Origin of the sequence: Butyricimonas sp. BSD2780061689_150309_C8 (assembly GCF_015560935.1) — a bacterium.
Classification (GTDB): Bacteria; Bacteroidota; Bacteroidia; order Bacteroidales; family Marinifilaceae; genus Butyricimonas; species Butyricimonas paravirosa.
Genome location: NZ_JADMSV010000025.1, coordinates 1 through 57671, shown reverse-complemented (window position 1 = coordinate 57671; position 57671 = coordinate 1). Strand labels below are relative to the sequence as shown.

Annotated in this window: 46 protein-coding genes and 1 tRNA gene (1 of these 47 running past the window's edge); 14 read left to right on the top strand and 33 right to left on the bottom strand. The window is 42.9% G+C overall.

Annotated elements, in window-relative coordinates; translation table 11 throughout:
* Positions 1–262, top strand: the final stretch of a protein-coding gene (locus I2I33_RS16310) for an AAA family ATPase (RefSeq protein WP_087421933.1). The gene continues 869 nt to the left of window position 1, outside the view; only the last 262 of its 1131 coding nucleotides appear in the window; its start codon lies off the left edge, out of view; its stop codon occupies positions 260–262.
* 127 nt (positions 263–389) lie between these two features.
* On the opposite strand, the gene kdsA is transcribed toward I2I33_RS16310, so the two are convergent.
* The 3 genes from kdsA to I2I33_RS16295 all read right to left on the bottom strand — a co-directional run bounded on the left by kdsA (position 390) and on the right by I2I33_RS16295 (position 2957).
* Positions 390–1187 carry a 3-deoxy-8-phosphooctulonate synthase gene (gene kdsA / locus I2I33_RS16305; RefSeq protein WP_087421934.1) on the bottom strand — a complete coding sequence of 266 codons (798 nt, stop codon included), beginning with the start codon at positions 1185–1187 and terminating at the stop codon, positions 390–392.
* A 57-nt stretch (positions 1188–1244) separates the two neighbouring features.
* Positions 1245–2519 carry a replication-associated recombination protein A gene (locus I2I33_RS16300; protein WP_087421935.1) on the bottom strand — a complete coding sequence of 425 codons (1275 nt, stop codon included), beginning with the start codon at positions 2517–2519 and terminating at the stop codon, positions 1245–1247.
* 129 nt (positions 2520–2648) lie between these two features.
* On the bottom strand, positions 2649–2957 hold the full coding sequence (locus I2I33_RS16295; protein ID WP_027201254.1) for a DUF3276 family protein: 309 nt from the start codon (positions 2955–2957) through the stop codon (positions 2649–2651).
* A gap of 294 nt (positions 2958–3251) precedes the next feature.
* Between I2I33_RS16295 and I2I33_RS16290 the strand changes: the two genes are divergently transcribed.
* The gene (locus I2I33_RS16290; protein ID WP_087421936.1) at positions 3252–3467 is read left to right on the top strand and encodes a hypothetical protein; all 216 of its coding nucleotides are present in this window, start codon (positions 3252–3254) and stop codon (positions 3465–3467) included.
* A gap of 57 nt (positions 3468–3524) precedes the next feature.
* Here the strand turns inward: I2I33_RS16290 and I2I33_RS16285 are convergent, their stop codons facing one another.
* The 3 genes from I2I33_RS16285 to I2I33_RS16275 all read right to left on the bottom strand — a co-directional run bounded on the left by I2I33_RS16285 (position 3525) and on the right by I2I33_RS16275 (position 7321).
* Positions 3525–5231, bottom strand: coding sequence for an acyl-CoA dehydrogenase family protein (locus I2I33_RS16285; protein WP_087421937.1), 1707 nt, complete (start codon positions 5229–5231; stop codon positions 3525–3527).
* 98 nt (positions 5232–5329) lie between these two features.
* A complete protein-coding gene (locus I2I33_RS16280; RefSeq protein ID WP_087421938.1) occupies positions 5330–6349 on the bottom strand; it encodes an electron transfer flavoprotein subunit alpha/FixB family protein in 1020 nt (339 codons plus the stop codon).
* Positions 6350–6448: 99 nt separating this feature from the next.
* Positions 6449–7321: an electron transfer flavoprotein subunit beta/FixA family protein gene (locus tag I2I33_RS16275; RefSeq protein ID WP_087421939.1), complete on the bottom strand. Its 873-nt coding sequence runs from the start codon at positions 7319–7321 to the stop codon at positions 6449–6451.
* Between the two features lie 342 nt (positions 7322–7663).
* On the opposite strand from I2I33_RS16275, the gene lpdA reads away from it, so the two are divergent.
* Positions 7664–9055, top strand: a complete 1392-nt coding sequence (lpdA, locus tag I2I33_RS16270; protein ID WP_087421940.1) for a dihydrolipoyl dehydrogenase — start codon at positions 7664–7666, stop codon at positions 9053–9055.
* Positions 9056–9125: 70 nt separating this feature from the next.
* A complete protein-coding gene (locus I2I33_RS16265; protein ID WP_087421941.1) occupies positions 9126–10508 on the top strand; it encodes an aminopeptidase C in 1383 nt (460 codons plus the stop codon).
* 66 nt (positions 10509–10574) lie between these two features.
* Here I2I33_RS16265 and I2I33_RS16260 read toward each other — a convergent pair whose 3' ends face one another.
* The 5 genes from I2I33_RS16260 to I2I33_RS16240 all read right to left on the bottom strand — a co-directional run bounded on the left by I2I33_RS16260 (position 10575) and on the right by I2I33_RS16240 (position 14273).
* Entirely contained in the window at positions 10575–11789 is a 1215-nt protein-coding gene (locus I2I33_RS16260) for a sodium ion-translocating decarboxylase subunit beta (protein ID WP_087421942.1), read from the bottom strand.
* A gap of 48 nt (positions 11790–11837) precedes the next feature.
* Positions 11838–12134, bottom strand: a complete 297-nt coding sequence (locus tag I2I33_RS16255) for a hypothetical protein (protein ID WP_087421943.1) — start codon at positions 12132–12134, stop codon at positions 11838–11840.
* A gap of 104 nt (positions 12135–12238) precedes the next feature.
* Positions 12239–12667 carry a hypothetical protein gene (locus I2I33_RS16250; RefSeq protein ID WP_087421944.1) on the bottom strand — a complete coding sequence of 143 codons (429 nt, stop codon included), beginning with the start codon at positions 12665–12667 and terminating at the stop codon, positions 12239–12241.
* 68 nt (positions 12668–12735) lie between these two features.
* The gene (locus I2I33_RS16245) at positions 12736–13542 is read right to left on the bottom strand and encodes a KilA-N domain-containing protein (protein ID WP_087421945.1); all 807 of its coding nucleotides are present in this window, start codon (positions 13540–13542) and stop codon (positions 12736–12738) included.
* A 47-nt stretch (positions 13543–13589) separates the two neighbouring features.
* A complete protein-coding gene (locus I2I33_RS16240; protein WP_087421946.1) occupies positions 13590–14273 on the bottom strand; it encodes a hypothetical protein in 684 nt (227 codons plus the stop codon).
* 268 nt (positions 14274–14541) lie between these two features.
* Between I2I33_RS16240 and I2I33_RS16235 the strand changes: the two genes are divergently transcribed.
* Positions 14542–15195: a hypothetical protein gene (locus tag I2I33_RS16235; protein ID WP_229128347.1), complete on the top strand. Its 654-nt coding sequence runs from the start codon at positions 14542–14544 to the stop codon at positions 15193–15195.
* A 3-nt stretch (positions 15196–15198) separates the two neighbouring features.
* On the opposite strand, the gene I2I33_RS16230 is transcribed toward I2I33_RS16235, so the two are convergent.
* Positions 15199–17379 (bottom strand): glutamine synthetase III, encoded by a 2181-nt coding sequence (locus tag I2I33_RS16230; RefSeq protein WP_087421947.1) that lies wholly within the window; start codon positions 17377–17379, stop codon positions 15199–15201.
* Positions 17380–17664: 285 nt separating this feature from the next.
* Here I2I33_RS16230 and I2I33_RS16225 point away from each other — a divergent pair, with 285 nt between their 5' ends.
* Genes I2I33_RS16225 through I2I33_RS16210 form a run of 4 tightly spaced genes read left to right on the top strand, consistent with a single transcriptional unit; the run spans position 17665 to position 22291 of the window.
* On the top strand, positions 17665–19956 hold the full coding sequence (locus tag I2I33_RS16225; RefSeq protein ID WP_087421948.1) for an ATP-binding protein: 2292 nt from the start codon (positions 17665–17667) through the stop codon (positions 19954–19956).
* A 38-nt stretch (positions 19957–19994) separates the two neighbouring features.
* A complete protein-coding gene (locus I2I33_RS16220) occupies positions 19995–20864 on the top strand; it encodes a pyridoxamine kinase (protein WP_087421949.1) in 870 nt (289 codons plus the stop codon).
* 36 nt (positions 20865–20900) lie between these two features.
* Positions 20901–21725: an HAD-IIB family hydrolase gene (locus I2I33_RS16215; RefSeq protein ID WP_087421950.1), complete on the top strand. Its 825-nt coding sequence runs from the start codon at positions 20901–20903 to the stop codon at positions 21723–21725.
* A gap of 2 nt (positions 21726–21727) precedes the next feature.
* Positions 21728–22291 carry an AAA family ATPase gene (locus tag I2I33_RS16210; RefSeq protein WP_087421951.1) on the top strand — a complete coding sequence of 188 codons (564 nt, stop codon included), beginning with the start codon at positions 21728–21730 and terminating at the stop codon, positions 22289–22291.
* Positions 22292–22717: 426 nt separating this feature from the next.
* Here the strand turns inward: I2I33_RS16210 and pyrF are convergent, their stop codons facing one another.
* The 17 genes from pyrF to I2I33_RS16125 form a co-directional block, all read right to left on the bottom strand.
* Positions 22718–23545, bottom strand: coding sequence for an orotidine-5'-phosphate decarboxylase (gene pyrF / locus I2I33_RS16205; protein ID WP_087421952.1), 828 nt, complete (start codon positions 23543–23545; stop codon positions 22718–22720).
* Positions 23546–23584: 39 nt separating this feature from the next.
* Positions 23585–24670 (bottom strand): peptide chain release factor 1, encoded by a 1086-nt coding sequence (gene prfA / locus I2I33_RS16200; protein WP_087421953.1) that lies wholly within the window; start codon positions 24668–24670, stop codon positions 23585–23587.
* A 184-nt stretch (positions 24671–24854) separates the two neighbouring features.
* A complete protein-coding gene (locus I2I33_RS16195) occupies positions 24855–25148 on the bottom strand; it encodes a nucleotidyltransferase family protein (RefSeq protein ID WP_087421954.1) in 294 nt (97 codons plus the stop codon).
* Positions 25149–25313: 165 nt separating this feature from the next.
* On the bottom strand, positions 25314–27950 hold the full coding sequence (locus I2I33_RS16190; protein ID WP_087422225.1) for a zinc-dependent metalloprotease: 2637 nt from the start codon (positions 27948–27950) through the stop codon (positions 25314–25316).
* 93 nt (positions 27951–28043) lie between these two features.
* A complete protein-coding gene (locus I2I33_RS16185; RefSeq protein ID WP_087421955.1) occupies positions 28044–29159 on the bottom strand; it encodes a TlpA disulfide reductase family protein in 1116 nt (371 codons plus the stop codon).
* A 23-nt stretch (positions 29160–29182) separates the two neighbouring features.
* Positions 29183–30421: a thioredoxin fold domain-containing protein gene (locus tag I2I33_RS16180; protein WP_087421956.1), complete on the bottom strand. Its 1239-nt coding sequence runs from the start codon at positions 30419–30421 to the stop codon at positions 29183–29185.
* Between the two features lie 18 nt (positions 30422–30439).
* A complete protein-coding gene (locus I2I33_RS16175; RefSeq protein WP_162613839.1) occupies positions 30440–31759 on the bottom strand; it encodes a thioredoxin family protein in 1320 nt (439 codons plus the stop codon).
* Between the two features lie 69 nt (positions 31760–31828).
* Entirely contained in the window at positions 31829–32689 is an 861-nt protein-coding gene (locus I2I33_RS16170; RefSeq protein ID WP_087421958.1) for a putative zinc-binding metallopeptidase, read from the bottom strand.
* An 18-nt stretch (positions 32690–32707) separates the two neighbouring features.
* Positions 32708–34237: a RagB/SusD family nutrient uptake outer membrane protein gene (locus tag I2I33_RS16165; RefSeq protein WP_229128346.1), complete on the bottom strand. Its 1530-nt coding sequence runs from the start codon at positions 34235–34237 to the stop codon at positions 32708–32710.
* Positions 34238–34249: 12 nt separating this feature from the next.
* Entirely contained in the window at positions 34250–37813 is a 3564-nt protein-coding gene (locus I2I33_RS16160; protein ID WP_162613840.1) for a SusC/RagA family TonB-linked outer membrane protein, read from the bottom strand.
* Positions 37814–37971: 158 nt separating this feature from the next.
* Positions 37972–39156 carry a FecR domain-containing protein gene (locus tag I2I33_RS16155; RefSeq protein ID WP_195666849.1) on the bottom strand — a complete coding sequence of 395 codons (1185 nt, stop codon included), beginning with the start codon at positions 39154–39156 and terminating at the stop codon, positions 37972–37974.
* A gap of 182 nt (positions 39157–39338) precedes the next feature.
* Complete coding sequence (locus I2I33_RS16150; RefSeq protein ID WP_140402610.1) at positions 39339–42716, bottom strand: ABC transporter permease; 3378 nt, start codon at positions 42714–42716, stop codon at positions 39339–39341.
* 119 nt (positions 42717–42835) lie between these two features.
* On the bottom strand, positions 42836–43129 hold the full coding sequence (locus I2I33_RS16145; protein WP_140402611.1) for a hypothetical protein: 294 nt from the start codon (positions 43127–43129) through the stop codon (positions 42836–42838).
* Positions 43130–43507: 378 nt separating this feature from the next.
* A complete protein-coding gene (locus I2I33_RS16140; protein ID WP_087421965.1) occupies positions 43508–44047 on the bottom strand; it encodes an RNA polymerase sigma-70 factor in 540 nt (179 codons plus the stop codon).
* A 318-nt stretch (positions 44048–44365) separates the two neighbouring features.
* Entirely contained in the window at positions 44366–45358 is a 993-nt protein-coding gene (locus I2I33_RS16135) for an NAD-dependent epimerase/dehydratase family protein (protein WP_087421966.1), read from the bottom strand.
* Positions 45358–45765 carry an OsmC family protein gene (locus I2I33_RS16130; RefSeq protein WP_027201228.1) on the bottom strand — a complete coding sequence of 136 codons (408 nt, stop codon included), beginning with the start codon at positions 45763–45765 and terminating at the stop codon, positions 45358–45360. Before I2I33_RS16130 ends, I2I33_RS16135 begins: the two co-directional genes overlap by 1 nt.
* Positions 45766–45975: 210 nt before the next feature.
* Complete coding sequence (locus I2I33_RS16125; RefSeq protein ID WP_229128345.1) at positions 45976–46389, bottom strand: YraN family protein; 414 nt, start codon at positions 46387–46389, stop codon at positions 45976–45978.
* A gap of 149 nt (positions 46390–46538) precedes the next feature.
* On the opposite strand from I2I33_RS16125, the gene I2I33_RS16120 reads away from it, so the two are divergent.
* Together I2I33_RS16120 and glmS are read left to right on the top strand one after the other, a co-directional pair.
* Positions 46539–47345 carry a glycogen/starch synthase gene (locus I2I33_RS16120; protein ID WP_087422227.1) on the top strand — a complete coding sequence of 269 codons (807 nt, stop codon included), beginning with the start codon at positions 46539–46541 and terminating at the stop codon, positions 47343–47345.
* Positions 47346–47417: 72 nt separating this feature from the next.
* The gene (glmS, locus tag I2I33_RS16115; RefSeq protein WP_087421967.1) at positions 47418–49256 is read left to right on the top strand and encodes a glutamine--fructose-6-phosphate transaminase (isomerizing); all 1839 of its coding nucleotides are present in this window, start codon (positions 47418–47420) and stop codon (positions 49254–49256) included.
* Positions 49257–49288: 32 nt separating this feature from the next.
* Here the strand turns inward: glmS and galE are convergent, their stop codons facing one another.
* A complete protein-coding gene (galE, locus tag I2I33_RS16110; RefSeq protein WP_087421968.1) occupies positions 49289–50305 on the bottom strand; it encodes a UDP-glucose 4-epimerase GalE in 1017 nt (338 codons plus the stop codon).
* A 128-nt stretch (positions 50306–50433) separates the two neighbouring features.
* Between galE and I2I33_RS16105 the strand changes: the two genes are divergently transcribed.
* Entirely contained in the window at positions 50434–51141 is a 708-nt protein-coding gene (locus I2I33_RS16105; protein ID WP_087421969.1) for a hypothetical protein, read from the top strand.
* Here I2I33_RS16105 and pssA read toward each other — a convergent pair.
* Positions 51107–51949, bottom strand: a complete 843-nt coding sequence (gene pssA, locus I2I33_RS16100) for a CDP-diacylglycerol--serine O-phosphatidyltransferase (RefSeq protein WP_087421970.1) — start codon at positions 51947–51949, stop codon at positions 51107–51109. The genes I2I33_RS16105 and pssA overlap by 35 nt on opposite strands.
* 93 nt (positions 51950–52042) lie before the next feature.
* Between pssA and I2I33_RS16095 the strand changes: the two genes are divergently transcribed.
* Positions 52043–53062: a glycosyltransferase family 9 protein gene (locus tag I2I33_RS16095; RefSeq protein WP_087422228.1), complete on the top strand. Its 1020-nt coding sequence runs from the start codon at positions 52043–52045 to the stop codon at positions 53060–53062.
* Between the two features lie 86 nt (positions 53063–53148).
* Here I2I33_RS16095 and I2I33_RS16090 read toward each other — a convergent pair whose 3' ends face one another.
* Positions 53149–56751 (bottom strand): sensor histidine kinase, encoded by a 3603-nt coding sequence (locus I2I33_RS16090; RefSeq protein ID WP_158581836.1) that lies wholly within the window; start codon positions 56749–56751, stop codon positions 53149–53151.
* Positions 56752–56767: 16 nt separating this feature from the next.
* The gene (rlmH, locus tag I2I33_RS16085) at positions 56768–57241 is read right to left on the bottom strand and encodes a 23S rRNA (pseudouridine(1915)-N(3))-methyltransferase RlmH (RefSeq protein ID WP_087422229.1); all 474 of its coding nucleotides are present in this window, start codon (positions 57239–57241) and stop codon (positions 56768–56770) included.
* A gap of 172 nt (positions 57242–57413) precedes the next feature.
* Here rlmH and I2I33_RS16080 point away from each other — a divergent pair.
* Positions 57414–57487, top strand: a tRNA-Ile gene (locus I2I33_RS16080).
* The last annotated feature ends 184 nt before the right edge of the window (positions 57488–57671 follow it).

Sequence of the window (57671 nt, the reverse complement as noted above, 5' to 3'; positions counted from 1 at the left end):
CCAAAATACACCGCTATTCGAAAAGCAAACCGAGAGTCTTACAACTTATCAAATGAATTTTTTACGAGCAATCATAGATGGAGTTCATAGTGAGTTTACCACACAGGAGATTTTGCATAAGTACCAACTCGGCTCGTCGGCCAATGTTAGCATCGTAAAACGAGCCTTGGTAAAGAAAGAACTTATAGAAATAGAAAAACGTCAAGTGATTATTCCCGATCCCGTAATGGCCGTATGGTTGAAACGGGAGTTACGAATGTAATACGGGAAAGAAACAAAACGTGGATTACAGGACATTAAACCCACTGAATAATAATAATCTGTAAGGTTCATAAAGCTTATAAAGTGGAAATTACCTTATAACTTTATGAACCTTATAACTTTATAAACTATCTTATCGCTTCTCTGACGCGAACCAGTCTTTCTAACAATCCTTCAATCAAGTCCAGACGTAACATATTTGCCCCATCCGACTTCGCACAACGAGGATCTGCATGAGTTTCAATAAAAATACCATCGGCACCCACGGCAATTCCGGCCTTGGCTATTGTTTCTATTAATGCAGGCTGTCCCCCGGTTACCCCGGAAGCCTGATTCGGTTGTTGCAAAGAATGTGTCACATCCACAACCACCGGACATTGGCAAGCCTGTTGCATGATACTGATTCCACGGTAATCCACGATCAAGTCCTGATACCCGAACGTCGTTCCCCGTTCTGTTACCATTACCCGATCATCCCCGGATTCTCTTACCTTATCCACGGCAAATTTCATGGACTCGGGAGAAAGGAACTGACCTTTCTTGATATTCACGATCTTTCCCGTTTTAGCGGCAGCCACCAGCAAATCGGTCTGGCGACATAAGAAAGCCGGTATCTGTAATACATCCACGTACTCGGCAGCCATTTCCGCATCCCGTTCCGTGTGAATATCCGTCACCACCGGAATACCAAATTCAGCTCTCACCTTAGCTAATATCTTCAATGCCTTCTCGTCCCCGATTCCCGTGAAAGAATCCAAACGCGAGCGGTTGGCTTTCTTGAATGATCCCTTGAACACGTACGGGATTCCCAAACGATCCGTAACCTTCTTCACGTGTTCCGCAATATTTAAAGCCATCTCCTCCCCCTCGATCACGCAAGGTCCGGCCAACAAAAAAAACATCTCCTGATTTATCAACTTATCCATGATACAACTTTAGATTTATGATTTCATTCTAAATTTTAAACTCTACATTCTAAATTATCATCCCCTGTATTTTCTCCACCAAGCCTTCAAACGCTCCAGAATCTTCACTTCCTGTGCATTCTGTTGGGGTTGGTAGAACTTCTTGTCTTTCAATTCTTCCGGCAAATACGGCTGTTCCACGAAATTTCCCGGATAATCATGCGGGTACTTGTAATCCTGCCCGTAATTCAAATCTTTCATCAACTTCGTCGGGGCATTACGTAAATGTAACGGTACCGGAGAATTTCCGGTCTGTTTCACGGTTGCAATGGCCGCATCAATAGCCAGGTAAGCGGAATTACTCTTCGGAGAAGTCGCCAAGTAAATCACACATTCCGACAAAGGAATCCGAGCTTCCGGCATACCGATTTTATGCACGACCTCAAAACAAGTATTCGCGATCAAAATTGCATTCGGGTTAGCCAATCCAATATCCTCCGCCGCGGAAATAATCAAACGACGAGCTATAAACTTCGGATCCTCTCCCCCTTGCAACATACGAGCCATCCAATAAACCGCCGCATTCGGGTCTCCTCCCCGGATGGATTTGATCATGGCAGAAACTATATCATAATGCTGTTCTCCGTCCTTATCATACATCAACGGGTTCTCATGTAACTCCCGATGCACTGCCTCATTGTCAATAACAATATCCCCCTCTCCCAATCCGTTTACCACCAGCTCCAAGATATTCAACAATTTTCGGGCATCACCGCCACTATAAGAGATCATGGCCTCTTTCTCCTTCACCGTGATATTACGCTTGCTCAAGTAATAATCCTTAGCAACGGCACGGTCTATCAGGTCTTCGAGATCCTTTTTCTCTTGAGACTTTAGCACGTACACCTGACAACGGGATAAAAGCGGGGAAATCACCTCGAAGGAAGGATTTTCAGTCGTGGCCCCGATAAGCGTCACGGTACCTTTCTCCACGGCTGCCAGCAAAGAATCTTGCTGGGCCTTCGAGAATCGATGAATTTCATCGATAAACAGGATGGGATTCGGTGTATTAAAGAAACGTTGTCCCTCGGCTTTCTGAATCACTTCGCGCACATCCTTTACCCCGGAACTCACGGCACTCAACACGTAAAACGGACGTTTCAACTGTTCCGCGATAATCATCGCCAACGTCGTTTTCCCCACTCCCGGAGGCCCCCATAAAATAAAGGAAGACACAACTCCCGAATCAATCATCTTTCGTAGCACCTTGCCCGGTCCCACCAGATGTTGCTGCCCGATATAGTCTTCTAAAGACTTCGGTCTCATTCGCTCTGCCAACGGCTTATTCTCCATGTTTCTCTTCTTTCTGTCCACACAAAGATACTCAAAAATTCAGTGGAGAAAAAACATAAAAGGGAGTTCATATAAAAAGCGGGATTCACTTATCGTGCATCCCGCTTCAATATTTTATTACAGTACTATTTACAGGTCAGTATTCTTTTCCGGAAGTTCGCCATTGATTGCAGCTTTTACCACGCCAATAGCCTCTTCTAAGCCCTCGACAAACTTGTCAAAGTCTTCTTTATACAAGAACACTTTATGTTTCTCGTAGCTTGGATTACCGTTATTATCAAATTTTTTCTTGCTCTCGGTGATCGTCAAATAGTAATCATTATTACGGGTCGCCTTCACATCAAAAAAATAAGTTCTTTTCCCTGCTTTCACTGCATTGGAATAGATTTCATCTCTATCATTCGTATCCATTCCGTCGTTTTGTTCGTATCCTTCCATTGTTTCTCAATTTTATTTGACTTTGCACCTCAAATGTAGAAAAAACAAAGTAATAAATAGCCTTTTTTAATCTTTTTTTTTAACGATTCTCGTTTTTACACGGAAAAAACATCGTAAAACACCATATAAAAACGAATTTGCGGCCTTTTCTTTCTAATTTCGAATCAAAATCCCTTTTATTATTAAAATTACAATTCATTGGTTATCTTTAAAATATCACTATCGAGAATCCCGCTCGTTTCTTTGGGAAAGCGAAGTAATATTGGTATTTTTGTATATATAAAATAAACAATTATGATAGGAACCTACTTTATCATCATAGCCGTGTTAATCGGTCTGGCTTTTATAGGACTGGGAATCTCTACTTTTTTCGGTAAGAAAAAGAAATTCCCGGATACTCACATCGGGAAAAACAAAGCCATGAGGGAACGGGGCATCAGTTGTGCAGCTACGACTGATCGCAAGGAAAGAGCAAGTTATAAACCAATTGAAATAAAAAGAGGAGAATAAATAAAAAAGGGAGGTTTCAAAGCCTCCCTTTTTCATGATCATACTTTTCGTAGATTATTATTTTTTATACATTCCCAAGTCCTTCAATTCGAAGTCATTGATAAATGCAGCATATCCGGCAACCTTTGCTTGACCGTATTTCACAAAGATCTCGGCAGATTTAGCAAAACGATCACAACGTTGAGAATCAATCAACAGTAAATACCCCAAAATGATATATCCTGCCATCTCAACCAAACGACGTGCATGGAAATCTACATATTCCGATTCCCCAACAGCAGTAACTTTCGTCACGGCAGCCTCGAATGCCCCGGTCATACCTTTCAATATCTCACGAACATATTCCTGTTCCGGACGGATAGAAGCTTGCTCGTATTCCTCACGGATTTGTTTCAAGAATTGTCCCGTGGTCACACCACGAATGGCTGCTACGACCTGCAACTGAGAAGTTCCCTCATAGATATTCGTGATACGTGCATCACGAACCAAACGCTCAATCGGGTAATCCTTCATGAACCCGGAACCTCCGTGTATCTGCAAAGCGTCGTAAGCAATCTCGTTCGCATACTCGCTGGAGAACAATTTTAATAGCGGGGTGAAGATGTCAGCCAACTTCTGGTATTTCTTCATCTCCTCACGCTCTTCTTTGTTCAAGGTCCGCTCGTTAGCGATGTGCGTGTAAGCCTTGTACATATCTACAAAACGGCTCGTCTCGTAAAGCACAGAACGTGCAGCCTGTAATTTAGCCTCCATGTTGGTCAACATCTCGTATACAGCCGGGAATTCGATAATCGCTTTACCGAACTGACGTCTTTCTTGAGCATATTTCAAACCTTCACGGTAAGCGGCCTCTGCAATACCCACAGATTGAGCCCCAACACCCAAACGGGCACCGTTCATCAAAGACATCACGTACTTGATCAATCCAAGTTTACGCTCTCCAACCAATTCAGCCGGAGCATCCTTAAACACCAACTCGCAAGTCGGGGAACCCTTGATACCCAATTTATTCTCGATACGACGAACGGTCATTCCGCCGTTAGCTTTGTCATAGATAAACATGGACAAACCACGTCCGTCGTGCGTACCCTCTTCAGAACGGGCAAGTACCAATGAAATATGAGCGTCACCATTCGTAATGAAACGTTTCACACCATTCAAATACCATTTTCCATCTTTCTCGCAATAGGTCGCTTTCAATTGTACAGACTGTAAATCCGATCCTGCATCCGGTTCGGTCAAGTCCATGGCGTAAGTATCGCCTTTAGCGGCACGGGGTAAATACTGACGTTTTTGTTCCTCGTTAGCGAACTCGTGAATCGTTTCAGCACAATCCTGTAATCCCCAGATATTAGCGAAACCGCCATCACCACGGGACACCAACTCTGCTGCCATCACGTAAGGTACCATCGGGAAGTTCAACCCGTCATACTCACGCGGTAATGACATACCGTACAATCCGGCCTGAGCCAGCATATCATGATTCTGTTGAGTCCCGGGAGCGTATTTTACCCGACCGTCAATTACTTCCGGTCCCTCGTGATCCACGCCCTCGGCATTTTCAGCCAACACGTTACCACAAATATCACCCACGATCTCCAACACTCTGTCATAATTATCCATTGCATCCTCGAAATCACGCGGTGCGATCTCGCATTTCCCTGCATCCTCGAAATTGCGCTCTTTCAAAGCAACAATCTTCTGCATCAAGGGATGTCCCAAGTGGAACTTTAAATCCTCGTTATCTGTATAGAAATTTGCCATACCTTTTTTAATTTTAGATTTAGTGATTCTGTGATTTAATGATCTGCGATTCTGTGATTAAAAAATCACTTAATCGTCAATCTCTTAATCACTCAATATTATTTGCTGTTCTTCTTATAATACTGGATCATTTTGGGGATAACCACGTTCAAGTCACCCGTGATCACGTAATCGGCAAATTTATTAATCGGAGCGTTTGCATCCGTGTTAATAGCAATTACCATAGAAGACTCTTCCATCCCGGCAGTATGCTGGATCTGTCCGGAGATACCGCAAGCAATATATAATTTAGGACGAACCGTTGTTCCTGTCTGTCCGATCTGACGTTCGTGTTCGCAGAATCCGGCATCCACAGCGGCACGAGAAGCACCTACTTCCCCGCCTAAAACAGCGGCCAACTCGTATAATAAGTTAAAGTTCTCTTTAGAACCTACACCATATCCACCGGAAACAATGATCGGAGCAGCCTTGATATTCACTTTGGATTTTTCCATGTGACGCTCGATCACCTTTACCACCAAGTCGGTATCATCCAAATACTCGTCCACGTTCAATTTCTTCACTTCTCCCTGATGTTGAAGATTGAAGATTTCTTTCTTCATCACACCTTCGCGAACCGTAGCCATCTGCGGACGACATTCCGGGTTCACGATCGTGGCCACGATATTTCCTCCGAATGCCGGACGAATCTGGTATAACAAATTCTCGTATTTCTTTCCGCTCTTGGCATCGGTATACTCACCGATTTCAAGACTCGTACAGTCAGCCGTCAAACCGCTATGTAATGCAGAGGACACACGAGGACCTAAATCACGTCCCACACTGGTTGCTCCCATCAAAGCCACTTGCGGTTTCTCTGCGTCAAACAAACGTACCAACATTTTCGTGTGGGGCAACGTTGTGTAAGGAGCCAGGCGAGCATCGTCACCTACCCAAAGTACGTCCACGCCATAAGGGAATACTTGTTTTTCAACATCTTTCAGTCCTTCGCCCAAAGCGATAGCCTCCAGCTTCACGCCAAGTTTTGTTGCAAGGGCACGTCCTTTGGTCAATAATTCGAGACTCACGTCAGCAACCGTACCCTCTTCTATTTCGCAATATACAAATACACTGTTCATATCATTTAAAATTTTAGATTTTAGATTTTAGATTTTGTAAATTCCAATTGCCTCGTTTCAGAAGTTTTCAATTTAAAACTTACAATTTAAAATCTAAAATTACCCGATTGTATGGTTAGTTATCAACTCTTTCATCATGGCATCCAATTCAGCATCCGTACCGGAAAGTACTTTAGCCTCTTTAGCCTGGAACACCACACTCTCGATATTCTTTACCTTGGTTGGTGATCCGCTCAAACCGAGATCTGTCGGATTACTCTGAATATCATTCACGCTCCATTCGGTCAATTTCAAATACGGGCGTTCGTTCACCAATGCAAAATAATCCTCATTAGCATCCTGTGCCTCTTGAGTACCCTTCGCGTTCTTGTATTTCATCACGAAACGTGCGTTTCTCGGACGACAAGGAGCGGCAGAACCGTTCACGGTCACCACGCAAGGCATCGGGCAAGTAGCCACTTCAATACCTCTCTCTAAACGACGTTTGATCGTCACGATTTTCCCGTCACAACCTTGAATTTCTTCTGCATAGGTCACTTGCGGCAAAGCTAATTTCTCAGCCACCTGCGGACCTACCTGAGCGGTATCCCCGTCAATAGCTTGACGACCGCAAATAATCAGATCATATTCCAAATTGCGTAATGCGCAAGATAAAGCATAAGAAGTTGCCAACGTATCCGAACCGGCAAAAGCACGATCAGACAATAAATAACCTCCATCCGCACCCCGGTACATAGCCTCACGGATGATCTCGGCAGCACGGCCGGGTCCCATCGTCAGTACATGAACGGTTGTCCCTTCAATTGTATCTTTTAATCTTAAAGCTTGCTCTAAAGCATTTAAATCCTCAGGATTGAAGATGGCAGGTAAAGCTGCCCTGTTTACAGTTCCGTCTGCTTTCATCGCATCTTTCCCCACGTTTCTCGTATCGGGAACCTGCTTAGCAAGAACAACAATTTTTAGTCCTTTCATATTAATATCCAATTTTATGTTCCAAGTGACATGAAATATTCCTTTGATTTACAACCAGAGACATGAATCCACGCTACGGAATACTCCATATACCAAATATTTTCAACACTAATAAAATTTTAAGCGTGTAAAGATACTATTTCAACTTATAAAACCAAAATTTTAACATCAACTCTTGTCAAAATGACCATATAAACCTCTGAAATAAAATATATAACACACAGACATTTGTACTACAAGCGACTTTTGAAGTGAATTTGTTTTCTATTCTAAACAATTCCCCTAATTTTGTGTCCCGATGATTCAACACTAAAATTATTCACATTATTAAAAATATAAGAAATGAAATACGACTTAATCGTAATTGGTAGTGGTCCCGGAGGATACGTGGCTGCCATTCGTGCGTCTCAATTAGGAATGACCGTGGCCGTCGTAGAACGTGCCGAACTGGGTGGAATTTGCTTGAACTGGGGATGTATTCCCACGAAATCCCTGCTTAAATCCGCACAAGTGCTGGAATACGCCCATCACGCTGCTGATTACGGGGTAAAAATCGAGAATGCCGCACCCGATTTCGATGCCATCATCGCTCGCAGCCGGGGTGTTGCCGACAAAATGAGCAAAGGAATTCAATACTTGTTCAAGAAGAATAACATCACCGTGATCGAAGGTCATGGAAAACTGACCGCAGACAAAACCGTAGAGGTAACAAATGCCGCCGGAGAAAAGACCATTTTCGAGGCTCAACATATCGTTTTAGCCACGGGCGCCCGTTCCCGTCAGTTACCGAATATCCCTCAGGATGGAAAACGGATTATCGGTTACCGTCAAGCCTTAACTCTTGACCACAAGCCGGAATCCATGATCGTGGTAGGCTCCGGGGCAATCGGTTCCGAATTGGCATACTTCTACAACGCAATGGGTACCAAAGTATTGTTGGTTGAATTCATGCCGACCATCCTGCCGCTTGAAGACGAGGAAGTATCCAAACAAGTAGGCCGTTCTTTCAAGAAAGCCGGAATCGACGTGATGGTGAAATCTTCAGTGGAAAGCGTGGAAAGCGGAGAAGGTTTGTTGAAAGTGAACATCAAAAATAAGAAAGGCGAAATCGAAGTACACGAGGCTGAGATCGTGTTGTCCGCCGTGGGTATCGCCCCGAACGTGGAAAATATCGGTCTGGAAGAATTGAATATTGAAATGGAAAGAGGTCGTGTAAAAGTAGACGACTACTACCGCACGAACGTGGAAGGCGTTTACGCTATCGGTGACATTGTTCACGGCCCGGCATTGGCTCACGTGGCATCTGCCGAGGCTATCTGCTGCGTGGAACACATCGCGGGAGTACACACAGACCCCATCGACTATACTAACATCCCCGGATGTACCTACACGACTCCGGAAGTTGCATCCGTTGGTCTGAACGAGGCAAAAGCCTTAGAAGCCGGTTATGAAATCAAGATCGGTAAATTCCCGTTCACCGCATCAGGCAAAGCGAGCGCAGCCGGAGCAAACGAAGGATTCATCAAATTGATCTTCAACGCTGCCGACAATACCCTGCTGGGCGCTCACATGGTGGGTATGAACGTGACCGAAATGATCGCCGAGATGGTACTTGCCCGCAAGGTAAAAGCTACCGCTCATGACATCATCAAAACGGTTCACCCGCACCCGACAATGAGCGAGGCCGTGATGGAGGCTGCTGCTGCCGCTTACGACGAAGTAATCCATATTTAGTTGCAGCGCAACGTTACAGGTTACAAGTTGACAGGTTACAGGTTTAATAAAATTCAATAATAAATAAACTATGAAGAAAATACAAGTTACATTAGTTACTTTATTACTGACCGGGGCGTCGCTATGCGCCCAGACGATCGGTGAAAAAGAACTGAATGACATCAAGGGGAGTTTCCAGAAAGACGCTTCCACGAAAGCCATTCAGAACGTGTTGACCAATGACAAGAATATCCGAGATAACGCCCTTAATCGGGAGATTCAAGGAAAAATAGACCACTATTTCAAATACCGGGTAAAAGTACAGGGTATCACGGATCAGCAAAGTTCCGGACGCTGCTGGATGTTTACCTCCATGAACGTGTTACGTCCGAGTATTATCGAGAAATATAACCTCACGGGATTCGATTTCTCTCACAACTACCTTTACTTCTGGGATATGTTCGAGAAATCTAATCTTTTCCTGGAAAACATGATTGCCACGGCCAACAAGCCGATGGACGACCGGGACGTGACCTTCATGTTCCAAGCTCCCGTGGGTGACGGCGGTGTATGGAACCTCTATTACAACCTGGGAGAAAAATACGGTGTTGTACCCAAGGAAGTCATGCCGGAAACCGCTCACTCGAACAACACGAGTGCCATGGGATCATTGATCAACGAGCGTCTCCGCAAGGGTGGCTACATCATCCGGGAAATGGCCGCTCAAGGTAAAAAGATCAAAGAACTACGTGCTGAGAAAGTCTCTATTCTGAAAGACATTTACCGCATCTTGGCTCTTTGCCTAGGCGAACCGCCAACCACATTCACTTGGAGATACAAGGATAGAAACGGGGAAATCAAGGAGCTGGCAAATTACACTCCCCAACAATTCTACAAGGAGATCACACCAGCCGATTACAGCCCGAAAAATTACATCATGATCATGAACGACCCAACCCGGGAATATTATAAAGTATATGATATTCAGAACTACCGGAACACCGTCGAGGGGATCAACTGGGTATATCTGAACCTGCCGAACGAAGACATCAAAACAGCAGCCATCGCCTCTATCAAAGGCAACGAGGCCATGTATACCTCCAGCGACGTGGGCAAATATTTCAACCGTGAAACCGGAATTCTTGATCCGGAAATGTACGACTACAACTCGTTGATGGGTGTAGACTTCTCCATGGACAAGAAAACCCGTATCCTGACCCGCCAAAGCGGTTCTGCTCACGCCATGTCATTGGTTGCAGTGGATGTTGATGCGAACGGCAAACCCACGAAATGGGAATTCGAGAACAGCTGGGGTCCGCAAGCCGGACACAACGGTTACCTCACCTTCACCGACAAATGGTTTGACGAATACATCTTCCGGGTAGTTATTCACAAAAAATATTTGGGAGAAAAGGCATTGAAAGCATTAGATCAGAAACCGATCTTGCTGCCGATGTGGGACTATATGTTCTAAAAGAAATTCAAACAAAAAGCATAACGCCCGGAGATCCCTCCGGGCGTTACTTTTCAAAAACACTTACTATAAATACGGAATAAAAGAAACATATACTCCGGTGATAATAGCGGAAGTAATCACTCCCGAAATATTAGCACCCAGAGCATCTCCTAATATGAAGGATTCAGGATTTTCTTTACTGACTATTTTCTGAGCCACCTTTGCCGTGGTCGGCACGCAACTGACGGCTGCAATACCAATAACAGGATTGTAATTTCCTTTCTTGATAAAGTACATCACATAACCACCGATAATACCACCGATACCGGAGAGTAGTAATGCCAGCACACTTAAAATCAACAATTTGATAATATTGGGATCAAGTAACAAATGCGCATCGCACAAAACACCTAGTAACATTCCCAACATGAACGTTGACCCGTACAGCAATGGCCCACTCACAAAGTCATAAACATGTTTCATCCCGGACTCACGAACGGCAACCCCGATAAACAACGAGAAGAAAAGAGGGGAAGCCACGGGGAACATAAAGCACAACACGGCACAAAGAATGACGGCAAAAGCTAGTTTTACCTTGGCCCCGTATTGTTTCGGCTCCTTTCGATTGGTTATTTTAATCGCACGCAGACGTTTCGGGATCAATAACTTAACCAGATACGGATACCCTCCATACGTTAATCCCAAATACAGGTAAGCTACCACCGTAATCGGTACAAACAGATGTTTGGCAAGCACCAGAGAAGTGAACAAGACCATCGGCCCGTCAGCTCCACCTACCATGGCAACGGAGGCACTCTCTTTCAACGTTAATCCCATGGCCGACGCAATCGGTACGGTCAGAAATGTCCCAAGTTCCGCACATAAGGCCAAAAAAATACTAACAAAAGGTCTTTGGAGCAAATACCCGACATCCAACAGCGTCCCGATCCCCATAAACACGAAACAGGCTATCAACCCGTTACTAAATGTCAGGGTATATATCGGTTGCAGGAAGTCAATCTGCATCACATTCATCAACTCATCGGTATCCGTGAGCATCGGGTCCAAAAAAAGATTCCCTAATGAACCGTCAGGCATGATCAACGTTCCGCAATTAATCGCGATCATACCCAACCCCATCGGAATCATAATCATGGGTTCAAGGATACCCTTCCATCCCAAATAAATCAACAAAAAACCAATCATGACCAGCACCACCCGAGCAATGGCAAGAAACCATCCACTAGCGACCATCGTTCCAATACCTTGGAATAAATTAAGAACATCTATATTTTCCATCGCAATATAAATCTGATAAGATTATAGAAAGAATACGACCTGCCAAAATTAAACAGCGGCTCTTTTATCCGATTTCACGCCGTGAACAGTCTCTTGCAAGCGATGAGCCATATGTTGATTCTTCTCGGCAACCAAGTTCTCCCTTCCGGATTGAACCGTAACAGCCACCGTCTGACGCTGCAATTTCTTGATCCTTTTTATCTCTGCAAGTTCCTCCCTATGTAATTGACAAAAATCAAGGAGATCAGCCCAAGAAGCAATTATTTTTATAATCAAGGCAACAAAAAAACCGATAAAGAAAGTAATGATCAACATTATAAATGTGAATAAAAATAAATTAGACATAGCGATATAAGTTTAAATATGAACAACGTAAATAAAATGAATACACACCTCATCACAGCTACCCCACCGGATACCTGCACGTACACTCATAAATAAACCAGACGCTAAATAATTATTTTCCTCAATGTGTAGACAAAATACCTACACGATGATTTCACGAAACAATAATGATAATATAAATTTTTCGTATCCCAATTGGTCAACGGAACATCATAGAAAGACAACATTAAGATCGTAGATGCAAACTTCAAGTTTCGGGAAGGATTCGTCCCTCTCGGACCGGAGGAAGAAGACAGCGATGTATCATCTCTCCTTAAATTAACGGCATCCAGCCCCTCAAACGAAAAACGCCATTCATTGGCAAGCGTTTGTCTGGAATGCGAAGACAGCTCGCAAGTATGCTCCGCATCATCGGCATATTGCTCTGTAACAGTCAGCACGCTTGAGGATAACTGTCCCTTTTTGTCTGAAATTTCATTCAAACAAAAAATAGCCACAAAGCCAATTAATATGCCTATAATGAATTTTTTCATTGCGGGCACAAACTTACAATTATTCTATGTGAATTGTCAATTTTTCAGACACATTTTTTTGAGCAATTTTATTTCATCAGCTTCCGTCCGTCCATGTCCGCCAACACTCGCATTTGCTGGATGGCAATCCGGTTCAATTTCAACAAACGCTCTTGTTGAGCCATACCTTCCTGAATAAAAACGGCATTCAAATTTTCCATGTTCGAAAGGCAGATCAACTCATTGATCGTGGCATAATCCCGAATATTACCTTTCAAATCCGAATGCGCCTCCCGCCATTCGAAAGCCGTCATCCCGAACATGGCCACGTTCAGTACGTCAGCCTCATTAGCATACACTTGAGAAACCCGTGCCGGAGAAAGCTCTTCCGGGATCAGATTTTGCTTAATCGCATCCGTGTGGATATGGTAGTTGATTTTTGAAAGCTCTCGTTTGGCCGACCAACCGAGTTGAGCTTGCTCCTGTTCTTTCAGACGCTGGAATTCCTTGATTATATATAATTCAAACTCAACAGAAACCCAGCTGGCAAACTTAAACGCAATATCTTTATGCGCAAATGTTCCGCCATAACGTCCGGAACGAGAAATAATACCCATGGCATTTGTCGTCTCTATCCATTTTTTAGGCGAAAGAGTAAAAGCATTTAAACCTGCCTCTTTTTTAAACCCCTCGAATTCGAGGGGTTTAAAATTAGGATTATATAGAATTTCCCACAATCCTAAATATTCAATCGTCATCCTGTTACGCATCCAGTTTGCAATCACGATATCTGGCTCGGAGGTCTTATATTTAGCAATGTCCGTGATAGAAATATAGTCAAAATCATCCACTTTAATCACCGAAACACTCGTATTTTTTACTGTTATTTTCGCCATGATCCTTAATTTCTAATTTATATTTACAAAAATACATTATAATCTTTTCATTTCCCTTTACTCCACAAACACACCGAATCAGAAGTATCCTTTCCATCTGCCGCACGGGCAAAAACATAAACAACCAGCCCCTCCGCTTCTGCCTCTTCCGGGAAATCCACGCTCTCGTTCCAATCCTCCCCACGCATTCCTAATCGCATCACTTCACAGGAATGTGTCGATTCGTGAAGAAGTACACCATAAATCTCGTCATCCAAGAAACAATCTATAGCCTCCACAACCATTCCTTGATGCGAAAAATGCACCTTCCGGTTCTCGGCCTCCACCTTGCAAACAACTACCGGGCTGACAAGCGCACCCGCCGCCACGCGAAGTTTCGAATAATCAATAATACCCCGGTATTCCTGGGTAGCTTTCTTATAGCGGACCATTGGTTTCATGGGATTAACCTTTTCAACCGTCACGGCCGTTGTCACGTTCGCACTCGTGAACCCGTTAAAACCTTTCGGGTATTGATTTCCCGGAAATCCCAATCGAATCGCCCGAGCCATCCATCCCTTTCTACTCACCACAACAGCAAACGCCGCAGCCTGTTGCTTTTGCGACTCCGTGCTAGGTTTACGAGAAATACTCGCACCTTTACAATAATTCTTACCGTTAGCCCGCACATAGGCAACCACGTTTCCGAATTTTCCCCGCACCTGACCAATAGAGTTTACAAATTCCGCCATAATCCTTTTATTTAATTAAGACCCGCAATATACGACAATTAATTCTAAAATAAAGCTAAGTAGTAGAAAAGTTGAAATAAAAATTTATCTTCATTTTTTGAAGAATACCAGATCAATACCTTCATGAACCTTATAGATACCTTATAGAAACCTTATATGAACCTTATATATAATAAGGTTCATAAAGTATAGGTATTGTTTATTCAAAATATTATTACTACTATTGCACCGGTATTCATCAATTATTCATTTTTAAATCAGTATTGACATGGACATAACCTCTCCTCTATTTTTAGCCATACTTGCAAACGGCCCGGTTAAAGTCGACGGGTATACTTATTTCTTGTACGGAGGGAAAGTCCGGAAATGCAAATCCACCCGGGGACCCAGAAAATCCAGAACAGAGGGAGAGAAGCAAACCACGGACCGATTCACGGAAGCCCGCAAAATGTGGAAAATTTACAAACGGGCTATCGGAGACTTACTAATATGGCGAATCGCAGCCCGGGAGAGAGGGTTTTCCAAGAGCGACTCTTTATTCCATTCAACCAACGGAGGGTGCCTACTCCCGGGCAAAGGAGTATGGGCATTCAAAACTTTCCGTTTTTCTTTGGGAACACTAGAAGCCCCCGTCATCACCGGCACGGAACGCAACGGGTGGACGGTCACTTTGAACTGGGAAAACGGCATCGATTGCCCGAAAGCAAGCGCCTCGGACCAAGTGTTCGTGGGCTATTTCTACGACACGCTACGACGTTCTCCCTGTCTACTTCGTGACATACCCGCTCGCAGGGGCGACGAAAACGTAACCATAGAAATCCCCTCCGGGGATCAACCGGAAGGGACACCACTACATCTTTATTTATTTTTTGGAGATAGCGAACTCGCCCGATTTTCACCAAGCGAGTACACCCAAGTATAAAATCTACCGGGAGAACAACAGTTCCCGGTATTTCGGCAACGGCCAGATCTCGTCGTCCACGAGTAATTCCAGCTTATCCACGTGATAACGGATCTTCTCCAGATAGGGGCGAACCTTTTCCGTGTATTCCTCGGCCCGTGCCACTTCATCGGCAATCGCGTTAGCTTGTTTGCGAGCTTCCGTCATATCAGACACCATCGTCTGGATCTCCCGGATATGATAGGAAATCGTGCGGATGGCCTCAATTTGCACGTCAGCCACAGACTCGTAGTCCGGCAGGATATTCTTCAGCGCCGTCACGTTCGTCAACAGAGTATTCTGGTAAGTGATCGCGGTCGGGATAATGTGATTCAAGACGAGATCTCCCAATACACGAGATTCTATCTGCAATTTCTTCAAATAAATTTCATTCTTGATCTCGAAACGCGCTTCCAGCTCCCGTTCACTCAATATCCCGTTGTCCACGAACAACCGCTTGGCCTTCTCCGAGCAATAAGCCTTTAAAGCCGGGATACAATCCACCACCGTGGACAATCCCCGACGGGCGGCCTCTTCCCTCCATTCCTTGCTGTAACCATTCCCCTCAAAACGTACGGGTTTGGACTCGATGATGTATTTACGCAATATCTGGAAAATTGCCTCGTCTTTCTTAACGCCTTTCTCGATTAAAGCATCCGTTTCCCTTTTAAAAGCAATCAACTGCTCGGCAACAGCGGCATTCAACGCAATCATCGGTCCCCCGCAATTGGCTGACGACCCCACTGCGCGAAATTCAAAACGATTCCCGGTGAACGCAAAAGGTGACGTACGGTTACGGTCCGTGTTATCTAGCATAATTTCCGGAATTTTACCCACGTTCAATTTCAACTCGGTCTTCTCGTCCGGACTCATCTTCCGGTCGCTCACCTTCTCCACCAACTCATCAAGCACACCCGACAAGTAATTCCCCAAGAACACGGACATAATTACCGGTGGTGCCTCGTCCCCTCCCAGCCGGGCCTCGTTTCCTTGAGACACGATCGATGCTTTCAGCAAATCACCATGTTCATACACGGCCTTGATTGTCGATACCAGAAAGATCAAGAACTGCATATTCGACTTCGGATTCTTGCCCGGAGACAATAGGTTCACTCCCGTGTTCGTCAACAACGACCAGTTATTGTGTTTACCCGAACCGTTCACCCCCTTGTAGGGTTTCTCGTGCAACAGCACCCGGAAATTATGACGACGAGCCACCTTTTTCATGGTGGACATCAACAACTGATTATGATCGACAGCCAGATTCGCCTCTTCAAAAATAGGGGCACATTCGAATTGATTCGGGGCCACCTCGTTATGGCGGGTCTTGATCGGGATTCCCAGGCAATGACACTCGTATTCCAGTTCTTCCATGAAGGCCGTAACCCGTGCCGGGATGGAACCGAAATATTGATCCTCCAGCTGTTGATCCTTCGCGGAAGAATGGCCCATGAGCGTGCGACCACATAATTTCAGATCAGGGCGGGCATTATACAAAGCCTCATCCACCAGAAAATATTCCTGCTCCCATCCCAGCGTGGCAATCACTCGCTGCACGTCTTTATCGAAATACTGGCAAATATCCACCGCTGCCCGGTCGATCATGGCCAACGACTTCAACATCGGTGTTTTAAAATCAAGTGCCTCACCCGTGTAGGCCACGAATATCGTAGGAATACATAACGTGCGATTATTTATAAAAGCCGGAGACGCCGGGTCCCAGGCCGTGTAACCGCGAGCCTCGAACGTGTTACGAATTCCCCCGTTCGGGAAACTGGATGCATCGGGTTCTTGCTGGACAAGTAGTCGCCCGTCAAATGATTCGATCACGTCACCATCCGGCAATAAATCAATAAAAGAATCATGTTTCTCTGCCGTAGCACCGTTCAAGGGATGAAACCAGTGCGTGTAGTGAGTAACTCCCCGCTCAACAGCCCAAGCCTTCATCGCGGCAGCCACTTGATCAGCCAATCCTCGATCGATCGCCAATCCTTCAGACATTGCCTTTTCCAGTTTTTTATAGGCTTCGATGGAAAGATAGTGACGCATTTTATCCATTGAAAACACGTTTTCTCCAAACACGACAGAACACCTGGGACGTTCCCCGCACTCCACGGGTTTACGACGGGCAATCTCTTGTAAAGCTAAGAATCTAAATTTTGCCATAAATTTGCATTTTAAGAAGTGAACCCTATATTTTCAGGGGTCAAATATATAAAATATTATTTATTTTCAATACATACCCCTATATTTTTGACACAATCTCTCTAAAAAATCAAATTTCACGAGACACACCCCCATAAAATACACCCATGATTATTTATATTCACTTTATAATACCCGCCCCCATAAAAATAAACAATTATATACATGACTAAATAAATAAAAAAAAACGTACATTTGAAGAACATCCCCCAACAGGGAGTAAAGGCGTACAAAATAGTATTATATATGTCAGAATATTCTTCAACTTTCGGAACAAAACCGTCGGTGGAAATGCAGGAGGCTATACTGGCCGCAACCCCGAACATGATGATTATCTTTGATGAGTCATATCATCTAGTCAGCTTACTCAATCCCATCCTCGAGCATATCCCTTATCCTCCGGAAGAGATGATCGGTAAAACTTTGGAAGAACTCATTGAAGAACCGGAAAGCAAAAACTATTTTCAGGAACAACTCCAAAAGACACGGGAGGAAAAGGCTCCCCGATATTTTGACATCTATCTCCCGGTAAAAAATATCAAGTACTTTTTTGATGTTCACACTGCCCTACTCCCGAACAATCAAGTGATCGCTTTCATGCGAGACATCACCGATTACACGTTGAGAAAAACAGAGACCGAAAAATTACAGCTCTTTTTGAACCGGGTACTCGAAAGTATAGAGTTCCCCATTTCAATCAAAGACATGAACACGGAACGTTATATATTCTGGAGCGAGCGATCGGCCATATTCGGGCGTACAGCCGAAGAAATGATCGGGAACTCGGAAGAGCTGATCACAAGTGAAGAAAGAGCCCGACAAATGCAAGAATTCGACCGGAAACTGGCCGCGGGGAAAACATCTTATCAAGGAGCCGAGAAATTCATTCTCTCCGACAACTTGGAACACACGCTGTTAATCACCAAACATCTCTTCACGGAAGATAACGTGAAGTGGCTCGTGTGTACAGCATTGGATATAAGTAATATGCAAAAACAACAGGAAGAAATCAAATCCCTTACCCAAAAATTGATTCTCGCCCTGAATATCACGAAACACGCCCTTTGGATGTATGATATCGAAGAACAAGTGTTCATAACCAACTCCCTGCAATTAAAAGGCATTTACAGGGACACCCTCGAATGGGACCTGAAAATACCGATGGCTAAATTCTACAACGCCATTCACCCGGACGATCGGGAACGTGTAACGAAAGAGTTTAACAACCTTATCCGGGGAAAAGTATACCGGATAAGATTCACCTTCCGGGCGGATTTCAGACATTGCGGAAATTATAAATGGGTTGAAATTAACGCTTTGCAGAAAGAAGATGGGGCGCACAAAAACACGAACCGTCTAATAGGGACATCCTGTTCTATTGATGATTACAAAAGGCTGGAAACTTCATTGAGGGATGCCAAAGAGGAACTGGAAATCACGAATTCCTCGCTTTCCTCCGTCCTCAGCCTGGCAAACGTCCTCCCATGGGATTGCGACGTTCCATCGTTAACCTTCTCCTGTGATTACGACATCTACCATCATGAAGACGCTCTCTTTGCCATTGACGGCAAATACTACTGTAAAGTCGAAAAGTATATCAACTCGATACATCCCGACTACCGGGAACATATGCGTGACGTGTTCAATGAACTCCTAACAGGTAAACGCAAAGAATTTCACGAGGAATACCTCGTACACTGGTACAATGACCGGGAATACGAGTGGGTCAACAAGCAAGGAACCGTTTACGAATACGATAGCACGGGAAAACCGAAAACCATCATCGGGTCAAGTATCGTGATCACGGAACGTAAACAAATGGAACAAAAGCTATTACATGCCAAAGAGCAGGCCGAGGAAAGCAACCGCTTGAAATCTGCATTTTTAGCAAACATGAGTCATGAAATCCGCACTCCACTCAACTCGATCGTGGGTTTCTCTGAGATTCTCGCCATGACGGAAGATGAAACAGAAAGACAGGAATATATTAAAATCATAAAAAATAATAATAACCTGTTACTACAATTAATCAATGACATTCTCGACCTCTCTAAAATTGAGGCTGGGACGTTGGAGTTCGTGTACTCGAAAGTAGATATAAATAGCCTCATTGAAGAAATCGCCCAAGCGACCCTGCTTAAAATGATAAATCCCGATGTCACGTTCAGCGTGGAAGAACGTTTGCCACAGTGCATTATCAGAACAGAACGAAATCGCATATTCCAAGTTATAAACAACTTCATCACGAATGCCATCAAGTTTACTCACCAAGGGAGCATAAAACTAGGTTACAGACTCTCGTCACCCGGCACACTCTATTTTTACGTCTCGGACACGGGTTGCGGGATTGCACCCGATAAAAAAGAGAAAGTATTCGGCCGCTTTATCAAACTGAATAATTTTGCCCAGGGAACGGGACTGGGATTAGCCATCAGTGAAACAATTATCTCGAAACTAGGAGGAAAAATAGGCGTCAATTCAGAGGAAGGCAAAGGTTCCACTTTTTGGTTCACCTTGCCGTATGTTCCACTGAAATAAATTTTATTACCTTTGGGGAATAAAGAAAACGATTAATCATGAAGAAAATTGCCGCCATTCACGACCTGTCTGGCTACGGAAGAGCTTCATTGACCGTGGCCATCCCCATACTGACACACATGGGATTCCAGGTTTGCCCCCTTCCCACCGCCATACTATCCGCCCATAGCGAATACAAGGATTTCCGCTCGCTGGATCTGACCGATTACATGGAAAGTTTTATCTCTCACTGGAAAGAGTTACAACTCCAATTTGACGCCATTTACACGGGCTACCTGGCCTCCGTGAAACAGATGGGCATCGTCAGTGATTTCTTCGCACATTTCAAGAATGACCAAAATTTCATTCTCGTCGATCCCGTACTAGGAGACCACGGGGAATTATATTCCAGCATGACACCCGACATGGTGGAAGGAATGCGGAAACTTTGTTCCCAAGCCAAGGTGATCACCCCGAACTTGACGGAAGCAGCCTTTCTGCTCGGGCATAACCCACAACAAGAGATCTCCGTGGAAACCGCGATACAATGGTGCAAACAGTTGAGCGAACTCGGCCCGGAACACGTGATTATCACCTCCGCACCCGGAAGCAATGCTCAAAACGTGGCCACTCTCGCTTATAACCGCTTGGATCACCGGACTTGGAGAGTACTATGTGACTACATCCCGGCCTCATATCCCGGCACGGGCGACGCTTTCGCCAGCGTGATCACGGGATGTATGCTCAATGGAGACAGTCTCCCGGAAGCCCTCGACCGGGCCGTACACTTTATCAATATGGGAATTAAAGCCACCTTCGGCTACGCTCATAATCCCCTCGACGGCATGAATCAAGAAAAAGTACTCCACTACCTCAACGAACCATTACCTTATTACAAGTATGAACTCGTCGAGACAATTGAAAATTGAAAATGGAGAATTGAAAATAATATTTAAACTTATTACATGATTAAAGCTATCATTATTGATCTGGATGGAACCACACTTCCCCGCAACTGGCACCAGATAAGCGAGGAAAACCGGGTTGCACTGGAAGAGGCGGGCCAACAAGGCGTGATTCGCATCCTAGCCACGGGGCGTTCCGTATTCTCTCTCAACAACACGCTACCCGAGGGCCTTCCGGTGGATTATATGGTATTTTCTTCCGGGGCCGGCATCATGCACTGGGATGACAAAGAGATTCTTCTCACCCGGGAATTATCGGCCGAAGAAACACTAGACATCGCTACCCACCTCTGGAAATACGATATAAATTTTACTATACAGCAAAGAATTCCCGACAACCATCATTTTTATTACCGGAATATCTCCTCTCTTCACGAAGATTTCCGACGCCGTATCGAAAATTATCCCGGCTTGGGAATCCCTATCTCTTCAATCGACGAGATACAGGGCGGGGCCACTCAATTTCTTGTTATCCTAGACGCACAACAACTTCAACTTCACGGTGATATTCAACAAAAATTATCAACCTACTCCGTGATCCGTTCCACGTCCCCCATCGACAACCAAGCCATCTGGACCGAAGTTTTCGCTCCCGATGTCAATAAAGGTACGTCTTGCCAGTTACTCCTTGATCAGCTAGGTATTCATTACGATGAATGTGCCGGACTCGGGAATGACTATAACGACCTTGATTTTCTCAAACGTTGCGGTCACCCGTTCATCGTGTCCAATGCCCCGAAACCACTACGGGATCAATTCGATAACATGCCCGCGGACGAAGATAACGGACTCGCCGTTTTCATCCGGCACGCTCTAAACTTGTAAACATGATTTATAAACCGAACTTCTTTGTCATCACCGGGGGACCCGGTGTTGGCAAAACGACCTTACTAGAGGCATTGGCCAAACAAGGTTTTCCGTATGTTCCCGAAGTAGCCCGGGAGATTATCCGGGAACAAACCTCCCGAAACGGAGATGCCCTCCCTTGGGCAAACATTCCCGCTTATACCCAACTTATGCTTTCCCGCTCCGTGGAATCATTCAAACAGCACCAAAAACAGGAATCTGTTCTTTTCTTCGACCGGGGTATCCCCGACACCCTCGCTTACGTACACCTCACCCATCAATCCCCATCTCCCGAACTCCAACATGCCGTTCAAGATTTCCGCTACAATCCGCAGGTATTCATTCTTCCCCCTTGGCCCGAGATCTACGAAACCGATTCCGAACGCAAACAAACCTACCAAGAAGCCGTCGAAACCTACGATGTTATGCTCGTCACCTACCAACAACTTGATTACTCGCCCATAATCGTGCCTAAAGGGACACCAGAAGAGCGTGCAAATTTTGTAATCAACACACTTAAACAACATATCCCCGATCGTCCATGATGATCTCGTCAACGGGAAAAACGAAAGATGGTGTTAACCGAAATAATTACTCTGTATCAACAACCTCCGTTCTATAAATATTTACAATCGGACGAGGACAATTTCAGTTGACTACAAATTGTAGTCAACTCATGACCTTCCTTTTCGAGACGAGTTTTTAATACATTCCTGTGTTTCCTTGGATTAGACCTATCTGTTAACACCTTAATTATAGAAAATATTTTCTATAAATTACCATCTATTTAGCAAGCATTTTGCAATAACAAAAATTAATCTCTTTATAAATCAAAAAGGGGCTGTCCAAAAAGTCATTTTTCAACAACTACCCCCTCCAACTCCCCCTGTGTAAGGGGGAGTTGGAGGGGGTAGTTGTTGAAAAATGACTTTTTGGACAGCTCCTCCTGCATATAGTTCCGTCTCTTTCTCTTAAATCACCCCTTTGGCAGCAAGCAATCCTGCCATCTGTTGTTGCAACTTCACGGCCTCTTCTCTCGCTCTCACGGCAAAATTCTCGGTCTTATCCGCAAAAATAATCCCACGAGAAGAGTTCACGATCAACCCACAATGGGAGTTCATACCGTATTTTGCGACCTCTTCCAAACTACCACCTTGCGCTCCCACTCCCGGAACCAGCAAGAAGTGATTCGGGACGATCTCACGGATACCGCTCAACATTTCCGCTTTCGTGGCCCCCACGACATACATCATGTTCTGGTCATTTCCCCACTCCTGAGATTTACGCAAAACCCGTTCATACAATTTCACGCCATTCTCTTCAAAGAATTGGAAATCAAAAGCTCCTTTATTAGAGGTCAATGCCAACAGGATCACCCATTTGCCCTCGTATTTCAGAAACGGGGTCACGGAATCCTCTCCCATATAAGGAGCCACCGTGATAGAATCAAATTCCATAGTCTCCAAGAAAGCACGGGCGTACATCTCGGATGTATTTCCAATGTCCCCGCGTTTAGCATCGGCAATCAAGAAGATCTCAGGATATTTTGATTTGATGTATTTCACCGTTTTCTCCAACGTGATCCACCCGGAAACCCCGTTACTCTCGTAAAATGCGATATTAGGTTTATAGGCAATTGCCACGTCTGCCGTCGCATCCACGATAGCTTTATTAAACTCGTACACGGGATCCTCCGCTCCCATCAGGTGTTGAGGTAATTTCTTTATATCTGAATCCAAGCCCACGCAAAGGAAGGACTTTTTATTTTTTACCTGTTCAAATAACTCGTTATAAGTCATACCTTCTAACTTTTATCTTTTAGTTTTTAACTTTTATCTTTAAAATCCGCTTTCCTTCAATTTTTCCGTGTTCTCCTCGATCTGCAATTTCTCGATAATCTCGCCCAACTCGCCATCCATAACGGCAGCCAAGTTATAAAGCGTCAGATTGATACGATGATCAGTCACACGTCCTTGCGGATAATTGTAAGTACGAATCTTGGCGGAACGGTCACCTGTGGAAACCATTGTTTTCCGTTTTGTAGCTATCTCGTCTAAATACTTCTGATGCTCGATCGCGTAAATACGAGAACGCAACTCGGTCATTGCCTTTGCCAAATTCTTCAACTGCGACTTCTCGTCCTGACAAGTCACCACGATACCCGTGGGAATATGCGTCAAACGGATAGCGGAATACGTCGTGTTCACGGACTGCCCCCCGGGACCGGAAGAACAATAGGTATCTTTCCGAATATCTGCCGGATTCAACACCACATCCACTTCTTCTGCCTCCGGCAGTACAGCCACCGTGGCCGCAGAGGTATGAACCCGTCCTTGAGTCTCTGTTGCCGGAACACGCTGTACGCGGTGTACTCCCGACTCGTATTTCATAATCCCGTAAACACCGTCACCCGTGATGTTCGCCACAATTTCCTTGTATCCCCCAGAAGTTCCTTCACTGTAATTGGTTATTTCTATTTTCCAACGTTTGGACTCGCAAAATTTCGTATACATACGGAACAAATCCCCCGCGAAAAGACTGGCCTCGTCACCCCCGGTTCCAGCACGAATTTCAAGAATCACGTTCTTTGAATCCTCCGGATCAGCCGGCACCAACAACATCTTCACCTTCGACTCCAATTCGGGAATTTTGGCATCCAGCTCCTCGAGCTCCATCTCTGCCATCTCTTTCAGCTCCTTATCGGTCTCCGTGTTCAATATTTCCTGAGCCTCATCGTAAGAACTCACCGCACGTTTCAACTCGTCTCCCGCCTCCACGATCTGTTCCAGATCACGATACTCTTTATTCAACTTCACAAAACGATTCATGTCCTGTATCACCTCCGGGTCGGTTATCAACTGCCCGATCTCACGGAAACGAATATAAAATGTCTCTAATTTCTCTAATAGGGAATTGTCGCTCATATATATATCTAAATTATAATCGAACGCGAATTTAATAAATTATCCATTGATATTACAAATCTTCGATCAATTGCTCGACAACTTCCTTTAAAGGAGTTAAATGCTTATTGATTACTCCACACTTCGCTCCCGTATGACATTTATTGAATCCAGTATCTGTTTCAATTTATCTATAATCTCTTCCTTAAGCGTAGAGTCCATCTTTTTCGATTCTTTTTATTAACAATTCCCGAAGTCCCTCACGCAGGCGCAACAAATCAACCTTACAGCCACAGATTTGTTGAAGAGCATCCCGAATATCATGCATAGTATAAAAATCAGGCTCTTCCAACTCGACAAAAACATCCAAGTCACTATCATCCCGATGTTCTCCACGAGCCACAGAACCAAAGATTCCGATAGAACGAATGCCATATTTTGCAGCAAACTTTTCTTTAAACAGTCGTAAATCTGCCAAATATTCTTCTTTTGTCTTCATATATTGCCTTTTCCTATTCGTTTTTACAAAGATATGAAAAACAATCAAATATCCATCATTCATTTTTACATACGACAAAGACAAAGAAGAGGGGCAGCTCGATAAACGAACTGCCCCGGATCAATTTCAGACGTCATACTCTGAACACAAACTAGAAAACATACACTATAGTTTGTCCTTCAACGCATTGTTTAATTTGATAAGAAGAGCCTGATAATGTACTTTCGCGTTTCCGGACATTCCTCCTATTTTACTTCTTAATAAATTCCGGGATTTCACGGCCATATCCTGCAAATAGGCCTTGGAATCGTCAATTGCCGTCGTGGCAACCGTTCTCTGCCAACCGTAACCGGGAGTTCCGAACTGATCGGCCACCATATTTGAGGCCACGTATCCCCGGCCATATTCTTCATCAACCGCACGGAACTGGTCTGCAAAACGACTGATCAAACCACTCTCATCCAACCCGTAAGCCACGATCTCGTCAACAGAAGGTGCAAAACCGAAAGGAGAGGCACTTTTCTTGGCACCGCCATCACTCAATGATGCACAGACCATATCCACCATCGTGTTTTGCAAAATCTTGTCTCCCTCTGTCAATGCCTTCCCTTGTAACAAGTTACTCCACGTGCCATTATACAGGTCCGTCATAAACTCATTAATCGAGTAAGGAGAGGATGCCACGTGAGAAGAAAGAATCACGTTACCAATCAATCCCTGAATATCCCCGGCCACTCGACTCCGAACGATTGCACTCCCGTCAACACTTAACGGGAAGTGAGCCTTCAATTCCGCGTTATTCAACCAATCCATAGATTTGAACTGTTTTAACACCCACGCCATCGATGCTTTCTGACGAGCTTTCGGCACAGCCTCATAACGCTTACCCGGAGTACCCTCTTTCACTTCTGTCAGATAGATTCCACCGATATTATACATCACGTTCCTCAGATAGCGATAATATTGTGTCATAATCTGGCCGTACAGCGTCTGGCGATGAGAATAATCCGGATCATCATTAATCCATCCTTGCAAGTTGGAAAGAATATACTTCAGATTCTTCACACCATATTCGCTGGCTTTCATCGGGTCATCACCCAAGTCTTCCTCGATAGCACTCGGGTCATAACGAGTCTGTATCTGTTGGCGACCATAACGATAAATCGGGTCTCCCGCATGTTCGTCCACCCATTGTTCCACGATAGGTTGTTCCTCCCACTCGTCTCTCGTTCCGGGAATATATTGATAATTCCATTTAATCAAGAACTCGTCATAAACACCCAAATTCGGGGGAGTCAATTTCACGCCCTTATCCCCGGGTTGCGCCACGTAATTGAAACGAGCGTAATCCATGATACAAGGTGTCGTTCCGTATTTTTGAGTAAACGATGCAGAACGCAACGAATCAACCGGGAAAGCTGCCGAAGAGGCCATGTTGTGCATGAATCCCAAGCAATGCCCTACTTCGTGTGCCACCACGTAGATCAAAGAGGCTTTCACCACGTCATCCGGTAATTTCTTACCTCTCACGGAAGGATCAAGCTGGGCGGTCTGCACGAAACGCCAGTTGTTGATCAACTGGATGATATTACCGTAAACCAACACGGAGGCATTAATAATCTCACCCGTCGTCGGGTCTGTCCAAGAGGGTCCCATTGCATTAGCCGTGGAATTAGCCACGTAACGAATACAGGAATATTTCAAGTTATCCGGGTCAAAATCGGGATCATCCTTCGGGAAATCCTTCGCAACCATCACGTTTTTAAAACCGATTTTCTCGAAAGCGGCGTTCCAGGTAGTCACCGCCTGACGAATCGGTTCTTTCCACAATTCCGGGAAAGCGTCATCCACGTAAAACACAATCTGTTTCACGGGCTCCACCAGCTCGCCCCGTTTGTAAGCCTCCACGTCCTTCGGTTCCAATCTCCAGCGATGAGCCACGGAATAATTCCCGATTTCATCCTCCTTCGTGATAGAAAGACGGGTTTTCGTACTGTTGAAAATCCCCACGCGGGAATCCGAGATTCGGGGAATCATCTTATCTTCCGGCAAAAGCAAGATCGAACGGGTCACCGTGGCCGTGAAAGGATAATCATCCATCAATTTCATCATACCCATCACGCTCAACGACACCCCGTAAGACATCACCGTCTTCACGCTCAGGTTATCATCGAAAGCCTTGATCTCGTCCAAGTAAGATGCCTCTTTTTTAAAAGAAGAAGAGATTTTCACCATTCCCCCCATCATGGCATCCGCAAAAAAACTCAAATCTTTCACGTTTGTTGTGAACAGCGTGGTCATGTCAATCACCACGGCTGTACTGTCCGGGTTATACGCCTTGACGTCATAGGCATACAGGATCGGGTCACCATACACGTTATTCATCGCCTTTTGCAAATTATCGGTCGTCACGCCCGTTGACACGTAACGCAGGAAAATAGAACTGTCCCGTTTCGTGAATTTCAGATGCAAGGGATTATTCGCCTTGTAACCGATGTCACAAAATTCCGGAGAAGTCACGTTCGTCACGGTTGACGCCAATAATATTTCACGATCCATGTACTTCAAGGGTATCTCGAAATACAATTTACTGCCTACTTTATGCAACGTGATAAAATCACTTTTTGAAGTCTCCACGTTCTTCCCCTTCAATAACTTCTCGTAAGGACTTACTTTCTTAGGGGCCGGCAGAGTTGCCGTGGCGGTTCCTTTTTTCTTTTTCTTCTTACTCGCCGCATACAGGTCTGACGACAACGGCATGACAATAATCATTGCCAACAATACAATCATCCATTTTTTCATACATACTGTTTTAAATAATTCGTGTTTCATAAAACACCTTTTTCTTGTTATAGACTAAAAAAGTCAAAACGGTTGACAAGAAGAGTCTCTTTTTCAATTAAAAAAAGACGACACTTTTTCCTTCAATGCCTCACCTCTCAAGTCCATGGCCACGATCCGGCCTTCTTTATCCAACAAATACATTTTCGGAATTCCCGTCACGTTGTAAATTTTCGCCACCGGACATTCCCATCCCTTTAAAGAAGAGACGTGTATCCAAGGTAGGTCGTGCTTTTCAATGGCATTCACCCACGCATCTTTCTTGTTATCCAATGACACACCATATATCTCGAACCCTTTGTCCTTATATTGCTCATAAACAGCTTTCACATTCGGCACTTCCGCCAAACACGGCCCACACCAAGATGCCCAGAAATCTAACAGCACATACTTGCCTCTCAATGAAGATAACTTAACATGTTTTCCATCCGGAGCCATCAAATCAATATCGGGGGCTATCCCTCCCACGTTAATCGAGCGCAAACTTGTCATTTTTTCCTTGAGTAACTGTCCCGGATAGGAAGCTTTCACTTCCGGGGTCAGGTTGTTATAGTAGCGCTCCACGTCTTCAAAAGGATATTCCCTAGCAATGAAGTCCCCGATCACATACGTGATCGCCAGACTATTATTATTCGAATCCACGAAATTCTTAATCCTTTCATCAACCGCTCTTTTCATCATCTCCACCGCTTTATACGTGGAATCCAGTTTCACGGAATCATCTTTTACCTGTACCATGGCAAACATACCCCCCAAGCCGACCATACTTTTACTCATTGAAAGTCCCCGAGCCATCTCGAAAACTTTCTGCTCATGACTTCCCTGGATTGCCATTTTGTAAGCATCAATTTTATCCCCATTCTTATTCGTCATCTGGGTGGCCACAACCTCGATCGGTTCCCCATCCAACAAAATCTCCTGCTCATTTTTCTCAAGTGCTAGTAAATATTTCTCAACCTGCGGAATATCCCCCGTCATTTTAAACTGATTATCTTTCACAACTGCGGAATCTATAATCTGGAATTGCTTTTCCCTAGTTTCCTTTTTCAGATACACGACCTTTCCATTTCCATTCTCCCATGTTCCCGAAATCGTGTAAGTCTTTTTTTGGTCACATCCCATAACTAGTAAAATAATGGCACATAACCCATAACATACATTTTTTATCATACTTCTATCTTTTTAATATAACATCATTTCTTGTCCTTATCCGCCCCAAATAATTTTCTCATGGCAGCTTTCTTTTCCTCTTCCAACTGTTCGTATTTCTTCCGGGCATCCACGGCCTTATCCTTTTGTCCAAGTCTCGTGTAAAGCGTGGCGATCAAATCATAATAATTCTGTTTCACCAGATCACTCTTCACTTGATCTTCTTTCTCCTGTTGTTTGCCGATCACGTCCAATATGGAATTTAAAACTTTCTTATCCTTGGTCCGTTCCGTGATATACATATAGGTATCTCCCCGAAAATCATTCTCGTAATTCAATAGATTCAAACCATCGGCAAACATGATCCAACTATACATACCCTCCACGTCTCCAGCCAAACGACAATCATTAATTCTCAACTTACACAAGAGCATTGGAAAACGTTTTACGGTATTCTGAATCAACATACCCCGGAGAATATCTGCTTTCTCTGCCATCATTTTCAACGTGTCAGGATCAGTCGTACTCGTGGTGACTCTTATAATTTCCTTCACGGCTCTCCCCATTCCATCTGCTAACTGACGTTCCAAATCGTAACGATTTACATCCATACGATACTGGTATTTCTCAATCTCCTTGAAAACATATTGATAGGCTTCCGAGTAAGGATCAGTAATATATTTTCCCACTAGATTCCAAATCTCTTTATCCTTTAGTTTCTCCATCGGGATCGTCGCAATAAACTCAGAAATAATCGTTGGGATATTCTCTCTTTTAAAAGCCCCGTTCAAGGCTGCCACGTAATCACGAACCGTTTCAAAATCACGAGCTCCAGCCTCGTACTTTTTCTGCAAGGCCGGTAATGATTTCCCCTCCATTCCCGCTTTCATTCCGGCAATCAAGTTCTCCGCCTTTTGGTAACCAGCCATTTGATGCACAACATTTCCATCGCCATCAAGTAATAATAAAGTCGGAAAACCAATGATATACTCCTTGTATTTTTCACGTAACATTTTCCCATCACCTTTCTCCATATCATACTTCACGTTCACGAAATGGGTATTGAAAAAATCACCCACCTGTTTCTGCGGGAAAACATCCTGCGCCAACCCTTTACAAGGGCCGCACCACACCGTGTAACAATCCATGAATATCAGCTGATTTTGCTCTTTCGCTCGCTGTAAAACCTTGCTCCACGGTTCATTATCCATGAACTCGATACCCTGTCCGAAAACGCCGTTTCCTAACACCACAAGCATACAAATGATTAACAATCTTTTCATACAATACCATTTTTCGTGTTACTTCATCCCAATTTTCTCGTGAAGATCATTCATTCTCTGACGATATTCATCATCAATCTGAGCTTGAGTTTTCTCATCTTTAAACATCTTCTTCATATCTACCAACCGAAGTTTATAATACTCATCAAATTTCTTCGCACACGCCTCACTCTTTTTCTTATCCCCCAAACGATAATACCCGATAGCCAAAATATCGTAAGCGTTTTCAGTAAAAAGAGTAACTTTGCCATTACTTCTTTCATCCGCAACATCCTGTTTCTCTTGCATAATTGTCAGGTACTTCCGGATAATCTCTTTTTGAGTCTTGGCGTCAGCGTGCTCAATCATGTATTTGTACATATCCGGTCGGAAAGAATACTCGTCTCTTGTAGCCTGTAAAGTCTTATCAGCCTCTAGTATCGCATCAAGAGCCAGAATATCTCCATTCATCCGTATATCATTAATAGCAAGCTTGGCATTCAATTCACCAAAACCTTTCACGGACGCTCCCTGTAATAATTTTTTCAACTTTTCTTCTTTCGTTTTCATCAAAGCTAAAGTGTCTGCATTAGTATACGCAAGCGTTACATTCACGATCTCACGCACGGCATCCGACATAGCCCTCTGTAAACGAGATTCAATATCATACCGATTTATTTTAAGCCGGTATTGGAGCTTATCCAGATTTTTAAGAACATACCCGTACCGCGTAGAATAAGCATCATTTAAATAAGGTAAATACAATTCCAGCAACTCTTTATTCATCAATGAGTCCAACGGCATAGATTCAATATAGTCTCTCACGATTTTCTCTTTTGTACCTTGATCATACGCCACGTCAAGTGCTTTACAATAATCCTTGATCAATTCCAAAGAACGTTCTCCCGCCTCATACCTTTTTTGAAATACAGCCAACGTCTTTCCATCCAACCCGTCCTGCAAAGCCGCAATAAGAGCATCCGGTTCCGTGTATCCCACGACTTTATGAACGATACTTTCATCGGCAGGATTGATCACCAACATCGTCGGGAATCCCGGAATGTTATCCTTGTACTTCTTGTACAACATAATCCCCTCTCCCTTTTCCATATCGTACTTGCAACACACGAAGTTAGAATTCAAAAACTCCCCGACTTTCGGTTGCGGGAATACGTTTTGTGCCAATCCCTTACATGGACCACACCAAGAGGTGTAGCAATCCATAAAAATATACTTTCCCTGTTCTTGTGCCGTTTTCAAGACATCACTCCATTTTTTCCCCTCTAAAAACTCAGTACCCTGTCCAAAAACAGTACACCTAAGCACGATAAGTATGCTAACGAGCAACAATTTTTTCATACAATATAATTTTATAATGATCTTCTTCATGGTTCCGTGACCGAGTCCGGTCACGGAACCTACGTTTATTTATTCCGTGGCCTCTGGTAACGTAATACCAAAGTTCTCAAGGAAGTACTCTTTTACCAATTCTACTTTTCTCTTCACATCTGCATTCTTTGCATAATATGTTTCTTTCTCCGAAGGTTTCTTGAAAGCAATAAATGCCACGTAATCTCCAAAATCTTGTGCATAACTTGTCGTGTACATATTGCGCCCATTAGCATTATATTTTCCTCTCCTTCCAAATTTCAATATAGCATATGTCGCAACCATATCCGTCGTGGCTGCCACGTATTGATACGTGATAACAGTCCCGTTACTTAGAATTGAACTCGGATTATACCCGGCATCACTGATAATCGCAAAATCTGTTGGATAAGGCCAAACAGCAAGCATCCGTTCCACAAATATCGAAATCCAAGCATCACGTAACTCGTCTTTATCTAATTCATCAAACTGTTCTCCCACTCGCCCGATGATCAACTTACTATTCACAGCATGACCATTCCAATCACTATATAACCCCATCAAAGTATCTGTTAAATAGATATTTAAAGGGACATATTTTTGACAGAATTCTGTCGGAAAAATAGAAAGAACTTTTTCCTCTATAAAGTCTAACACGTCAACAACTTTATCCGCTTTAGCAGGAGAATAAGACGGCGTTGAGAAATGTGTTGACCAATCATAAGTAAACTCCTCTTTTGTAAATTCATAATGAATGAAACATCCATAATTTTCATACATTTTTTTAATCTTCGAATCAACAGGGGTCTTATCCGTCAATTCTGGCTGAGAAGGAACATCCAGTTTTATATCAGAATCATCGTTATCCACACAAGATACAGATATAAAACACAACAACATAAAAATGATTATATTTTTCATATCGTACTTTTTAATTCATTATTCAGGAAGTCTTATCGGACGAGCATTATTTAATGCCGAATTAAATTCTCTCTCCAATTGAGGGAAATTAATCACATAAGCCGGATCTTTTTCTTTCAACTTGTATACTTCTCCACCCATCCACGTATGCGACAAGGCTGGTTGTCCGGTTCTACGTAAATCCCACCACCGATGATGCTCTTCAAAACAAAGTTCCCTTCTACGTTCATCCCATACGAATTTTATCAACGCATCCACGGAAGCAAAATCACCGCTATTCAAACTCGTATAAGGTTTAATCCGGTGAGACCGCAATGCATTTAAATATTCCAACACCTTATCTATTTCCGGATTTGTCTTACGAGCATACGCCTCTGCAAGAGAGATATACACTTCCCCTGTTCTAAAACTACTCTGATAATCTTCCCCAACAATATTATAATGATCATATTTTATCGGTACATACGGATAATAACTTGCAGAAGGAGCTATGATCCAATACGTGAAACGTTTGTCTCCTTCAATCACGTTCCCTCCTTCCGTTTCAACAATTTGGTAATCAAACATGGACACGATCGAATTAGAAGCAGCAGAAGATATACTGATACAATCCCCAGCTAAAATTCCACCGACATAGAAAACATCATAATGAGATTCTTTTTCTCCATTATCATATAGCCACACTATTTCCGGATTATTAGCCGGATAAATAAATTTATCTTGAAAATTAGATGAGGAGGGAGAACTTGTTCCCGTCGATACCGGTTTATCCGTAATATCATACAACGAACTATTAATTTTCAAAACTTTTTCACCATACTCAATAACGAGATCAAAATCTTCCATAAACAAAGCTACTCGCACTCCTAATATCAACGCCGCTCCATAGTTAATCTCATATATTCCAGATATATTAGCTTTCTCTAAAGAACTTATAGCCTCCTCGACATCTGATTTTATCCTTCCCCATACTTCTTCCATCGTTGCCCGGGGAAATTTTTCCATTGTCGGAGTCGGGTCTAATACTAAAGGAACACAAGGATCTGTCGCTTGGGCCTCATTATATGCCTGTGCATAAAAATTAGCTAACAAAAAATATCCAAAAGCACGAGTAAAATGAGCTTGTCCCGATAAAATCTTCTTTTCCGCATCCGTTCCTTCCATCTCATCCAACGCACTTATACAAGTGTTCGCCACCAGAATTTGTTTGTAGAGATACTGGTAACATCGATCTGTCATCACGTCATTCTCAATTTCAGTTTCCCATTTATAAGAATCCCCGTAACTTTCAAAATTAGAATCTCCAAAACCTCCCCATGATCCCCCGGCAACAGCATCAAAATACTCGACATCATCTGTCATGTACAATGCAAAAACACTTTTTGCCAAGAATTCCTTAAAATAGCCTTCGCCCTGTAATAATTCTTTGTAATGCTCCACGGTCTTGGGAACTATCAAATCCTGAGAAGTCGTCTCCAAGAAGTCATCACAACTAATCGCCATTGTCATTAGTATGACTACTAAAATATATTTACATATCGCTTTCATCATAGTTTCCTTTTAAAATGTTACATTTAGCCCTAAAGAATAAGTTCTTGGTATAGGAGTATTGGAATCACCCGACTCCGGATCGCGTCCCCTCCATTCTTTCGCGGCAATTTGGAATAAATTGGTTGCCTGGAAATTAAAAGATATATCTTGTATCTTTATTTTTTCCAAGATCTTCGTCGGAATACGATACATCAAACTAAGATTTCTCAAACGGACATTATCAATCTTGGCAACTCGAACATCAGTCTTATCATATAACTGTGTTCCATAATAAACAGACCCTCGACCATCCAATGCACTCTTCTGATTTAACTGGTTATAAGTCCTATTATCATATAGAGCCGGGAATATTGTAGAATTCTCATCTCCCGGATTGTTCCACCGATGTTTTAATTCCTTCGTCACATTGATCAACGGATCAAATATTTTATAATATTCTTGTCGATAAATATTCGGTAAACGTCTATGGGCCCCCAAAGTATAGGTAAATCCTAAATCAATCCGGAAGTTTTTATATCGGAAATTAAGTCCTAAACTACCACTTGTTGTCGGGTCCAAGCAACCTGATTTCACCAAATCGATTTCTTCTTCATAAAGAGCATAATGAGGATACTTTACTCCATCCACTTCCGAATAGTTCTTGCCATCTTTATCGTAAAATGTCGGGTAACCTGTTTCCCCGTTCAACCCGGCAAAACGATAAGAATAAAACGTTCCCATGGGTTTACCTTCTATCAAAGCTGAACCGTTCAACATTTCCGAATTTGTAATATCACTGTCACTATTAGCTGATACTAACTCGTTCTTATTGTAAGAATAAACAAAATTCACACTAAAGGCATAATCTGCCGTTCGTATAGGATAAAATCTGAACGTTAACTCACAACCACTATTATCAATCCTTCCCCCATTAATTTTAACCGTACTTAATCCCATGGATTGAGATACTTTTTTACTCATAATCATATCTTCACCCTTCTTGAAATAGTAGTTAAATTCTCCCTGTATCCGATCTTTCAATAAAGCAATTTCCAAACCCAGATTATAAGATGTTGTCTTTTCCCAACGTAAATCGGCATTAGGCAAGTATTCAAAGAAGGACTCGTTCAAACGAGTAACCGTATTTAATGCTCCTACCTGAATAACCAATTCCGGGGATGTACTTTTATCTATATTTCCCTGAATTCCGTAAGAAGCCTTTAAAGCTAATAGCGAAATGATATTACTTCCTTTCACAAAAGGTTCTTCTGTCAACGTATACCTTCCGGCAATAGACCAAATAGGCAAAAAACGGTATTTCGGGTTCTCTCCAAATTTATTGGAACCATCCATTCGAATATTTCCGTTTAAAGTGATCTTTTCCCGCCATGTATAAGCCAAAGTTCCTGCCCATGACACGTAATTTGTCAAATTATCAGAGATACGCGGTCTTAGATTTGCTAATTCTGCAACATACGCGGACGTTAACATGGGAGTAAGGGTCTGTCCCCGCTCCGGCATCCAACCATAATACGTGCCACTGAATCCCGTCTGCTTTACCCCTCTAATCTCCGAAAGAGCAGATGCAGAAACTTCATGATCCCCCCAATGACCGGAAAATCCGATCGTGTTCCGAATCATATAAGTAGTCTGTTCTGTCTCGGACTTATCAATTATTCCACCGATAGGAATGACACTGTTATCTTCAGCTAATGAATTCGGTTCAATACTTCCTATATTATATTTACGTTTTATCCCCACGTAATTGGAAGCCTCCTTTGCATATGAATTTTGTTTAGATTGCTGGTAAGAATATGAACCTAAAAAATCATATTTAAAACCGTATTTTATTCTCCATTGAAGATTAACCTGACCGGTTATACCCGCAACTTTTCCCGCAGATCCTGTTTGTCCCAACTCATGTACAATATTATATAACATTTCTTCTTTGGGAGCCTGACTACTTGCAAGTTGTCCTTTCTGCCTTGTTTCATAATAAAATAATGATCCGTCCTCGTTATAACAAGGGATCGTCCGGGAAGTTTCATAAGCATACTGGTTAGGATTCACCGAACTATGAAAACCTTTATTCTCAGTAACATTCCCATTCAAAGTCACACCAACAAATACTTGGTCATTTAACCATGAATTCAATTTCATCATTGTCGTATAACGTTTACTGACACTTCCTTCGGCCGTTCCAAAATTTTGATCAAAACCAATTGATGCATAATACCGGGTATCCTTGGAGCCTCCGTTTATACTCAATGTATGATTATGACTCAAAACGTTTCTAAACAATATATCATACCAATCCGTGTTACGCTTAGCCATCCGTTTGGTTCCAAGGGCAAAATCTTCATAAGATATTTTACGATTCATATAATCCATATATAACCCTTCATACCCCAAAGAAACCGGTACTCGTCCGTATTCCAAAGACTTAGCAATAATATCTTGAGAAAGTTGAATTCTTTCCGCGGCATTCATCAAATAAAAATCACCGTATGAAGGACGTTGATTTAAAGTCATGGAAGTATTATAATTCAATTGAGCCTTACCCTCTTTTCCTTGTTTGGTTGTCAACACGATCACCCCATTTGCCGCTTGGACACCATATATTGCCGTTGCCGAAGCATCCTTTAAAACGGTGATTGTCTCTATATCCCGAGGATTAATACCAGCAATAGCGTTACCGATCAAGTAAGCTGCATCGTCTCCATTGATCTGGGAATAATCTACATTTACCGGGTCTTCCAGAATAACCCCATCCAACACCCAAACGGGAGCCTTCGATGATGTAATTGAAGATATTCCTCGGATACGAATTTTAGGAGTTGCACTCGGTTCCCCGGATGTCTGTACGATTGTCATCCCCGGGATCTGTCCGATCAACATTTGGTCTATTGACGATTTTGAATTTAACATCACATCGTCCGCCTTTATTTGACTAACGGCACTCGCCGTTTCCCTACGGGATAACGTGGTGTATCCGGTAACAACAACTTCATCCATTTCCAATAAATCTTCTTCCATCGTAATCAACCACTCTCCCGTTTTAGGACGACTTTTGTAAGCCACGGTTTTAGTTTTCATTCCAACGAAAGAAAAAATAAATTCAACATTTGCCGTCGTATCAGGAACCATGATAAAAAACACGCCATCAACACCTGTTGTAACTCCCGTAGATGTTCCTTTTAACAAAACAGTTACTCCCGGTATCGGCTTTTTATCCTCTCCTACAACCCTTCCAGATGCAATCGTAGCTTTATTAACATCCTTAGACTCTGCTTGTAACAATTTCGGAGAAATAACGACCACCTGTTCCTCAATCATATACCATAATTGAGTTCCTTTGAGACATTCAGCCAATACATCCTTCAAATCCTTATTACTGACATTTAAAGACACTTTTCCAATGCGTTCAATCTCGTTATTACTATACACGAATTCATACCCCGTAAGTTTGGTAATCTCTTTAAAAACCTCTTTAAGAGTCGCATTTTTCACGCCTATACTCACCCGTACTTGAGAAAAAGTACTTGCAGTAACGGAAGATAGACTTAGAACTAAAATACAAATAAAGACTTTCATAGTTCGAAACATTTTCTTTATGACATTAGATCCCCATCCTATGTCAAAATCTCGATTTTTTTCCATAGATTTGTACAGTTTTAATTATTAATAATTTGCCATTCCCCAATGGCAGTTATTCAACACGGGAATTTGTTAGCGCAAGTTCCCGTTTTCCATCACTCTAGCTGAACGATTAACGTTCGGTCATTCAATTCAAATTTTATGTTGGTTGTAAGAGCCAATATTTTCAGAACATTACCAATATCTTCATACTTGGGCAAATTACCCGTGAACCGTTTCTCCGTCAACGCATGATTTTGAATAAAAACGGTTATATTATACCACCGTTCTAATTTTTTCAATACATCTTCCAACGGTTCATTTTCAAAAACAAAACGATCATCTTTCCAGGCTATATAAGGTTTTACATCTACTTGTTCAACTCTTAACTCCTTATCAATACACGTCACTTGCTCTCCGGGATGTAATAACACCTGTTGTTTATCCAACACCACTTCCACAGCCCCTCGAACCAACGTGGTTTGTTGATATTCATCCGGATATGCTTTCAGGTTAAAAGCGGTTCCCAGTACCCGGACGTCAATACCGTTTGTTTTCACGACAAAAGGTCTCAAACTATCTTTCGCTACTTCAAAAAACGCTTCCCCTTCTAATGAAACTTGACGCTCATTCCCTATAAAACGATCCGGATAATGGATTTTAGAATCCGCATTCAAGGTTACCACCGTTCCATCAGCCAAACACAACACAAATTCTCCACCTCTTGGTATTTGTAACGTGTGCCATTCCACATTCTTCTCCTCTACTGTATCTGAATATACTAATTTACTCCCAGTATTCACGAAATTTTCCCCTTTTACCTCCCGTATAATAGTCTCCCGGCCGGCTTCTAACTGGATCATTTCTCCTGATTCCAGAAAGAGCATTGCCTTGGAACGTCCGTATTCTATAGGTAAAGAACTAGCGTATTTCATATCCCGCTCCTGTCCTCCCCAAAAATGCCATACCATTCCCCCACATAACAAAATAGCCACGGACGCCGCACAAACCCTAGCCCAACGCCCTATTTTTCTACGAGGCGTTAACCTTACACGTAGCTTTTCCCAATCCTCCACAGAATCATATCCACGAAATTCCTGCAAACTATTCCCCACATAACCAGAGTTTTGCAATCTTTCAAATAAAGCACGGTTTCTTCCATCTTCCTCTATCCATTCCGTAAACTCATCAGATTCCCCCTTCGTCATATCTCCCCTCAAATAAGCCAATATGAAACGAACAATTTCCTCTCGCTTATATTTTTTAACGATCGTTTTTTTATATTCTCTTTTCGCCTTCATTTCGATCAACTTTTCTTTTTACAACAAATTATCAACTATATTTAATGACTTGACTTATAACTGTTTATTGAAATATATTCAACAAAATTTATCATTTATCTTTTTTATCTCATTAAACGATCGTTTTTTCATTTATTACTAAAACAGATAACATTGAAAAAGGATGACAAAAAAAATGATTTTTATTTACTCACGTAAACAATTTTTACAGCATCTCCTTGAATAATTTGATCAATCTCGCTCCCTTTATCACTCAACTCGATACTCAGTTTTCCTTTCTCCAAATAAAATTGTCCTAGTAAAAACCAAGAATCAAGCGTCCTCTCTCTCACATTTAGCTCAGCAGAATACACGTTTACCCCACTTTTGACAGTATAATACTGCATATATTTTAGTTTCGCTAACGCATAAGGGTCCCGTTGTACTTTTATCGTCTTAGAAATTCCCCCTACTGGGCTATAAATATAAATCTCATAATTTCCATCAGTCAAGATCTCAGTATTCCAAGATACAACCGATTTTCCCTCACCGACCAATTTATATACAGCACTTCGAACAGGAGAACCATAGGCATTCTCATTCACATAAACCCGCCAACCCTCTTTACCATCAGCAACGGGTTCATAATCATATATATCATTAATATTTTTCTCTTCTTTCCCGAATAAATCCCGAAACCACAATTCACGTTTTTTAGGTATATAAAATCCGGCATCCTCGTTATCCACAATAATCTCAGAGGATCCTCCACGTTGTAAAAAATACGCTTTTTCTTTCAGATAAACGCTCTCTTTTACCTCTCCCGTTAGTTGGTGACTGAAATCACTTTTAATCTGCCGAGGATAATTTTTAGAAATTCCTAAATCAAGTACCGGTATTTGCTTACACAACAGGGTTAAAACTTTTCCTGTCCCTGCATTAATCTTGATATTCCGATAATAAATGTTATCACTAGAATAATAAGCTCTAGAAAAAAGCCCCGTATTCTTTTGTTCTACTAACGAGACAATCCCATCAACCTCACTATCATTATACAATTCTAATACCACACGATATTTCCCGGTTTTATTCGGTTCTGAAGCTAATAAACCAGATAACTTAAGAAATTGATCGAATTCTATATCCTCTGCACATTCATCAATTTTCTCTACTCGAAATTTTTTAAGGACATACACCGGTATAGACTTCTGATTATACCACCCTGACAATATCGCTTTACAATCCACACCACGGGTAATTTCAAGCTTACGACTTATATTCTCAAAATTCATTTCCTGAAAATACAAACCACGAGTACAGGAATCAACAAATGCATATAACTCTTTAGGCTGTATTCCATAGAATGTAAAATGTCGGAATAAATCGTCCGTCTTTAGAGAAAGGATCTTCTCGTACACTTCGTCCGATAATGATGAATCATCACCTGCATCAGCCATACTATGATTCTTCAAATAGTTGATAGCCTTCCCCTCCAATAATTTTTGTCTATAATAATCTTCCTTCGCTACTCTCGCTGACTCAGACTTCATCACACCCAAGAAGACATGATCCAACACAGGGAAATCAGTACTTTTTACTTGAAACACCTGCTCATAAAACATCGGAGATAAATAATAATTATTTAATTTCTGCTCCAAATGCTCCCCTTTCTTCTCTTCCCACCCTAACGTGAAAGGATTAAACTCCATATACCCGGTAAGCAAAGTCTTCCAATGATACTTTTTCAAAAACAAGCCCTCGATCAACTGTTTAATGATGAACTGTTCCTTTTCCTTATCAGAATATCTATCCGCTATTAACGGTATATAACAAGCAGAAATCGTCATTCTTTTAACTTTTCCTCCTTTTTTCTCCTGCCTCATGTCCATGCAATAACCGACACCTCGCTCCGGCAGAAAAACAATTTCAGGTTGCACGTACCCACTCCCTCCTTGCCACTCCCGATAATATGATGTAAAGGAGAGTGGAGTTTCTACAATTTGAAACCGAGAATAGGGAAAAGGACGCCCCATCATTTCTTCCAATGTTCCTTTGGATTCCCGAATGGTTTCTGATAAAAATTCCTCCACGTGATTTAAACCACGAAACACGTCAAGGCTATTCTTAAACATATACAACTCGTAACGTATCCCATCCACATTTATCATCCGGCCGATATAATCTCCCATACAAAGAGATAAACCGGTTATGGGATTCCTATTTTTAAATACCACCCGATCTCTATACACGCTTTTTTCCCCCTGCGAGATAACTTTCTGTTTTCCATGTCCGGATATAGTCAAATTGAAAATCGTAAACTGTCGGGAAACATCAAACGGAGAAACAGGATTCACCGGGGGGACCGTCACAGGATACCAAAGACACTCAGGCAACAATAGCGTGTAATCTTTTCCTAAAAAAGCATTCCGTTTACCGAAACGACATGTCAGATAACTACACGTTCGTGTATCTTGATAAGATATATCAGGCACATCAAGATAACAAATTCGATCATCAATTCCTCCCGCATACACGATCTCTATTTTCATTTTGCCAGCGGAAGAGACCCTCTTATTCACGATAACCACCTGACCTTCCCGTCTAAATGACATCTCTTCTCCCTGAACTTTCAAAGAACTTATCTTTAACGCCGGATTCAAAAAAAACACGATTTCATCCAATTCTCGACCCAATCGATTCTCCACGAACAATCGACTCTTGCAAGAAATTGTTGCTCCTGCATGATAAAGTTCTATATCTTGATTCACTAAAGCAAGATAATCTTTCTCCCGATATTGAGTATATATATCCCGATAAAACTCTCTCGTCTTATTCTCATCATACTCTTCCTTGTAACACACGAAACCACAACAGATTCCACCTAAAAGTAAGAACAAAAGAAAAACCGTCCTTACTGAAACACGCGAACCATTCGGCAGGCGATAAAAACATTTTATCGCCAAAACTAAAAAGAAACTACCTATCAGGAACCAACAAGATCGCTGAAAAAGATAGTAAGATAACTCTGGGTGTCCAACCTGTCCCGATAACACATTAGGCAAGGATATTCCCAAAGAATCCATTATTCCCTCCCGTGTAAAATAAAGGTTCAGAAAAAAACAAAAGAAAAGGATCACCAAACCAATACTCTGTTTTCTAAATACAGAGAACATGAAAAAGGAAAAACCGGTATAAAATATCATAGAGGGAATAAACAATGTCAAAAAATAAAATAAATACGCCCACAAAGAAAATGGAGCTGCACTAAAAAACAAGTGAACACAAAGCCCCAAGAAAAGCGAAAATAATGCACCTACTCCAAAACTGACCAAGAACCCTAGATAATACCCCAACACCAATTTCCAGTTACTTACCGAACGATAATGAACCGTCTCCATCGTGTCAAGCCCTCGCTCCCGAGTAAAGTAATTTCCTGCTAGAAAAATAACGACAAAAGCCTGCAATATTGTATAAATATACAAATTCATGTACGGGATGAAAGAAGCCATCGTAATTAACCCCGAAATATTGTAGCGGGTCACATTTCCTTGAAAAATTAATTGAAATATGAATATTCCCACGCAAGAAAAAATTAGAAAAAAACGAAATAACCAACTCCGAAAAACGAGTCGACAACTAATTCTCGCGATGTGTATGACCGTATTAAAGTCCATAAGCCTCCTAGCTACTATTTACAAACTTAATTTTGCGTAATCCATGAAACAATTAATCCTGGATAAAATTCCTCAAACATTCTAGCAAATCCTTCCGCCAAATCGAACATCACTTGTTCCAAATATTGTGGATCAGTATGTCCCATATACAATGTAAATTGATACCCAAGAGAAATACTTGTCCAACCATCCCCATAAATGACAACAAGTCCTATATGTTCTTTCAAATTTTCTGCAATCTTTTTTATTGAATTTTCAATATTATACCTTGCTTCCATTTCTGTTATACTTAGGACTAACATAAGTAAAATCCAATACATAACAAATAGTATATACTGTTTTTGAAGAAAGTTCAACACGATTCTCAAATATTTACCCTTGAGATAAATTCCAAGGAGAAAACATCCATCCAAGAGAGGATATAAACAAAAGACAAATCACCTTTTTCATAACGTTATAATGTTTTAATTATTAATTATAAGTTCCCCAACTTATAACAATAAACAGGTACTCTCTCAAAAGGATGACAGTAAATATAAATTATTTCTATATATTTCTATTGTGTAATTTAATTACGCAAAATACACAATAAATAATACCATGATTAAGTTCAAAACCATCATGAATACAACCTTAATCAAAAAAGGAATATTATATGACTAGAATTTACCATATAGCTCCATTCACACCTCTATCGATCAAAAAAACATAAGTATCACCACCGGATAAAGATGTTGCAACCGCTCCCGCAGATACTTTTTAGCTCGCTGACGTTGCGTCTTCACGGTTGACTCGGCCACATCCAGTTGCTCGCAAATGGTCTTAATATCCAACATCTCGATATAACTCATCTTGAAAATACGCTGACATTCAGTAGGTAATTCATCAATAGCGGCAAAGATTTCCTCGAAAACATCCGTTTCTACCTGAAAACAAAAAGCATCTTCCTCATCAGGAGCTTTCAACCCCAAACGACGATTCGCTTTTGCCCGGACCTGCAATTTTTCCAGATAATTCAATGCCGCATTCTGGACACAATTATACAAGAATGATTTTAACGCCGATTGATTCTCGAATTTCCCCTTGGATTCCCAAAAACGAAGAAACACCTCTTGCACAATATCCCTTGCCGCCTCATCATCTCGCACGAACTTATTGGCGAAATAACATAGTGACGCATAATATTTATGAAATACACTTTCAAATATTTCCGGTTGTTTCACGTTCAGTATATCCACTAATATCTTATTTTAGTCGTTAAACCATTGCGACTCGCCCTACCTCTCGCATCAAAAATACATTTTTCTAACGAGAAACATATAACAAACAAGAAAATTATTTAATCAAAATAAACACGAACAACAACTACACCTCATCCCCTACCACCAAGCCCACGCTAATAGAGGCCCGGTTCCCTTTACTATTCATGGCAAAACCATGAACCACGACTTCATGAATATTCCAACCTATATTTAAATGGAGATTTTCGAGAAGATAGCCTCGGGACAGGGAAAGCTCCTACCGGACCTCATGAACCCCGACCTAGGCAACCCGCTTCACAAATCCTTGAAAAAACGAGTCGTCTCTTCAAGCGTATGAAAATGAAAATTGGGAAAAAGAGACAACACCTTCGCACTGGAATAACGGGATTTATGTTGAGACGAGCGAGCCGTTTCCTTCGTGAAAGCCGGTTTCTTTCCCGTGAACAGAGCCACGAAAGCCAGTAACCGCCATGCCAAACCTGTCATCCACGGTGCCATCCGAATACGAGGCGGGCGCTTGCCCACGACACGGGCAATCACGGTAAACAACTCCCGATAAGAATAATTTCCCCCACATAATACGAAACGCTCTCCCCGAATAGCACTGTCTTTCGCCAAACGAATCATCAACTCGCAGACATCCCGCACATCCACGTATCCATTCACGCCTTCCGTGTAGAAAGGTATCCCCTTACTCGCCTGTTCAAACAACTTGACACTACTTCGTCCCCGTAACCCCGCCCCCAAAATAATAGCCGGGTTCACAATCACAACATCCAGTCCTTGACGGACATATTTCCAGACAATTTTCTCAGCCTCCCCTTTACTACCAGAATAAAGCGAGTGGACCGATCCCGGAATCTCCGGTGTACTCTCATCAATCACGACACTCTCGTTGGGAGCGTCCCCCAAAGCGGCAATCGAACTCACGAAACACAGGCGTACCCCACGTTCCAAACAAATCTTACAAATATTTTCCGTTCCCTTGATATTCGTTTCCAGCAAAGTATTCCGATCGCTGCCATTGAAAGAAACCATGGCCGCACAATGATAAACGGTATCCACTTTTTCCACAAACGGGGCCACAGATTCCCTATCCAACACATCCCCGACCACCCAAGTCACCCGGGATATGGCATCTTCCGGTGAATCAAAATAATACGAAAAGAGAGCCATCGTCTCTTCAACGTGGCTCTTATCTCTTTTTAGCGCGATGATCGTCTCACCACATCGTGCCAAATGACACAGTAAATGGCTACCCAGTAAACCGGTAGCCCCGGTTACCATTACTGCCAATTAAACACGAAATTTTGTTTCACATCCGGATGTAAACTCAAATGCACTGGGCAAGTATGTGCCACACGTTCGAGAATCTTTTTCTCCTTCTCGGAATAACCGTTAGCCGGCATATTAAAGATCACGTCAATCTCAGCAATACGACGAGGTTCTGCCGCCATCTTCTTGGTAATCTCGATCTCGGCCCCCGTCAAATCAATACCGTTATTTTTAGCATAAATTCCCATGATTGTCATGGCACAAGCGGCCAATGACGTGGAACACAAGTCGGTTGGAGAGAAAGCCTCACCTTTTCCGTTATTATCTGTCGGTGCATCCGTGATAATCTTTGTACCACTCTGCAAATGCGTACACTCCAAACGCAAATCTCCTAAATATTTTGCTTTTACTGTTGCCATATCCTTTTTCTTTTATGTTTTATTTTTCAAAGATAGTAAATTTCACACAAAATCATCCATCCGAAAGAAAATTTGATATTTTTTCCGGAAATCCGAATTTCTAGCACAATTTTTGATAATACACAAATATCCCTATTGACACTTTTCTTATGCCGGGTGGCTTTTCATATTCCTACCACACCACACACACGACAAAAGCCACCCGGTTCTTTAAAACAAATCAATGACTTCTTTTATATATTCCAGATGCATTTCGGCCCCAGTGACCACAACCAAATCGAATCGTATTTCCCGGTGAATGTTCTTTTTCGTTAGATAAGCGGCACCCGCAGCTTGCAGATTCCTCTTTTTTCTGTAATCCAGCAAATCGAAAAGTGACACATTGTCATCTGCCCGGGTTTTCACCTCCACCACGACCAGTACCTCCCCATCAAGACACACGAAATCCAGTTCCCGGTGTCCCACCCGCCAGTTTCTCTCCAGAACCGTGTACCCCATATCCAAAAGATACCGGTTCACCTTTTCTTCCCCGTATTCGCCCAGTTTATTATGCCACGCCATAGTACAGTCTTCCCCTAATTTACAGCCTAAAAAGAGTTTCGCAATGTTATATAAATCTATCATAAAAGCAAAATTTTTTAGTCAAAAATCCTATACCCCGCATCGTTTTTAAGATTCAAGTGGTTTATTTCGAGAGAGGTTTATTCCAAAGTAGTTTTGAAATCTGAACCAAAATGCCTATCTTTGTATGGTTTTTGGGAAAAGTAGTAGTTATGGCTAAAAAAAGAGTTTTATTCATTTCTCAAGAGATAGTTCCTTATCTGCCGGAATCAGAAATGGCAAATATTGGAAGATTTCTACCTCAAGGGATACAAGACAAAGGTAAAGAGATTAGAACATTCATGCCCCGTTACGGCTGCATCAATGAAAGACGGAATCAACTTCACGAGGTAATTCGCCTTTCCGGAATGAACCTGATCATCAACGACACGGATCATCCGCTAATCATCAAGGTCGCCTCGATCCAAGCTGCACGAATGCAGGTTTATTTCATCGACAACGAGGATTATTTTCAACGTAAGCACACGATCTCCGACGAGGAAGGAAACTTTTTCCCGGACAACGACGAAAGATCTATTTTCTTCGCCCGGGGAGTATTCGAAACCGTGCGCAAACTAAGATGGGCTCCTGATTTGATCTATTGCCAAGGATGGTTCACCGCATTAGTTCCTCTTTACTTGAAAAAAGAATATCATGATGACCCTGTTTTCTCCAAAACGAAAGTAGTATTCTCTACTTATAACGACAAATTCGAGGGGAAACTGGATGAAAAATTCGGGGAAAAAGCGATCACGGAAGGGGTTGCCCGGAAAGACGTGGCACTTTTAAAAGACCCGACATACACGAATATTAATAAATTGGCATTCCAATACGCTGACGGAATCATTTTTAACCACAAAGACGTGGACGATGAACTCCGTACCTTTGCCACCGATCTGAAGAAACCTACCTTGGAATACCCGGGCGAGCAAAGTTACATCGAGGCTTATTCCGACTTTTTCGACAAGATTATTGAATAACAATATAAACAAGCGGCAATGGTTGTTATGCCGCTTGTTTTCATTAATATAAATCATTAAAACATAACATTTATGTGTGGTATTGTAGGATACATCGGGCCCAAAGAAGCCTGTCCGATCTTAATTAACGGTCTGAAACGCCTGGAATACCGGGGATATGACTCTGCCGGAATCGCGTTGATCCATAATAATAACATCCAAGTTTACAAGTGCAAGGGAAGGGTGCAAGACCTGGAACATCACATGGAACTGGAAGATACCAGCGCAACGATCGGTATGGGACATACTCGCTGGGCTACCCACGGGGAACCAAATGACGCAAACGCTCACCCCCATACTTCTATGAACGGTCTTTTCTCTATCGTCCACAACGGAATTATCGAGAATCACGCTTTATTAAAGGAAAAATTACAGGCCAGAGGCTATTCATTCCAAAGTGAAACCGACACGGAAGTACTAGCAAACCTGATCGAGTACATTTACACGAAAGGCCAAGTCAACGCAGAGAATGCCGTGCGTCTCGCTTTGACTAAGGTTATCGGAGCCTACGGACTGGTTGTTCTATGCAAGAACGAACCGGACCAGCTCGTGGTGGCAAGAAAAGGTAGCCCGCTCGTGATCGGCGTGGGCCAAAGCGAATATTTCGTGGCCTCGGATGCAACGCCCATCGTGGAATACACGAAAAACGTGATCTACTTAAACGATGACGATGTTGCCATCTTGAAGAGGGACGAAATGATCCTGAAAACGATCAAAAACACCCCTGTTTCATTAAGTATTCAGCAAGTGGACATTGACATCGAGAAAATCGAGAAAGGCGGTTTCCCGCATTTCATGCTGAAAGAGATTTTTGAACAGGTAAATTCAATATACGATACGATCCGCGGACGCGTAAATGCCGAGGCATCGGAGATCTATCTGGGGGGTATCTCCGAGATCATCCCGAAGATGGTCAACGCCCACCGCATTATCATTATCGGTTGCGGTACGTCATGGCACGCCGGAACGGTAGGCGAATACATCTTGGAAGAATTTACCCGAATCCCGGTAGAAGTGGAATACGCATCGGAATTCAGATACCGGAACCCGATCGTGGATGCCAACGACATTGTTATCGCCATTTCACAGAGTGGTGAAACGGCCGACACGCTGGCAGCCATCAAGTATGCCAAAGCACACGGAGCCACGGTTATCGGCATTTGTAATGTCGTGGGATCAAGTATCGCCCGGGAAACCGATGCAGGGGTGTACACTCACGCAGGCCCGGAAATCGGGGTTGCCTCCACGAAAGCATTCACAGCTCAAATATCCGTGTTGGCCATGATGGCCTTACAGATCGGCCACCGCAAGGGAACATTATCCGACGAACTGTACAAAAAATATATCAACGAACTGTATAACTTACCGGACAAGGTGAAAGCGATTCTGGAAAAGAATGACAAGATCAAGGAGATCGCAGCCATTTACAAGGACTCCACAAACGCCATTTACCTGGGAAGAGGTTGTCAATTCCCGGTTGCCCTGGAAGGTGCGTTGAAACTGAAAGAGATTTCTTACATTCACGCGGAAGGTTATCCGGCAGCGGAAATGAAACACGGCCCGATCGCCTTGATCGACGAGAATATGCCGGTTTTTGCCATCGCCACGAATGACAACTATTACGACAAGATCGTTTCCAACATCAAAGAGATCCAATCCCGGAAAGGACACGTGATCGCTCTTGTCAATGATAACGATGCACAAGTGAAAAAACTGGCGGAACACGTGATCGAAATTCCTGAAACACTGGAATATCTTTCCCCACTTCTGAACGTAATTCCATTACAGCTCATCTCCTATCACATTGCCGTGATGCGAGGCTGTAACGTGGATATGCCGAGGAACTTGGCTAAATCCGTAACGGTAGAATAAAGACTAAAAAAGGTGGGAAAATCCCACCTTTTTTACTTATCCAATGCTTTCTGCCATTTCCAAGCATTTGCCAGAGTCTCCTCGATCGGTGTGACAGCCTTCCATCCCAGCTCGTTATTGGCCAACGTCGTATCAGCCCAAACCTTCTCGATATCCCCGGCTCGGCGTCCCACGACCTTGTAATTCACTTTTACCCCGGTTGACCGTTCAAAAGCGTGAATAATTTCCAGCACGGAAAGTGCTTTTCCCGTACCGATATTGAAAAACTCGTAATTCTTCTTATTCTTCCCTTCCAACAACCGACGGATAGCTACCACGTGCGCCTGGGCCAGATCCACCACGTCAATATAATCGCGTAACGGAGAACCATCCGGCGTGTTGTAATCGTCACCGAACACGCTCAATTGCTCACGAATCCCGATAGCCGTCTGCGTCAAATAAGGAATCAAATTATTAGGTACACCATTGGGCAACTCCCCGATAAACGCTGTCGGGTGGGCCCCGATCGGGTTAAAATAGCGCAATGCCAGAGCTTTCATGTCAGGTTCCACCCGCATCAGATCCCGAATAATATCTTCACTCATCACCTTCGTGTTCCCGTAAGGAGATTCAGCCTCATGACGAGGTGTTTTTTCCGTTACCGGCAACACATCGGCCTGCCCGTACACCGTACAGGAAGAGGAAAACACCAAATTTGGCACCTTAAATTCCCGCATACAAGTCAACACATTCATCAAAGAGTTCAAATTATTGAAATAGTACTCCAAAGGCTTGTTCACCGACTCACCCACGGCCTTCAAAGCGGCAAAATGAATCACGGCCCGTATATCCGAATGGCGAGCAAAGAAATCCCGTGTAACCTCCCCATCAGTAAGGTCTATCTCTTCAAACTCGGGACGTATCCCAGTGATCTTTTCTATCCCGTCCAGCACGTCCAGACTCGAATTCACGAGATTGTCAGCAATAATTACATCATAACCATTTTTCTGAAGTTCGACCACCGTGTGGGAACCTATATACCCTGTACCTCCTGTCACAAAAATTTTCATACGCCAATAATTTTATCTCAATTTATAACATTCTGAGTGTCTGCAATAGACATGACAAAGTAAATAATAATAATCTGAAATGCCTAAAATGAGTTTGACAACCTTACGTTTTTTCTTACCTTTGTGGCATGAATAAATATGTTGAACACATTGAAGAATTGCTCTATCTACATGATTGCGTGATCGTTCCGGGGTTCGGAGGGTTCATTTGTGACTACACGTCCGCAAACATCAACGAGAAAACGGGGACTATCGTTCCCCCGTCTAAAAAAGTCGTGTTCAACAAGCACCTGAAACAAAATGACGGCCTTTTGATTGATTGGATCGCACGTAAAGAACAGATCGATTATGAGAAAGCGCAACGACGTCTGGCTCTATTTTGTGAAGAAATCAAGGTACGCTTGAACCAGAAACAAAAAGTGGACTTCGGTACAATCGGAACCTTTTCGGTCGACCGCCGGTTCAACGTTCTCTTTGAATCCAAGAACCACAATTTCCTGCCGGACGTGATCGGTATGGAATCCTTGCCTTTAGCAACTGTCAACGGGAAAAAGGCCCGTAAAACTCAAGAAGAATTGATTAACACCGAATCCGGCAATCTCGTTACCCGTTTATTCAAATTCGGTTTGTCGGCAGCCGTCGTGGCCGGAATCGTGGTGATCTCCCAACAGGATATATTCCAAGGAGACGGAATGACGAACATGACAAACATGCAACCCTCCCCGGTGAAAAACAAAACAATCATCGTGGAAGACCCTGCCGTGATCTCTCCGAACTATGACTTCGTGGATTATGACCCGGTTATTGATCTGCCCGGACTGTCAGTTTCACGATAAGTACAATTAAATAAGCCGGGAAAACGATAAACAACGCTGCCCACTTCAATAATAGGAAGAGTACCACAAGTATTCCCCAGAACCTCCAGTTCCATTTTTTCTTGAAATCATAACAAGAAATCAAGATATAAACGGGGATCATACAAGATAACGCTTTCACACCCCAAACAGCAAAACCGATGATCACTGCCCCCAAGAAACAATATAAAAGAGCATTCCCGCTCCACGAAAAGCTGGTTAACTTCAACGAGAACATCGGGATTTCACTGATCAGCAAAATGGCCAGCACCAAGGCAAAAAGAGCTAACAGCCACGGTTTACCCCACATCGCCATGAAAAACTCTTCCTGATGATAACGGGTAAATACCAACATCACCCAAAACAAAGCGTTCGACGGGGTAGGCAAACCAATAAACGAATGAGTTTGTCGCACATCCAGATTGAACTTAGCCAAGCGATAAGCCGAGAAAGCCGGAACCAGAAACGGCACGTACATAAGCGCCCCCTGCCAAGAATTTACTGCGAACAACTCCCCACCACTATATCCCAAATCGCGAATCAGGAAAAAAGCCATCACGGAAGGCATCACCCCGAAACTAACCATGTCGGCCAAAGAATCCAGTTCCTTGCCCATTTCCGACTTCACGTGCAGCAAGCGAGCGGCAAAACCGTCAAAGAAATCAAATACCATCGCCAAAATCACGAGCCAGGCAGCAAGGTACAGATGCCCGTGAAAAGCAGCATAAATAGCCACCGTGCCGGACGTAACGTTCATACAGGTAATCAGATTAGGTATATGTTTCTTCATGGTATTACTTTTTATGATCTGAACACGAAAATAGTTCTTTTTACGATAGATAAACTACATTTTTATTACTTTTGTTGCAAATTCGTTTTAGATATGGCTAAATTTCTCATTATCAGGTTCAGCTCCATCGGAGACATCATCCAATGCATGAATGTCGTGAACGGCATCAAGAACCATTTCCCCGATGCTGAAATTCACTGGATTGCCCGGAAAGACATGGGGTCTTTTCTTAACATGGACAAACGCATCGACCGGGTATGGGGATACGATAAGAAAACGGGATTCAAAGGTTTACTACAAATGGCCCATCAACTGAAAGCCGAGAAATTTGATTATATCTACGACGCTCACAGCAACATCCGCTCCAACATCTTGAAAGCCGTGTTACTCCCGCCCTTTTACCATCTTTTTCCAAGAGGGCCGCATTACACGCTACGCCACAAGGATCGCTGGAAACGATTCTTGCTTTTTAAACTACGGATAAACAAATTCGACAAACCGTTCCGAGGCATCGTTTCTTACCAGAAACCACTAGCCACGTGGGGAATTACGAATTTTGAATCCGATTACAGTGATTGGAATTTTCCGGCAGAATACGGGGAACGTTTTCACCGTACGTTTACCCCGAAAACCATCACGCTCGTCCCTTCCGCCAACTGGGAAATGAAACGTTGGCCGGTCAGTAACTGGCAGCAAGTGATCCAACTTATGCCCGACTACCGTTTCATCATTCTGGCAGGCCCGACCGACACGTTCTGCGAGACCATCAAGGCCATCGCACCCGAAAGAGTCAACAACCTGGCAGGAAAAACCAGTCTATTGGAATCCTGTTACCTCGTGAAACAATCCAACCTCGTGATCAGCGGGGATACCGGATTTCTTCACGCCGCAGACCTGTTCCACACGAAAGCCATCGCCTTGATAGGTCCGACGGCCTTCGGCTACCCCACGGGCAAACAAGTCGAAGTCATCGAAGTCGATCTTCCCTGCCGCCCCTGTACCAAAGACGGGCATGGCAAATGCAAACAATCCATCTGGCAAAAATGTATGGTCGACATTCTCCCCAAACAAGTAGTCAACACAGCCCTAAGAATTTTAAATCTTATGGATTAAATGATTCAATGATTTCCGATTAGGTGATCCCTTTCTATCCTTTTTTTTAATCACCTAATCATTAAATCGTCAATCACTTAATCATTTCAATTGTCTTGTTTCAGTACCACATAAAACGTCGTACCTTCATTCTCCACGCTTTCAAAAGTGATCGAGCCTCCCATCGCCTCTATAATCTTGTAGGACATCGCTAAGCCTAGTCCCGTCCCCCCGGACTTTGTCGTAAAATTAGGCTCGGAAATTCGATCCCGGATACTTTCCGGAATCCCGCAACCGTTATCTTTAACAAGCAATATGATCTTGCCTAACACCGTTTTCAGTCGTACCAACACGTGCCCTTCCCGTCCTTCCGGGATACTCTGTTCCGCATTCTTCAATAAATTCACGATCACCCGGTTCACCTGATCCCGATCACCATACACGGAAACATTCGGCTCTATATCACATTCCATGGCATCCACGTTCTCATGGAACAACTTTGCACATCCGTTTACCAGTTCGCTCAGATCAAACCACTCGTTATTCGCCTCCTGTAACTTGGCAAAATCAGAGAAAGCCGAGGCAATCGATGCCATGTGATCAATCTGTTCGATCAACACGGCTGAAATATCCTTAAACCGCTGGCGCACTTCTTCCATATCCCCCTTCTGCAACGTGCGCTGCATGAACTGCAAATTCAACTTCATCGGGGTCAACGGGTTTTTGATCTCGTGAGCAATCTGCCGGGCCATTTCCCGCCAAGCACTCTCCCGTTCCGACTTCGCTAACTTCTTCACGTTCGCCTCCAGTTTATCAACCATCTCGTTATACTCCTTCACCAGCATACCGATTTCATCCCGCTCGTGGTACACAATCTTCTCGTTCTTTCCCCCCACCCTCATCTGACGCAATTTTTCATTCACCACTTGTAGCGGTTTCGTGATCCGCTCGGCCACGATACTCGACAGAATAAAGGCAAGCACCATCACGATCATGGCAATATTTACCGCTATAATCACGATCAGCAAAATATCCTTGTTCAGTTCCTCCCCACGGGTAAAATACGGGATACTCAACACGTATCTCTCCCCGCTCTCCAGCACCAATGGCATATACACGGCCATGTATGTCAATTCCACGATTCGCTCATCCTGAACAAAATTAATCTGCTCTTTCTTAACGATCTGCTCAAAGGCCTTCGGGTTCAACAAAGTCCCATCAAACCCCTTCTCGAATATCACTGGCCGGGAAGTTGCCACGAGAACCCCTTCCCAGTTATAGATATTAATATCTACCCAAAGCACCTCGGACATATCTTTCAATTTCTTCAATATCTGGGGACACTTCGCGGCATCTACGCAATCATTATGTTCCAGTTCATCCGTTATATACCGTGACAACTCGATCACCTTCGAACTATGCCGACGTTCAAAACTCTCGGCATTCACGATAATACTCATAATCGTCATGATCAGGAATAATGCACCAATCAACGTGATGATATTTCTTTTGATCCTCAACGTGAGGCTTGTCTGTCGGAAACTTCCCCATCCCCCGTCAAATCGGAAGAACATCCCGTAAGAAGTCAGGATAGCGCTGACAAAAATGGCGTACAACAAATTCAAGTAGTAAAGTGCAAACACATCATCCCCCAAACTCACGATACATACCCCATCATTCTCCACGGGAATCACCATGTGCGAGAACCCATCCATATTCATAATCCGGGCATGTTCGATCTTTCCGAAACGTTCCAGAGAACGGGGATAACTAAAATCCCCTTTGGAATCCACCAGTATCCCATCCTTGTACTTCGCGTAAGAATAAGGATAACGAGCCTCCTTCTCGGCTCCAATCTCCCTAGATAGAATCTGAGCATACCCGATCCCTTCATGCCTGTTTTTCGACTCGAAACGAATATACACGCAACTACCACCCCGAGGAGTTGAGAAAGAAAAACGCCCGAGGTACTCAACCACCCCGTCAAAATCTTTTATATAGAAAAATGACGTGTAACCGACACGAGTTCCCAAACTATCAATCAACTTGTCATAATACTCGTCACAACCATACTTCTCGTAAGTAGGAGTCAATAATATCGTGTCCCGAGGATCACATATCATCGCCTTGCAAGTATAATAAAATCCCGTCATATCCAGCAGCTCGCTTGAAATATAAGCAGACAACAAATCCGTGTCCCCCACTTTTACCAGTGAATCTACTTTTTGACTTTGTTTTATTTCATCATTGACTTCCAATAGCTTATGCTCAAAAATCGGGTCTCTCTCCTTGATAATCTCGTTTGCGAAACTTGCCCTCACCCCTTGCTCACGGTGAATCTCGCTACTCTTTGCCAGAAAAATGATGTAAATACAGACCACCACAAGTGCAATCATGAAAATACTCTTTTGGGCATCCTGTTTCATTAGGTACACCCCCAGAATAAACAACAAATAAAGCGATAACGGAAAAAGACACTCCAACGGGGACAGCGAAAAATTAAAGAAATAACAAAGAGCCGCACAAAAAACAAGCACGCCAGTTACTCCGAAAAACGCCTGACTGATAGAGAACAAATTCTGGAAATAACGCACAGAACTGTTGATCAACACGATAAATCCCATCCCGGCAATAATCAACGTGATAAAAGCCACGATCGACGAGAAATCAACATTAATAAGACGGGCTATATTCAAACTGACCTGCGTACTCTCGATCAGCGTGTTAATCGAAAAATGTAGCAAATTCGTGTAGAAGAACACGCCTATCACGAATCCCACGAGGAATATATATTTATAACGCACCAAACGAGGCTCGTCATACTTAATTTTCAGTTTGTTAAAGGTAATAAAGAAATAATGTGCCAGACAGAACATTGTGACAAATAAATCTCCCACCGACACGATAAACCGTCCCCCGATTTGACTGGTAGTAAAAATAGGCAGAGAATAAAGCACTTGCGGGACCTTATAATCTACCATCAAGGAACGCAACAGCACGATGAAAAAGAAGAATCCGAACACGTGAAACAATTGCATCCGGAACGACCGGGCCCGATCCAAGGATATTTCGTAAGCATAGAACAGCAGGAGAAGGAACATGATGTAAGGAATCAACAGGAAATAAGTGGGCACAACATCCCCATGCTCCACCTGACTCTCAATCTTGAACAACGGCCTTCCATCCCGGTTGTACACGAGTTGCCCTCCTTTTTCCCACGTCTCCCGGATAACCACCTTACTCGCATCATCCAGATTTTCCCCTAACGACGGGTTAAAATGACTTTTCACGTAGTTACTCGAATACGGGTAATCCTCTTTTATAAACAGGAGCGCGTAATAAACCGTGTCCCCGACGGCATGTTTGCGAACATCAAAATAAAGATTATTAATCTTCACGAAGTCATTTCCCGCTGACAATATCTCGTACAAGTGGGGCGAACCGACTCTCTCGTTACTCCAGTAAACCAACTTTCCCTCCTTAAAACCAACCAGCACAGACTGTTTACCTTTCCATTCCGGCTTTTGCCGCTCTGCCTCATGATCCAGTTTCCGCAACTGATCGTCAAGTCGTTTCTCCTCGAATTTCAACCGCTCCTGAAAAAGAAATAATTTCTTATCCACGGACCAATCGTTCAGAGAATACTCCCACAAAGAGCCCACAACCAAACAAAATATGGCAAGTGACAGTACAAGCCAAAATTTCTTCATGCTTTTCACCCTCGCTTTATTCATGATGATAAGGTTCTCCTTTCAATATAGTCATAGCCCTATATAATTGTTCCGTGAAGATCATCCTCACCATCTGGTGAGAAAAGGTCATCTTGGATAGTGATATTTTCATGCTTGCACGTTTATATACTTCTTCCGAAAAACCGTAAGGTCCCCCGATGATAAATACAAGTCGCTTCATACTTGTCAGCATCTTCTGTGCCAAAAAGTCCGCGAAAGCCTTTGAAGTGTACTCGTTTCCCTTCTCATCCAACAAAATCACATAATCCGCCGCCTCCAAGTGCCCCAACAACAATTCTCCTTCTCGTTCTTTTTGCTGTATCTCGCTCATGTTTTTCGTGTTCCGCACATCCGGGATCACCTTCATCTCGTAAGGGATATAATATTTCAAACGTTTCTCGTACTCGGCAATCCCCGCCCGTACAAACTCCGCATCTGTCTTTCCTATCACTAACAAACAAACTTTCACACCACGAATTTTATCAATTATACTAATAAATTCATCTACACGCAAATGTAAATAAATTTACGGTATCTCCCACGAACCTTCAAAAAAAAGCCCCTCAATATTTGCCCAAATTTCAATAAAACACTATATTTGCACCCGTTAAAGGCTAACCACTTTAACACACGTAAGTGTAGGTCCTATAGCTCAGCTGGTTAGAGCACCTGACTCATAATCAGGGGGTCCTTGGTTCAAGCCCAAGTGGGACCACTTCTTGAAAAACAAGCAGTTACATTAGATTTGTAACTGCTTTTCTTTTACCATCGACGAACAAATTGACGAATTTGGGCTCACATGAAAAATTAGGTGGAGAGGATGATAGTGTTTCAAAAAGTGTGTAAATTCCGAATTGATTATTTTTGTAATGCAATTTTCAAAAATGAATTATTATGGA

Excerpts from the sequence above, each read along its gene's own strand:
- kdsA (WP_087421934.1), bottom strand. The coding sequence starts at position 1,187 with ATGGATAAGTTGATAAATCAGGAGATGTTTTTTTTGTTGGCCGGACCT.
- I2I33_RS16300 (WP_087421935.1), bottom strand. The coding sequence starts at position 2,519 with ATGGAGAATAAGCCGTTGGCAGAGCGAATGAGACCGAAGTCTTTAGAA.
- I2I33_RS16295 (WP_027201254.1), bottom strand. The coding sequence starts at position 2,957 with ATGGAAGGATACGAACAAAACGACGGAATGGATACGAATGATAGAGAT.
- I2I33_RS16290 (WP_087421936.1), top strand. The coding sequence starts at position 3,252 with ATGATAGGAACCTACTTTATCATCATAGCCGTGTTAATCGGTCTGGCT.
- I2I33_RS16285 (WP_087421937.1), bottom strand. The coding sequence starts at position 5,231 with ATGGCAAATTTCTATACAGATAACGAGGATTTAAAGTTCCACTTGGGA.
- I2I33_RS16280 (WP_087421938.1), bottom strand. The coding sequence starts at position 6,349 with ATGAACAGTGTATTTGTATATTGCGAAATAGAAGAGGGTACGGTTGCT.
- I2I33_RS16275 (WP_087421939.1), bottom strand. The coding sequence starts at position 7,321 with ATGAAAGGACTAAAAATTGTTGTTCTTGCTAAGCAGGTTCCCGATACG.
- lpdA (WP_087421940.1), top strand. The coding sequence starts at position 7,664 with ATGAAATACGACTTAATCGTAATTGGTAGTGGTCCCGGAGGATACGTG.
- I2I33_RS16265 (WP_087421941.1), top strand. The coding sequence starts at position 9,126 with ATGAAGAAAATACAAGTTACATTAGTTACTTTATTACTGACCGGGGCG.
- I2I33_RS16260 (WP_087421942.1), bottom strand. The coding sequence starts at position 11,789 with ATGGAAAATATAGATGTTCTTAATTTATTCCAAGGTATTGGAACGATG.
- I2I33_RS16255 (WP_087421943.1), bottom strand. The coding sequence starts at position 12,134 with ATGTCTAATTTATTTTTATTCACATTTATAATGTTGATCATTACTTTC.
- I2I33_RS16250 (WP_087421944.1), bottom strand. The coding sequence starts at position 12,667 with ATGAAAAAATTCATTATAGGCATATTAATTGGCTTTGTGGCTATTTTT.
- I2I33_RS16245 (WP_087421945.1), bottom strand. The coding sequence starts at position 13,542 with ATGGCGAAAATAACAGTAAAAAATACGAGTGTTTCGGTGATTAAAGTG.
- I2I33_RS16240 (WP_087421946.1), bottom strand. The coding sequence starts at position 14,273 with ATGGCGGAATTTGTAAACTCTATTGGTCAGGTGCGGGGAAAATTCGGA.
- I2I33_RS16235 (WP_229128347.1), top strand. The coding sequence starts at position 14,542 with ATGGACATAACCTCTCCTCTATTTTTAGCCATACTTGCAAACGGCCCG.
- I2I33_RS16230 (WP_087421947.1), bottom strand. The coding sequence starts at position 17,379 with ATGGCAAAATTTAGATTCTTAGCTTTACAAGAGATTGCCCGTCGTAAA.
- I2I33_RS16225 (WP_087421948.1), top strand. The coding sequence starts at position 17,665 with ATGTCAGAATATTCTTCAACTTTCGGAACAAAACCGTCGGTGGAAATG.
- I2I33_RS16220 (WP_087421949.1), top strand. The coding sequence starts at position 19,995 with ATGAAGAAAATTGCCGCCATTCACGACCTGTCTGGCTACGGAAGAGCT.
- I2I33_RS16215 (WP_087421950.1), top strand. The coding sequence starts at position 20,901 with ATGATTAAAGCTATCATTATTGATCTGGATGGAACCACACTTCCCCGC.
- I2I33_RS16210 (WP_087421951.1), top strand. The coding sequence starts at position 21,728 with ATGATTTATAAACCGAACTTCTTTGTCATCACCGGGGGACCCGGTGTT.
- pyrF (WP_087421952.1), bottom strand. The coding sequence starts at position 23,545 with ATGACTTATAACGAGTTATTTGAACAGGTAAAAAATAAAAAGTCCTTC.
- prfA (WP_087421953.1), bottom strand. The coding sequence starts at position 24,670 with ATGAGCGACAATTCCCTATTAGAGAAATTAGAGACATTTTATATTCGT.
- I2I33_RS16195 (WP_087421954.1), bottom strand. The coding sequence starts at position 25,148 with ATGAAGACAAAAGAAGAATATTTGGCAGATTTACGACTGTTTAAAGAA.
- I2I33_RS16190 (WP_087422225.1), bottom strand. The coding sequence starts at position 27,950 with ATGAAAAAATGGATGATTGTATTGTTGGCAATGATTATTGTCATGCCG.
- I2I33_RS16185 (WP_087421955.1), bottom strand. The coding sequence starts at position 29,159 with ATGATAAAAAATGTATGTTATGGGTTATGTGCCATTATTTTACTAGTT.
- I2I33_RS16180 (WP_087421956.1), bottom strand. The coding sequence starts at position 30,421 with ATGAAAAGATTGTTAATCATTTGTATGCTTGTGGTGTTAGGAAACGGC.
- I2I33_RS16175 (WP_162613839.1), bottom strand. The coding sequence starts at position 31,759 with ATGAAAAAATTGTTGCTCGTTAGCATACTTATCGTGCTTAGGTGTACT.
- I2I33_RS16170 (WP_087421958.1), bottom strand. The coding sequence starts at position 32,689 with ATGAAAAATATAATCATTTTTATGTTGTTGTGTTTTATATCTGTATCT.
- I2I33_RS16165 (WP_229128346.1), bottom strand. The coding sequence starts at position 34,237 with ATGAAAGCGATATGTAAATATATTTTAGTAGTCATACTAATGACAATG.
- I2I33_RS16160 (WP_162613840.1), bottom strand. The coding sequence starts at position 37,813 with ATGAAAGTCTTTATTTGTATTTTAGTTCTAAGTCTATCTTCCGTTACT.
- I2I33_RS16155 (WP_195666849.1), bottom strand. The coding sequence starts at position 39,156 with ATGAAGGCGAAAAGAGAATATAAAAAAACGATCGTTAAAAAATATAAG.
- I2I33_RS16145 (WP_140402611.1), bottom strand. The coding sequence starts at position 43,129 with ATGTATTGGATTTTACTTATGTTAGTCCTAAGTATAACAGAAATGGAA.
- I2I33_RS16135 (WP_087421966.1), bottom strand. The coding sequence starts at position 45,358 with ATGGTAACCGGGGCTACCGGTTTACTGGGTAGCCATTTACTGTGTCAT.
- I2I33_RS16130 (WP_027201228.1), bottom strand. The coding sequence starts at position 45,765 with ATGGCAACAGTAAAAGCAAAATATTTAGGAGATTTGCGTTTGGAGTGT.
- I2I33_RS16125 (WP_229128345.1), bottom strand. The coding sequence starts at position 46,389 with ATGATAGATTTATATAACATTGCGAAACTCTTTTTAGGCTGTAAATTA.
- I2I33_RS16120 (WP_087422227.1), top strand. The coding sequence starts at position 46,539 with ATGGCTAAAAAAAGAGTTTTATTCATTTCTCAAGAGATAGTTCCTTAT.
- glmS (WP_087421967.1), top strand. The coding sequence starts at position 47,418 with ATGTGTGGTATTGTAGGATACATCGGGCCCAAAGAAGCCTGTCCGATC.
- galE (WP_087421968.1), bottom strand. The coding sequence starts at position 50,305 with ATGAAAATTTTTGTGACAGGAGGTACAGGGTATATAGGTTCCCACACG.
- I2I33_RS16105 (WP_087421969.1), top strand. The coding sequence starts at position 50,434 with ATGAATAAATATGTTGAACACATTGAAGAATTGCTCTATCTACATGAT.
- pssA (WP_087421970.1), bottom strand. The coding sequence starts at position 51,949 with ATGAAGAAACATATACCTAATCTGATTACCTGTATGAACGTTACGTCC.
- I2I33_RS16095 (WP_087422228.1), top strand. The coding sequence starts at position 52,043 with ATGGCTAAATTTCTCATTATCAGGTTCAGCTCCATCGGAGACATCATC.
- I2I33_RS16090 (WP_158581836.1), bottom strand. The coding sequence starts at position 56,751 with ATGAAGAAATTTTGGCTTGTACTGTCACTTGCCATATTTTGTTTGGTT.